Below are 57,671 nucleotides of genomic sequence, written 5' to 3' on the forward strand. Positions count from 1 at the left end.
GATCTGCCCGAATGGACCGCGCTGTGCGCGGCGCAGCCCGACAGCCCGATCGCGGACGAATCGATTGGCGGGCGGATGGTCTATTCGTCGGGGACCACCGGCCAGCCCAAGGGTATCCGCTTTCCGCTCGCGACCGGGACGCCCGTTCAGCCCAACCCTGCCGCGCAACTGTTCGGCGGGCTCTACAAGCTTGGCGCGGATACGGTTTATCTGTCCCCCGCTCCGCTATACCACAGCGCGCCGATGGGCTTCACAACGTCGGTCCAGTCGCTGGGCGGGACCGTGGTGCTGATGCCAAAATTCGAGCCCGAGCTGTTCCTGAAAGCCGTCGAGCAGTGGCGCGTTACTGCAGTGATGATGGTGCCGACAATGTTTATCCGGCTGCTCAAACTGCCGCCGCACGTGCGCGCACGCTATGACCATTCGTCGCTCAAAACCGTCGTCCATGCCGCCGCACCCTGCCCCGTGCCGGTCAAGCGCGCGATGATCGACTGGCTGGGGCCGATCATCGAGGAATTCTATGCCGGGTCCGAAGGCAACGGCCATGTGGTCATCTCAAGCGCGGAATGGCTCCGCAAGCCAGGTTCGGTCGGCCGAGCCATCGTCGGAACGATTCATATTTGCGCCGATGATGGCAATGAGGTGTCTGTCGGCGAGATCGGCACGATCTATTTCAGCGGCGGCAAGTCGTTCAGCTATCACAACGCGCCCGACAAAACCGCGGCTTCCCACAATCCCTGCCATCCTGAATGGTCGACGATGGGCGATGTCGGTCATATCGACGACGAGGGCTATTTATTCCTGTCGGACCGCAAGGATTTCATGATCATCTCGGGCGGCGTGAACATCTACCCGCAAGAGGTCGAAAATCTGCTGATCGGCCATCCCGGCGTCGCCGATGTCGCGGTCTTCGGCGTCCCGCATCCCGATTTCGGCGAAGAAGTGAAGGCGGTCGTCCAGCCCGCCGACTGGAGCCAGGCGGGTGCGGCGTTCGCCACCGAACTGATGGTCTGGACCCGCGCGCAACTCGCTGATGTGAAGTGCCCGCGTAGCATCGACTTTTTACCCGCATTGCCGCGCGCCGAGACTGGCAAGCTGTACAAGAAGGAATTGAAGGCGCGATACTGGCCGCAGGATTGACGCCCGTCAGCGCGGCGCGCGCGCCGCTTCAAAATCCTCGAGCAACCGCCAGATGCGCTGGTCGAAGCTGCGGTCGCTGGCTTCGACATGGAGGTGCAGGTCCGTCAGCAGGCCGCGCAAGCGATTGCTTTCCCGGTCCAGCTCGCTGACCCTCAGACCCGGATCACCTGACTGAGCCGCCTCGGCAAGCCGCGCCGCGAGCGATGCATCCGAAACCACGGATCGGGCATCGGCAAACAACGCGCGGAGTACAGCATTCTCAGCCACCCGGATCGCTGCCGCATCATCCACCCAATCGGCGTTCATGCGTAGCAGCATCCCGGCAAGCCGCGCCGTTTCACCCACAAACGTGTCATCGACGGCAGGCGCGATACGGTCCCGCAATATGTCGGCAGCACCGCGAAGGGCGGTTTCGATGGTCAGGATCATCCCATTGCTCCGCGCGCGCGCATCAGCGCCAGCAGATGCTCGCGATGAAAATGCCCCGCGCGCAGCGCCGACATGGCGATCACCATTTCCTTGCTCTCGCCCGAGGCGAAACTGGCCTCTGCCGTCGTCCATATCGCTAACGCCTTGACCGCCGAAAACAGCCTCCACCACTCCAGCGCGGCGCGATCGACCGTCATGCCGCTCGCGGCTTCCCAGATCGCCAGACCGTCATCGAGCGGTAAATGCCGCGTCATCGGCCAGAACGGGTCGATCGCCCAGGCGACATCCTCCATCGGGTCGCCGATATGGCACATTTCCCAATCGAGAATGCCGCTGATCTTGCCGTCGTCGGTGAACAGGAAGTTGCCCGAGCGATAATCGCCATGGACGATAGCAGGCTTGGCCGGGGCCGGCGGCGGGTTGCGCCGCAGCCAGCGGATCGCACCGCTCAGCGCGGGCTGGGCGAGCGTTTCACCCGCCGCGATGATGCCGTCCCACCGGTCGAGTTCGGCCAACCAAAAGCCCGTCTCAGCCATGCCATTGCGGAGGTGCTGCAATCCCACCGCGCAGTGATCGATAGCGGCCAATGTGCCGAGGTGCCGCCAGAACGCGCGGGCCACGCGCTCGCCATGACCGTCATAGGGATCGCCCGGTGCATAGGGATGACCCGGCTTGCCGTCGCACAGGTCCATGATGAAAAACGGTCGATCGAGCCAGACAGGATCGAGTTCAAGGAAATGCACCCCTGGCACCGGCAGATCGCTGCCCGCCAGTGCACGATAGACATCGTATTCGAGATGGTGTTCGCCGACCACCAGACCCGCATTCGGTGCGCGTCGCAGGATCAGCCTTCGCTTGACGACCGTATCGCGCGCACGCCAGCGCGCGCGCAGCCGGAAGGTTTCCTGACTGCTGCCGCCATGAATTTGGTGCAGGTCGTCCACCGCAATGTCGCTGGCGTCGGGCATCCGGTGCGCCAGATACGCGACGATCCGCGCTTCCATCAGCCGGTAGCCCCGTCACAAAACGCGGTAAAGCCATGCCCGCGATGCGGCCCCATGCTCAACGATTCGAAGCTGCCGAAACCCCGCTGGGTCCTGCCCTCGGGCGTCGTCAGCGTCGCCTGCGCGAACGATTGCGCGTAGATATAAGGCGGCTTGAATTCGGTAATTTCGTTGGTGCGGATTTCGTCATAACCGATGGCGAGCGGCCCCTTGTTGATGCCGTGCGCCCATTCAGGGTCGAGATAGCCGATGCCGGTCATGAAGAATTTGGGGCCTGGCTTCAGGTCGATCCGTGTGCCGTCGCTCATCGTGATCGTGCCGCTGGTCGGCCAGCGCGTGCCGGCCTGATAGGTGACGTCGATGCTGCCGTCGCCATGCTCGACCCGGCCATCGTCGTGCACGACGACTGTGGATGTGTGCCACGTCACGCCCTCGGCATCTTCGTTGACCAGAAAAAGGATGCCGCGATCCTCGAATTGCGCGGGCACCCAGAACCAGTGAAATTGTGGCACTTGCGCGGGCACGGCTTCCTGCGGGTCGCGCATGCCGATCGCGCGCACGCCCCATGACCGGTCGCGTACGCCCTGCACTTGGCGCTCCCCGAATTGAACATCATGACCACCCGCACGGACCCAGCCCGAATAACGACCCAATTGCGTCAACCTCGTAAAATCCATCACCATCCGCGGCCCATTGCGGCGGGTGACGCGCGGCTCCTCGATGGGGGGCGTTCGTCCCTCGAAGACAATGTCTGCAGCGATGCCATGTTCATTGTCATCGATCACGATTCGCAGGCGCTGGAGCGGTTCGAGCACTTCGATCCGGATCGGGCCGACTTGGGTGTCCATCCGCTCCATGTTCAGATGCCGCGACGCGCGGATGTTATATTGGACGTCGCCAATCCGCACGCCAAACGCCGCGTCCATGATGTTGAGGTGCGGGTACACCCCCAACGCCGCCGCGAAATAAAGTTCGCCGTCCGCCGAATAGCCATTAAAGAAATATCGGTCGTAGAAATTTCGGTCCGATCCCGCATAGGCAATCGGCTCAGGCGTCTGGTGGATCGGGTAATCGTCGCCCTTGGTCAGCATCAGCGGGTCCGATCAACGAACTTCGTAGAAGTCATAGTGCAGGTCGCCGCCGTCAGCACGCATACTGATCTTGCCCTTCCCGACGGCCTGAATACGGTTCAGCCAAGCATAGCGGGTGTCCCCGGTTTCGAAGACCGGCGCGACATAGGCCGCAATACCCGCCGCCGGATCGGAAAGGTCGAGACGTCCGCCATACTGAACATAGATCAGCGCGCCGTCCGAGGTTTTGAGCGTCATGCGCGCATCGATGACGCCGACTGCGCCGGTCCGCACGAGCCAATCGGCCGCCGCCACACCGTGAAGCGTTGCCGTCAGTCGCTCGCCCGTAACGGTCACGGCACGAATCTCCCCGACAGTGCGGTCACCAGCGGGGCCGACGCCGATAGCGGTTCCGGGTGCGAGGTCGATGACAACAGTGCAGAGCGGTATGAGTTTTATCATCGATTGCCTCCTAAGTATCGACCTGACGCGCTTGCGATCACAACGACGGCGATAGTGTCGCCTAGTTTCATATGAACTGCTCCATCCTCGTCACGTCCGCTGCTGAAAACTGCCCACGAGGCAAGGTCGAATTCTCCGCGCGCGCAGCGTAACACCGTTGTTCCAGAGCCAGTGAATGATCGTTACCATGTGCATTGTCATCGGCCAGAAACCAAGCAAATTTCCGTTTGGGACATTTTGACGAAAAATGTAATGCACATGTGCCGATGTGTTATTATCGGGAAGGCTTGCATCCATAAGGGTGCCTTGCCAAATCGATCGGAACGATCAGGCAGCGCATCAAGGGCTGGTTTCAGGAGCTGGAAAATGAATTTCGAACCGTCCGACGATCAGGCGATGATCGCCGAAACCTTCGCACGCTTCTTCGAGGAAAACAGCAGCATGGCGCGGGTGCGTGCGGCGATGCCTTCGGGTTTCGACCCCGAACTTTGGCGCAGCTTCGCCGAAATGGGCGGATTCGGCATTCGCGTACCCGAGGCCCAGGGCGGATCGGGGCTCGGCCTGTTCGACGCGGTGCTGGTCATGGAGGAAGCCGGGCGCAGCCTGGCCTCTGGCCCGGTTGCCGAAGCGATGATCGCGGCGCGCATCCTGGCTGCCTGTGGCGAGCCGGGTGCGGCGCTCCTCGGCAAGCTGATTGCCGGAGACGCGGTCGTGACGATTGCCTTGCACGATGCTGCCGACACGCACGCTCAATGGGTCGCGGGCGGGGCGGTGGCCGACGCCGTGATCGTGCGCGATGGCAGTACGCTCTACCTTGTCGCGCCGACGGCGGACGAAAAACAGGTAAAGCCGAATCTGGCGAGCATGCCGCTGGCCCGTATCGTGCTCAACGGGGGCGCCCGCACCGTGCTTTCGGACACTAGCGACGCGCTCCACGCCTTCACTGCCGGTGTCGAGGAGTGGAAGTTGCTCATCGCCGCGGCGCTTGCCGGTCTCTCCGGCGAAGCGCTGCGACTGGCCTCGGCCTATGCGTCCGAACGCGTCCAGTTCGGCCAGCTGATCGGCACATTTCAGGGCATTTCGCACCCGCTTGGCGATCTCAAAGCCGACACCGAGGGCGGGAAATTTCTCGTCTGGCGTGCAATCCGCGACATCGCTGACGGTGTAGATCGTGCCGGGGCGGAAGTGTCGCTGGCGCTGTGGTGGAATGCCCGCACGGCAGGACGGACAGTGTCGCAGGCGCTGCATACCTTTGGCGGCTACGGCCTTTCGACCGAATACGACATCCACCTCTACAATTTGCGCGCCAAGGCACTGCCGCTGATTCTGGGAGATCCGGCGCAGCTGCTCGAGGAGGCTGGACGCCGCCTGTATCACGGCGAAACGACCGTGCTGCCGCAGGTCGGCGATGTCTCGGTCGAATTCGATTTCGGTGAGGAAGCGCGCGCGCTGGCCGCCGAGGTCGATGCCTTTTTCGAGGCGAATCTGACGCCCGAGCTCCGCGCTCGCGCGCATTATTCGTTCGACGGCCATGTCCCGGAATTTCACAAGAAAATCGCCGAAGCTGGCCTGCACTTGCCGTCATGGCCCAAAGAATATGGCGGTCGCAATGCCGATGCTTATGCCTCTCACGCAGCCTATGCTGCTTGGGAAAAGCACGGCTGGACGACGCACGCGGTCGGCGTGACGGGACTGGTCGGCACCATGATCCGCATGTTCGGCAGCGATGAGCTGAAGGACGAAGTGCTAAGCCGCATCGTCGCGGGCGATTGCATTTGCAGCCTTGGCTTTAGCGAACCCGCGTCGGGTTCAGACGTCTTCGCCGCCAAGACGCGCGCGACGCCCGACGGCAATGGCTGGCGAATCGATGGGCAGAAGATGTTCACCTCGGGCGCGAACATGGCCGATTATGTGTTGATGTTGGCGCGGACCGACCCTGACTCAGCCAAGCACCGCGGCCTCACCATGTTCATCGTGCCGCTGAAAGCCGAAGGCGTCGAAATCCAGCCAGTCTTTACGTTCCAGGACGAGCGCACAAACATCACCTTTTACGACGGCGTCCGCATTCCCGACACCTGGCGGCTCGGCGGCATCAACGAGGGCGCGCGCGTCATGTCGCAGGCGCTCGGCATGGAACACGGGGCGTCATGGGACAAGACGCAGTGGCACATGCTGCGCGAGGCAGAGACCTTTTGCCGCGACACGAAACGCCGTGGCGTCGCGATGATCGAAGACGACAAGGTCGCGACCCGGCTCGCGCGCGTTGTCGGGCACAATCTTATTACGGAGATGCTCGGCTGGCGCGGGATGTGGGCCGCTGTGGAAGCCAAGCCGCATCATGGCCAGGGATCGATGGGCAAGCTGTTCTCGTCGGAGGCGTTCCTGCGCGACTCTGCCGATCTGCTCGACCTTTGCGCCCCAGAATCGCTGACCGAAACCACAGGTCCGGCGGCGTACATCAATCTGTCGTATCGCCACGCGCAAGGCACCACCATTTACGGCGGGACGAGCGAGGTCCATCGCAGCGTCGTCGCCGAACGGGCGTTGAATTTGCCCCGCACACGCGCCTGATGCTGAAAACAATTTCGAGGAGGCAACGACCATGACCGACGCACCGCATCTGCTGGTCAGCGACGAGGGCGCGATCCTGATTGCGACTTTCAACCGCCCCGAAAAGCTTAATGCAATGAGCACGCAGCTGATGCGGACGCTCGGCGAAACAGTCGCGCAGTTCCGCGATACGCCCGGCTATAAGGTCATGCTAATCCGCTCGACCGGGCGCTATTTCTCCTCGGGCGCCGATCTCAAAGACCCGGAAAGCAGCACGGCGCTCCCACCGAGCACCGCTTCGGGCATCCGCGAAATGCACCGCCGCCTGCCGACCGACATGCGCCGCATCTGGGACGAGATCGAGCATATCGAAAAGCCGTTTGTCGTCGCGCATCAGGGGACGTGCGTCGGCGGCAGCCTCGAAATGTCCTTGTCGTGCGATTTCCGGCTCGCTGCCGAAAGCGCGCGCTATGCCTTTCCGGAAGGGAAGTTCGGCGTCTTGCCTGCGACCAACGGCGTCAGCCGCCTGACGCGCATCGTCGGCCCGCACTGGGCGCGGATGCTGATCATGGCAAATTTGTCCGCCGACGCGCGCGAGGCATGGAACATGGGATTAGTCCACAAGGTCTTCCCCGACGCCACCTTCGACGCTGATGTGATGGCATTTTGCCGCCACCTCGCCGACCAGCACGGCGAACAGATGGGTGCGGCCAAGATCGCGATTGAACTCGCCGCCGATCTGGGTGCAGCTCAGGCCGCCGCCGTCGAGCGCATGGCCAACAGCGCGCTGATGCTCAACCCCGACTACCAGGCGATCATGCGCGCGCATGTCGCGGGCATCGGCAGCAAGCGTTAGAGCTTCGTGCCTTAAAGCTGACGCAGCACCAGCCCCGGACTGGATCCGGGGCTGTCGAAGCCCCGCTTACCACACGAACCCCTGATCGTGTCGGGCGCGGCCCTTCGACAAGTCGAGGGCGAACGGGATCAGGTGCACCATCTTAGACGCACGATGCTCTAGGCGTCCTTCATCACGGCGTGGTTCGCCGCGACATAGCCCCAGACGAACGACGGCCCGACACTCGCCCCTGCCCCCGCATAGGCGCGACCCATCACCGACGCGGTCGAGATGCCGGTTGCATAAAGGCCTTCAATCGGGCGCCCATCTTCACGCAGCACACGGGCGTTCTCGTCGCATACCACGCCGCCATAGGTGCCGACATCGCCGGGCAGCACTTCGACCGCGTAGAACGGCCCTTCGCTGATCGACCCGAGCGACGCATTCTTGTCGTGATAAGGATCGCCGAGCCACCTGTCGTAAGCGCGATCGCCGCGGTGGAAATCATCGTCGTGATTTTTCGAAACGAAGCCGTTGAACCGCTCGACCGTCGCGCGCAGCGTCGCCGGATCGACCTTGATCGAAGCGGCAAGCTCCTCGACCGTATCGGCCTTGTGAAGATAGCCCTGTTCTGTCCATTTGGCGCGCTTCTTCGCTGACGCCATCTGGTTCGCGATCATGTAGTTCTTAACGTACTGGCTGTCGATGATCGCCCAGCTCGGGATCGCTGGAACCGTCTTGTTGCGCGCCAACATGCCCTGGCAATAGGTCATGTAGGAGCCGCTTTCGTTCATGTAGCGGACGCCCGTCTGATCGACGAGAATCGCATGGGGCGAAGCGGTCATGCCCTGCACCACCGGCTTTACCAGATCGTTCTCGGTGCCCGGCACGATCGAAATCTGGTTTCCGACCATCTCATCCATCTGCGCGATGGCCGCACCATGACGCATCATTTCGAGGATCATCTCGCCGGTATCGCCTTCGGCCGTCATCGTCCAGGCGGCTTGCGTACCCGGCTGATACTGGTCGCGCATCGCCTGATTATGGGCGAAGCCGCCGGCGTTGATCAGGACGCCGAGCGTTGCGCCGATGCGGTATGGCTTGCCGTCCTTGACGGTCACGACGCCCTTCACCGCTCCGTTTTCGACGATCAGTTCGGTGACCGGCGAGTCAGTGCGTGGCTCGACCCCAGCCTTCAGCGCGGCTTGCAGCATCCGGCCCTGCAAGGCCCCGCCAGCCGTAATATAATGCTTGCCGGTCAGCTTCGCGCCGATGGTTCGCGCGACGAGATTGAACGCGATCTTTTTCGATTCCCAGCTCTGCTTGATGAAGCGCAGCTTGAGCATGTCATCGAGTGACCCCATCATCGACAGGAAATTGGGCCGTAGCTTGGCTTTCCACGGTCCCAGCTCGTTGACGTTGAACAACTCGGCCACGACGGTCCGGCCTTCTTCCGACCCACCCGGCTGGTTATCGTAATAATCGGGCCAATAGGAGACACGGTTGAGCTTGATCCCGCGATCGACGAGGAAATCGACCATCTTGGTGCCCTCGGCGGCATAGGCCTGCCGCCGCACACGCGTCGCGCCCGGGGTATCATTATGGTCGCCGACTACCGCGTCGAGATAGGTCGTCGCCTTCTCAAAACTGTCCTCGATACCGTCGCGCTTCATGAAACGGTTGTTGGGAATCCACATCACCCCGCCCGACCGCGCTGTGGTGCCGCCGATCAGCGGCGTCTTTTCGAGGATCAGTACCGACTTGCCGGCCTGTCGCAGCACCAGCGCGGCGCACATCGACCCGCCACCACTGCCGACCACCACGAAATCAGAGGTCTCGTCGAAATTACTCATGGAACTTCCTCTCGCCTTGCTTCGGCTCAGGTTTGTTTGGATTCGGGCTTCTCACGCACGAGCGTGCGCTTGAGCTGGCGGCTGTTGAACAGCCATTTTCCGTCCGCTTTCTCATAGCTTTCGTGATAGAAACCGAAGCCGTGGATCAGCAGTTCGCCGCTCTCGGTATCGAAGATCAAGTCCTCCATACCCCAGATGCTCTTGGCGGTGGTGGCGGACTGAAAGGTGATATCGGGCGTGTGCGAATGATGTACCGAAGTCTTCGTTTCGTCGAGCAAACGACTGACGTTCTCGATCATGACATCGGCCGATTCCCAGCGTTCGTAACCGTCATTGTGCGACACGTGATGATCGACGTGCAGCGAACGGTACAGCGCCCAATCCTTGGTATCGACCGCACGGTCGCGCCGCGCCTTGAGCAGCCTGATCTCCTCGAGCGCGAGAAGATAGTCGATGTCGGTCATGCCGTGCATAGGTCTCTCCGGTTCGTCATCGATCAGGTGACGATTTTGGGTGGGAAAATGGCGCCCGGCGATTTCCGGGTGAAATAATATTCGAGCTTCCGCTGCGTGAACATCCAGCGGTCGCCGCGCTTTTCATAGCGCTCAAAATAATGCCCGAAGGCCTGAAACCAGTGGTCTTGCTCGCCCTGTTTCCAGAAAGACATGCCCTCCATCGCCCAGATACCAGTGGCGCGTGTCGGCGTCTCGAACGCGATTTCAGGGGAGTGCGAATGGTGCATGGTCGTCAGATGTTCCATGCTTTTGGCGACATTGGCGATCATTTCCGTCGCCGTTGTCCAACGGCCATAGTCGCCGTTTTCGGAGACATGATCGGGCGCATGCAGCGACTCGTATAGCGCCCAGTCCTTGGTGTCCGCCGCACGGTCCCGACGCGCCTTGAGGAGAGCAATCTCCTCAAGCGCCTGTAATTTGTCGAGGCCGGTCAGCGCGTTCATCGCGGTCAGCTCAATCCTTCAGCTTCGCGGAAATTTCCCGGCCGAACCAGTCGACGCTTTCGACGAACTGCTGACGGCTCGAATGGGGGACTTCGACCATCGTCCAGGTCACGCCCACTGCGGCCAGCTCATTGACCGATGCGATATAGCGCTCGGCATTGTCGGCGGTCAGTGCCTTCACTTTCACCTTGGCACCGATCGCTACGTCGAACGGTCCGCTACGCCCGGCTTCCGCGCGCATCGCGTCGATCTGCTTGATAGCTTCGCCCAACTGTTCGACCGTTTGAATGCCCGATTCCTGATTGGCCGCCGTCATCGTCGGGGCGGCGAAGAACGGCGACCAGCCATCCCCGCGCAGTGCCGCGCGCTTGATCGCCGCCGGGCTACCGCCGCCGATCCAGATCGGGGGTTGCAGCGACGGGATCGGACGCGGTTCGTTGCCGACCGCGTTGAAGCCCATCCCTTCTTTGACCACGACGCCCCCAGCCCAAGCCATGCGGATGGTATCGAGTGCTTCGTCGAAGAGCTTGCCGCGCTTGTGGAAATCGACGCCCAGCGCGTCGAACTCGGCCTTTTGATATCCAGCCCCGGTACCAACGATCAGCCGTCCCCCGGACATGACCTGGATTGTCGCCGCAGCCTTCGCGGTCAGAAACGGATTGCGATACGCCATCACGATAATGTTGGTGTGGAGCAGCAGCCGCTCGGTCTTCGCAGCGATGAAGGCCAGCGTACTGAACGGATCGAGCGCATCATGGCCATTGGCGTGCAGCCAGGTCGCATCGGGGGCCGGATGATCGGTCAGGTAGCAGGCATCGATTCCTGCGACGTCCATCGCCTTGGCCATCTCGGCCACCGCGGCGCCGGTCTGGAATTCACCGGGCGTGATATTGCCGGTCGGAATATCCATGGTGAACTTCATGATTGAATCGGTCCTTCGTTAAGACGGCCAAGTAGGTGCGAACCCGCCGGATTGCCGTCGAGCATCCAGTTCTGGCGAAGAGATATCTTCCAACTGCCGTCGGCCTGACGCGCCAATTCGATCCGCGACGCGCTCAACCGTCCAATGAAAAATCCATTCTCGCCGTGCATGTTGACCATCGTATGACATGTGGCGACGGCATGATCGCCGTCGATCACCACATAGGGCGAGGTCGAGATATGCGCGCAGCCTGCCGCGACATAGGCACGATGCCCGGGATCGCGCGTGATTGCCTCAATGGTCTCGCGGCCCTCCATCCGGCCAATATCGCCGACGGCATAGACGCCATCGGCCATGTAGAACGACCCGACAGCCGCCGCGTTCAGACCATCCACCGCATAGCCATAGCCGCAGACGACCTGCTGGATCGCCGCGCGGTCCTCAAGGGCCTGAAGCCGCTGTTCGATGCTTTCCATCTTCATCCGACCATATACCCCCCGGCATCGCAATTGATCGACTGGCCGGTAATCGTGCGGGCTTCGTCGCTGGCGAGGAACAGCGCGAGATAGGCGATGTCGAGCGGGGTCGAAATCGTCCGCAACGCCACACCCTCGAGCGCCTTCGCTTTCCAATCCTCGAACGTAACACCCTGTTCGGCGGCCATGCGCTTGCCCCAGTTGATCCATAGGTCGGTTTCGATTCCGCCGGGGACGAGGCAATTGCAGCGGATACCCTGCGGGCCAACCTCGAGCGCAACGGTTTTGGTGAGGGCCCGCAAGGCCGCTTTCGCCGCGACATAGTGCGTCTTGCGCGGCATTCCGGGCCAAGCTGCTGTCGATGAGAAATTGATGATCGAGCCGGTCTTTCGCGCGAGCATCGAGCGGTTGAGTACTTCACGGGTGCAAAGCATCGCCGCCGTCAGGTCGACCGCGATGGTCGCGTTGAAATTTTCAAGCGTTTGCTCCCAGACCCATTTGTCCTGGCCCGGCGCGGCGGCATTGTTGAGCAGGATATCGACCTGCCCGAATTCGACAATCGCGCGATCGACCATTGCCGCGATGTCAGCCTCGCTGGTCACGTCGCAGCGCATCCCGATCGCGCCTTCGCCCGCGGCCTTCGCAGCGTCGAGGACCAGCTCCTCGCGCCGCGCCGACAGCAACACGCGCGCGCCCTGCTCGACAAACAGTCTGGCCATCACAGGTCCGCAGCCGGTGCTCGCACCGGTGATGATCGCAACTTTTCCGGCTAATCGCCCGCTGGTCGAACTCATGGCTATCCTCACTCCCGGTCAGGCTTCGCTGGCCCGCACGCTGTCACAATGCTACGCGCAATGTGCATTCTATTCCGGAGGGGCTAGCTGAATCATTGGGTGAACGCAATTGCTCTTCCGTCGCTTGACCGGACTCCGACTGCAACTTAATGACATGACTGATGTTCATTTCCACTGACACCCGATCCGACGCCGACCATGCGGCGCTGGCGCGTCCTCTCGACGACCTAGTCGCTGCGGCAGAAGCGTTGACGCTTGCGGGGCATGGCCCGGTTGTGACCTATTCGCGCAAGGTCTTCATTCCTCTGACCAAACTATGCCGGGACGTCTGCCACTATTGCACCTTCGCCCGCCGCCCATCGGAGTTGGACGCCCCCTATCTGACACTCGACGAGGTCGAGGCGCTGGCGCGTGAAGGCGAGGCGGCGGGCTGCCGCGAAGCGCTCTTCACGCTTGGTGATCGGCCCGAAGCACGGTTTCACATCGCCCAAGCCTGGCTGGACGATAACCAATATGCCAGCACGCTGGACTATCTTGCTGCGGCGGCGCGCCGCGTGATCGAGACGACCAGCCTGTTGCCGCATTTCAACCCTGGCCTGCTGACCGCAACCGATTTTGCCACGCTCCGCCCGCTCGCCCCCTCGATGGGCCTCATGCTCGAATCGATTTCGGAACGGCTGTGCGAACCCGGACAGCCGCATCACGGCTCGCCCGACAAACATCCCGCCGCGCGGCTTGAAACGCTGCGCCTTGCCGGTGAGGCCAAGGTCCCGTTCACGACCGGCCTGCTAATCGGGATCGGCGAAACCCGCCAGGAGCGGATCGACACGCTGCTCGCGATCCGCGACCTCCACGCGCGGTACGGCCATATCCAGGAAGTCATCATCCAGAACTTCCGGGCCAAGTCCGACACGCGCATGCATGATGCGCCTGAACCTTCGCTTGACGAACATCTGTGGACTATCGCGGCTGCACGGCTGTTGCTTGGCCCCGACATGTCGATCCAGGCGCCGCCCAATCTGCAGCCCGGCGCGCTTGCCGAGCTGATCCGCGCGGGTGTCAACGATTGGGGCGGCGTGTCACCGGTCACGCCCGATCACGTCAATCCCGAACGCCCGTGGCCGAACCTCGTCGCACTTGAAACCGAGACGCTGGCGGCGGGGCGCGTACTACGACAACGCCTGACGGTCGGCCCCGCCTATGCGCGCGACCTCGAAATATGGGTCGATCCCAAACTCCAGACCGCCGTTCGCCGCGCCGTCGATGGGCGCGGTTTGGTGCGCGAAGATGACTGGCATCCCGGCACCGGCAAGCCGCCGCCTGCAGCGACACCACGGGTTATCACCGGGACCGACCCGTACATTGATGCCGCACTCGACCGTGCCGATCGGGGGGGCACGCTCGACGCCGCAATGATCGCACACCTGTTCACCGCCGAGGGGCGCGACCGCACCCGCATCGTCGCCCTGGCTGACCAGCTCCGCCGCGAGCGCGTCGGCGACCGCGTGACCTTTGTCGTCAACCGCAACATCAACTATACCAACATCTGCCTCTATCACTGCGGTTTTTGCGCCTTTTCGAAGGGCAGCACGCGTTCGGAGCGGGGTCCTGCCTATCGCATCGACCTCGACGAGATCGCGCGGCGCACGATCGAGGCGCATGAACGCGGCGCGACCGAAGTGTGCCTCCAGGGTGGCATCCACCCGGCGTTCGACGGCCACACCTATCTCAACATCGTCCGTGCGGTGAAGCAGGCCGTGCCGACGATGCACATTCACGCCTTCTCACCGCTCGAAATCCATCACGGTGCAACGACGCTGGGGCTGGCGCTGAGCGACTACCTCGCGATGCTGAAGGATGCAGGCCTCGGGACCCTCCCCGGCACCGCCGCCGAAATCCTGACCGACCGTGTCCGTGCGATCATCTGTCCCGACAAGCTGACGACGGCGCAGTGGCTCGACGTCATGCGCGCGGCGCACGGCGTCGGTCTGCGCTCGACCGCGACGATCATGTTCGGCCATGTCGACACCTACGCCGACTGGGCCGAACATCTCGTTGCCGTGCGCGCGTTGCAGGCGGAGACGGGTGGCTTCACCGAATTCGTTCCCCTGCCCTTCGTCCATATGGAGGCCCCAATGTGGCGTAAGGGGCTGGCGCGGTCGGGGCCGACCTGGCGCGAGACGCAATTGATGCACGCCATCGCACGCATCGCACTCGACGGCCAAATTCCCAACATCCAGGCAAGCTGGGTCAAGCTGGGCGATGCCGGGGTTGAGGCGATCCTGCAATCGGGTACCAACGACCTCGGCGGGACGCTGATGGATGAATCGATAACACGCGCGGCAGGCGGGCAGAACGGCCAGCATAATGACGTCGCCGCGCTGCGCGTTCTTGCCACGCGCATCGGTCGTCCGGCAGCGCAGCGAGCGACGATTTACGGCGATCCTGCCGCTCCCACCCGTATTCTGGAAAGTCAGACATGAGCCTCCCCAACATCGCGATAATCGGCGGAACCGGTAATCTGGGGAGCGCCATCGGCTGGCGCCTGGCCCGGGCGGGCTATTCGGTGACACTCGGCTCGCGGTCGGAAGAGGGGGCGCAGGCCAAAGCGGCTACGCTCGGCCATGGCATTGCGGGGGCGCGCAACACCGAGGCGGCGGCTGCGGGCGACATCGTGATCGTGACCGTGCCCTTCGCGGCGCAGGCAGCGACCTATGCCGAGATCAAGCCGCACGTCGCCGGCAAGATCGTCGTCGATACAACCGTGCCGCTGGTGCCGCCCAAAGTGATGCGCGTCCAGCTTCCCTCCGAAGGCTCCGCCGCCGCGCTCGCCGCCGCAGCGCTCGGGGACGGCGTGCGGATGACCTCGGCCTTCCACAATGTCGCCGCGCACAAACTGGCGCAGGACATTGCCATCAACTGTGATATTCTCGTCTTCGGCGACGAGAAGGACGCGCGTACCGAAGTCGTGGCCCTTGCCGATGCCATCGGCCTGCGCGGCGTCCATGCGGGCTCGCTCGTCAATTCCGCAGCGGCGGAGGCGATGACCTCGCTGCTGATTTTCATCAACAAGACCTATCAAGTCGATGGCGCCGGTATTGCGATTACGGGTACGCTAATTCCGCTCAGCTAGGGAATCCGGATGCTTGCATTATTGCCCGTCGATGGGCTGCCAGAAATTCGGCCGGGCGACGATCTGCCCGCGCTCTTGGCAGACAAGCTACGACCGGGTCGGGACCCCGCGCTCAAGGACGGCGATGTGCTCGTCGTCACGCAAAAGATCGTGTCCAAGGCCGAAAACCGCTTCGTCGCACTCGCCGACGTAAGACCGTCGGCGCGCGCCACAACGCTCGCGCAGGAGACAAACAAGGAAGCCGCGCTGGTCGAACTCGTGTTGCGCGAATCGACCGACGTGGTTCGCGCCGCGCCGCATGTACTCATCACGCGGCACCGGCTCGGCCATATCATGGCCAATGCCGGGATCGATGCATCGAACATCGGTCAGGCCGATGCGGGCAAGGTGTTGCTGCTGCCGAAGGATCCCGACTCCAGTGCCGCAGCGATTCGGGCGCACCTTGCCGAACATCTGGGGATCAATGTCGCAGTCATCATCAGCGACAGCTTTGGGCGACCCTGGCGTATGGGCACGATCAACGTTGCCATCGGCGTCGCGGGAATGGCCGCGCTGGTGGACGAGCGGGGCAAGGTCGACCGTGACGGGCGCGAATTGCAAATGACGCAGATTGCCGTTGCCGATGCTATCGCGGCGGCAGCCGGGCTCGTAATGGGCGAAGGCAATGAGGGGATACCGGTTACAGTCGTACGCGGCTGGGCCGATCATGGCCCAGCCCAAACCAGCGTGTCGCTGCTGCGCGCCCAGACCGAGGATCTGTTCCGGTGACCGGCGTCGTCGTTCTGACCGGAGGCGTTGGCGGCGCAAAGCTGGTCGATGGTCTGTATCGGACACTTCCTGCCGGAACCTTGTCCGCCATCGTCAATACCGGCGACGATTTCGTTCACCTCGGATTGAGCATTTCGCCCGACATCGATTCACTGCTTTACCTCTTATCAAATCAGGCCAACCGCGCCTTAGGATGGGGGCGCGAGGGTGAAAGCTGGAACTTCATGGCTGCGCTGCGCGGGCTTGGCGGTCCGGACTGGTTCAACCTTGGCGACGGCGATCTGGCACTGCATGTAGTGCGAAGCGAGGCGCTGCGCTCGGGCAAGACGCTGACGGCAATCACTGCGCAATTTACGGCTGCATGGTCGCTCGATCTCGCGGTCCTGCCGATGAGCGACGGCAGCGTCGCGACGTGGCTCGACACCGATGCGGGGGCGCTGCCGTTCCAAGATTATTTTGTCGCTCGCCAGTGCAAGCCTGCCGTCCACGCCATCCGCTATGTCGGTGCCGAGCAGGCCGAACCGTCCGCGGCTGTGGTCGACGCACTCGCAACTGCGCGCGCCATCGTCCTTGCGCCATCGAATCCGTGGCTGAGCGTCGACCCGATCCTCGCGGTCCCCGCTATCCGTCAGGCTTTGCGCGACCGCCGCGTCCCGGTGATTGCGATATCACCGCTGGTGCAAGGCAAGGCGGTGAAGGGGCCGACCGCCAAGCTGATGGCCGAACTCGGCATCGATCCGACCAACGCCGCAATCGCGGCGCATTATGACGGATTGATCGACGGCATGGTCATCCACGACGGCGACGACGTGCCGACCGGCCTCGCCACCGCGGCAACCGACACGTTGATGCACGATGAGGGCGACCGGTGCCGCGTGGCAGAGGTCGCAATGGCTCTTATCGCGCGGCTGGGCGGCTGATGGGCTGGACGGCGGTCGTTCCCCTGAAACAGACCGACGCCGTAAAGTCGCGGCTCAGTGATGTTTTGCCGGTCGGTGCGCGGGCCGATCTGGTCGAAGCGATGGCCCGCCATGTGCTTGGCGTGCTGCGCGGCGTGGCGGGGGTCGACCGCATCGCTCTGCTGACCGTACGCAAACCGCTTTGGTGGGACGGCGACTGGGCCGATGATGGCAATGCGACCCTAAATGAGGCGTTGACCGCCTGGCGAATGGCGCACGGCGGTGGGCCAGTCCTCGTCATCCACGGCGACCTACCCTATCTGGCGCGCGACGATGTGGCGGCACTGCTCGATGCGGCGGCGGCAACGGGCGCGGCGATGGCAACCGACGCCCATGGCAGCGGCACCAACGCCATCGCACTTGCCGACGCGCGCCCATTTGCCTTTAGATTCGGTCCTGACAGCCGGTTCGCCCATTCCGCAGCCGGTCCACTCACTTGCATCGACCGCCCGGGCTTGGCGCGCGATATCGATACCCCCGCCGACCTCGCTGCGTTGATCGAAACTCAAGCCTATTCGATATAGCCGATGACAGTGCCAACTTCGTAGGTCTCGCCCGCTTCGGCTTCGATCCGGAGGATGCCGGTTGCGGGCGCTTCAACCTCGTTGGTCGATTTGTCAGCCTCGAGCGCATAAAGCGGCTGCCCTTCGGTCACATGGTCGCCGTCAGCGGCCATCCACTCGGCAATCTGCCCCTCGGTCATCGAAAAACCAATTTTAGCGAGGATGATTTCGGTTGCCATCGACGTCGTCTCCCTTGACCGTGTCTTTCGGTTGTCACGCCCAATAAATAGGTGACACAGAATGGCAATAGGCATGTGCATTAACATATGCGACCCGTCGGCTGGCGAGGGTCCCGATCAGCCTCGGGCGCCGGTCGGCGGATCTCGGGCCGCACCTTGTACCTCAACATGACCAGCCCGCGAGCACAATGATGCGGCGATGCACCGGACACCATGCCAACGAGGCAAGTCGGAAGATCGACGAAGATGCCAATGACCTCTGAGCGCTGTAGCTTGCGCCGTGCCAAAAACGCCACTTCGGAGCCGATCGCATGTCCCTGAAAAACCTTCTTCGCCAGATCCAGACCGACCGTAATGACCTCCTGCTTCATTTGCCGAATCCTCGACGGGGAGCCTATAACGACCGCATCATTGCGCCACTACGCTGGTGCAGGGGCCGTCTACACCATCCCGCCAATGGACGGACTCAGCTGCGCACTGTGCCATCATGCCAGGTCGGGCGGGGATGCGCTTTCGCAAAGTCGGCTGGCGGTAGCCGCGGCGCAACTCGATCACTACGTGCGCGGGGAGTATTGAAATGAACGACACCATCGAACCGTTTATCATCGACATCGCGCAGGACGCGCTCGACGATCTGCAGGAGCGGTTGCGGCGCACGCGCTGGCCACAGGAAATCGGCGACAACGGCCAGTGGCAGGCCGGCACCAACCTCGGCTTCATGCGCGAACTGACCGATTACTGGATCAACCACTATGACTGGCGCGCGCAAGAAACGGCGATGAACGCCTTTCCGCAGTTTCGCACGACCATCGATGACGTGCCGGTCCACTTTATCCATGTGAAAGGGAAAGCCATAGACCAGGGGCCGCGCCCGATGCCGCTGATCATCAACCATGGCTGGCCGTGGACATTCTGGGATATGCGCAAGATTATCGGCCCGCTGACCGATCCAGCCGCACATGGCGGCGATCCGGCAGATGCGTTCGAGGTGATCGCGCCGTCGCTTCCCGGTTTTGGCTTTTCCAGTCCGCTCGAACGACCGGGCATATATTTTACGCCTACCGCCGACCTGTGGGCCAAGCTGATGACGCGCCTCGGCCATGAACGCTTTGCGACGCAGGGCGGCGACATCGGGGCGTTCGTATCGGCGATGCTCGGCCACAAATATGCCGACCGGGTGATTGGCGCGCATCTCCATTTGCTGGCCGCATTGAAAGCCCCCTACCCCGCGCCCGAAGACTATGCCCCTGAAGAAGCCGGATGGCGCGCAAAACACGCGGCATTTTTCGCCGAAGGATCGGCCTATATGCAGATCCAGCGAACACGGCCGCAGACCATCTCGTTTGCCATGAACGACTCCCCCGTCGGCCTCGCCGCCTGGCTGATCGACAAGCGCCGCGCCTGGAGCGATTGCGGGGGCGATGTCGAATCGGTGTTCAGCAAGGACGACCTGATCACCACCGTCATGATCTATTGGCTCACCGAAACCTATGAGAGTTCGGCACGCCATTATTACGAAGGGCGACCGGAGAACTTCGTTCCCGCCTTCGTCCACGACCGCGTTCCCGTCGTCGAAGCACCGACCGGCATCCTGCAGTTCGAGGGCGACATCTGGCTTCAGCCCCGCAAATGGGCCGAGCGCTACTATAATCTCAAGCGCTGGAACGTCGTCGAAAAGGGCGGTCACTTCGCGCCGATGGAAGCGCCCGACATTCTGGTGGACGATCTCAGGGCGTTCTTCCGCCCGTTGCGCGGATGAGCCTCAGGGGTCCAGCCGGACGATTGTTACTGACTTGGGCGGAAGTTTCAGCACGAGCGTGCCGCCCGACGCCTTGAAGCTGACCGGCTTTGGCCTGACCGCTGACGGCGCATCGAAACTGTTGATCGAATCGACCCGTTCGGCGCTCAGCACTTCGCCGACGGCCGACGTTGCCGAGACGCCTTGCACGCCACCGGCAAAATCGACCGCATTATTGGGATCGAGATTGATCAGCGACAGCCAAACTTTGCCGTCCTTGGCCCTCGCCGCGATCGCGTCGACCTGCGGCAAAGCAATGGTGCCGACCCTATATTCACCTCCAGTGTAGGTGATCGGCAGCAGGGTCGCATCCTGGAACGGAACATACATTTTGTAGATGTGATAGGTTGGTGTCAGCACCATCTTGCTGCCGTCGGTCTGGATCATGGCCTGCAGCACATTCACCATCTGGGCGATGTTGGTCATGCGCACCCGGTCAGCATGGCGCGCGAAAATATTGAGGTTCATCGCCGCTGCAATGCCGTCACGCAGCGATTGCTGCTGCTGCAGATACATCGGTTCGGTGCCTGCGTTTGGCTTCAGCCACACACCCCATTCGTCGACGACTAGCGCCACGTGCTTCTTGGGATCGTATTTGTCCATCGTTGCCGAATGCAGCGCGATGGTCCGTTCCATGGCCATCGTCTGTTTGAGGACGACCGCGTAATTCTGTTCCCCGAACCCGGTCGCCGGTTCGTTGAAGGGCATCGTGCCCCAAGTATATTGGTGCAGCGAAATGCCATCGATATCCCAGTAAATTGGGCTCTTTGCTTTCCATGCCTTCATGATGACTTCGGTGTAGGCCGGATCCGCGCTGTTCGGCCCGGCAGCGATACGCAACATGCCATTGGGGTTACGGGGCAGCCCGTCCATCGGCTTGCCCGACATCAGGTCCTTTGCAATAACCGCAAAGTCGATCGGCGGCGGTGCCTGGTCGGGATTCTGGTTGTGGACGAAATGCGCGAAGATTTTCATCTTCGTGACATATTCCTCAGGCGTATATGGCCCGCCGCAGCCCCACATCTCGTTGCCCAGGCCCAGATATTTGACCTTGTAGGGCGCGGCGTGCCCATTGGCGGCACGCTGTTTGGCGGCAGTGGCGGGAGCTATGGACGTCATGTAACCGAGCCAGTCCGACGCTTCCTCGACGGTGCCCGATCCGACGTTTACCGAGAGATAGGCTTCCGAGCCGATTTGCGCGGCGAAATCCATGAACTCGTCGGTGCCGAACGTGTTCGGTTCGACCGCACCTGCCCAATTGGTGTTGACCGTCGTGACGCGCTTGGTCGCGGGGCCGACGCCGCTGCGCCAATGATATTCATCGGCAAAACACCCGCCCGGCCAGCGGAGCACGGGCACCTTGATCGCGCGGAGCGCGTTTACGACGTCACTGCGGATACCCCGGACGTTGGGAATTTTCGATTCCTTACCAACCCAGACGCCGTCATAAATGCCACGCCCGAGATGTTCGGCAAACTGGCCAAAGATGTCGCGGTTGATGATCGCGCCGGGCTGATCGGCGTGCACCGTCAGCGCGGCCGGCGCGGCCGGCGCTGCTGGCGCTGCTGGTAGCACCGGTGCTGCCGTCTGGGCGCGCGCCATTGGCGGACTTACCAAAGCGAACGATATCGCGGCCAGCCGCACCGATTTGCCGAACATACCGCCTACATCCCTTATCGTCGCGAACGGTTCAACACCGTTCCAAGCGCTCATAATGCAATGAACGTCACTTGAATCATTTGACCGGCTTTTTGTATGAGTATACCCCTTCCCGTTGTCAACGACGAGGCAGGGAACGAGGATGCCGTGCAGCTGATCCAGGTGATCATCGGAAGGGCGGCATTGGTGGCGATGAGCGGCGCGGCGAACGCCGCAACTGCCAACCACACGTCGGGGGGAAATGTGCGCGATGGCACGCCCGTCGAAGCTGTGATGCTCAAAAACGAAACGGGCGTTGCGGCACGAATTCTGACAAGTGTCGCGCTCGGGCTGGCCTTTGTCGCTCCGGGCGGCGGCATCGCGCGGGAGCGCGAGACCGCTACCGTGTCATCAAACACGGTGCCGATATCAGAGAAAGACGCGCTCGTGCGGGCCAACACATTGTTGGCGCGGATGACCATCGAAGAGAAGGTCGGCCAGATCAGCCAACGCTTCGATATTGCTTCGCTGTTTCCGTCGGGCGCGCCGTTGCCGCCGGGGATGCCGCCGCTGATGCCGCTCGACGCGACCGTTGCCAAGGCGGAGCTAGGCGCGCTGCTGTTTGTCCATGATCCCGAGATTGCCAACAAATACCAGCGCATTGCCGTCGAGCAGACGAGGCTGAAAATCCCGCTGCTGCTGGGCTATGACGTCATCTGGGGAATGCGGACGATGTTTCCGGTGCCGCTTGCGGGTGCAGCTAGCTTCGATCCGGAAGGGGTCGCGCAAGCGCGTGCGGTCGCCGCGAAGGAAGCGCGCGCACTCGGGATTCACTGGACCTTTGCCCCCATGATCGACATCGCGCGCGATCCGCGCTGGGGGCGGATCGTCGAGGGCGCGGGCGAAGACCCCTATCTGGGTGCTGCGATGGCGCGCGCGCAGGTGCGCGGTTTCCAGGGCGACCATATCGGCGCGCCCGGCCATATCATTGCCGGCCCCAAGCATTTTGTCGGTTACGGGGCAGCGGTCGGCGGGCGCGATTACGATCCGGTATTCCTGTCCGACAGCGAATTGTACAACGTCTATCTGCCGCCGTTCAAGGCCGCGATCGATGCGGGCGCGGGCAACATCATGAGCGCCTATATGGATTTGAACGATGTACCCGCGTCGGCGAACAAATGGCTTTTGACCGACGTGCTGCGCGGAGAACTCGGCTTCAAGGGCTGGGTGGTTACCGACGCCAGCGCGGTCCACAACCTCGTCAAACAGGGATTCGCGACCGATAAGACCGACGCATCGGCGCGCGCAATCCTTGCCGGGGTCGACATGGAAATGTCGACTGCACCCAATGCCTTTGCGACACTCGCGAGCTCGGTCCGCGCGGGCAAGGTGCCGATGAAACGTCTCGACGAGGCCGTCCGGCGCGTGCTCCTCGCCAAATATCGGATGGGCCTGTTCGAGAACCCCTATGTCGATGTTGCAGCAGCACAGTCGGTACTCAACGACCCGGCGCACGCAGCAGCGGCGCAAGCGGCGGCGGAACGTTCGCTCGTGCTGCTCAAGAATGACGGGGCGGCGCTGCCACTCGTTGCTGGCGCTCATCAGCGCGTCGCGGTGATTGGCCCGATGGCGGACTCACCGCGCGACACGACGCTGTCGCTCGCCTTTCCGCAGGACGCCGCCCAGGCCGTAACGGTGTTCAAGGGCGTCAGCGCGCGCCTGAATGGTATCGCCACGGTTGCGACGGCCCCGGGTGTTCAACTCGCGCGAGTTAACCCCTCGCCGCTCGTCATGCTGCTAGGCCAGACGCCGCTCTGGACGGCGGCGCAAACAGCAGACGAATTGCAAAAGGCCGTGGCGCTAGCCGCGCGGTCCGACGTCGTCATCCTGACGCTGGGCGAGAAAATCGACATGAGTTCGGAGCAGGCCTCGCGCTCCGATCTCACGCTTCCCGGCGACCAGCGCAAGCTGCTCGACGCGGTGCTGGCCACAGGTAAGCCAGTTGTGGTCGTGCTGATGAACGGACGCCCACTGGATCTGACCGGTGTTTATGACAAGGTTCCTGCCATCCTCGAGGCTTGGTATCCCGGTTCGCGTGGCGGCACGGCCGTCGCCCGGGCGCTGTTCGGCGACGTCAATCCCGGCGGCAAGACACCCGTCACATGGCCACGCAGCGTCGGGCAGGTGCCGACCTATTATGCCCATAATCTCAGTCACAACCCGGAAGGTCAGGGCACGCGCTATTTCGATGCGTCCTCCACGCCGCGCTTCCCGTTCGGTTTCGGCCTCAGCTACACCCGCTTCACGATTGCCCCGCGAACGCTCGACAAGGCAGAGCTCTCGCCCGGTGGCAAGGTCATGGTCTCGACGACGCTCACCAATATTGGCGCGCGCGTGGGGGATGAAGTGGTGCAGCTCTACATCCATCAACGCGCGGGCCGGGCATCGCGGCCGGTGCGGCTGTTGCAAGGGTTTCAGCGTGTCTCGCTCAACCCCGGCGAGAGTCGCCACGTCAGCTTCACGCTCGACGAATCGAACGTCCGTTACTGGAATTCGGCCGAGCGCGGCTGGGTGATCGACCCGGGCGTGTTCGACCTGTGGGTCGGCAACAGTTCGCAGGCGGACGGTCACATCACATTCACGGTCGGCGGCAGCGCCCGTGCGGCGAAATGACCCGAAAAGCGATATGAACAAGGCATTTTCCCTGATCGCCGCCCTGCTGACGAGCACGGTCGCCCCTGCGCTCGCTCAGCAAGCGCGCACGCCCGAACGGCGGGCCGAGGCGATTGTCGCCAAGATGACGCTGGCGGAAAAAGCAAGCCAGCTGATCAATTCCTCGCCCGCGATTCCACGTCTTAACCTGCCCGATTATCAGTGGTGGAGCGAGGCGTTGCATGGCTTTGCGTTCCAGCCGCACGCGACCAACTTTCCCGAGCCGATCGGCCTTGCCGCGTCGTTTAACGCGCCGCTCATCAAACAGGTCGCGGCGGCAATCGCGGTCGAAGGGATCGAGGCGGGCAATGCAAAAGTCGCTGCGGGCACGCCGCTGGATGTCGGCGCAGGCCGCACCTACTGGTCGCCCAACATCAACATCTTTCGCGATCCGCGCTGGGGGCGGGGCCAGGAAACCTATGGCGAAGACCCCTTTCTCACGGCGCGGATGGGCGTTGCCTATATCACAGGACTTCAGGGCCCCAATCCGGACGCCCCGACCATCATTGCCACACCCAAGCATTTTGCCGTCCACAGCGGGCCGGAATCGACGCGCCACAGCGCCAATGTCACCGTCTCGCTGCACGATCTGCGCGACACCTATCTGCCCGCATTCCGCGCTGCGGTGATCGAGGGCCGCGCAGGCTCTGTGATGTGCGCCTATAGCGCGATCAACGGGCAGCCCGCCTGCGCCAACACCTTCCTGATGCAGGATACGCTGCGGAATGCGTGGGGCTTCAAAGGCGTTGTCGTTTCGGACTGCGGTGCGGTGCGCGACATTTCCTCGGCGCACAAATATGCGCCCGATGGCGTTGCCGGGGCAGCCCTGGCGATCCGCGCAGGGATGGATATTGAATGCGCGACCGAAAGCCTGTTCGACCGAGATTCCTTCGGTCAGTCGCTCAAGTATGTGAACGCGGTAAAGAGCGGCAAGCTGAGCGTCGTGGAGCTCGATCGGGCGGTGGTCCGCGGTCTCGCGGGCCGGATAAAGCTGGGATTGCTCGATACGGTCCATACCCCTGCACCCACGCCATCGATGATCAATTCGCCCGAGCACCGCGCGCTCGCGCTGGCCGTCGCCGAACAGGCGATGGTGCTGCTTAAGAATGACGGTGTCCTGCCGCTGGGCGAACGCACGCTCAAGGTCGCGGTGGTCGGCCCGCTGGCGGATTCGCGCCGGGTGATGCGCGGCAACTACACGATCCGGGAGACGTCAGACCTGCCCTCGATTCTCGACGGTCTGAAGGCGGCGATGCCCCGCGTCCAGTTCACTTATACACCGGCGGGCGCGTCGCTGAGCGACGGCGATGTCGTCCCGACATCAGCCTTACAGACCGAGGACGGCAAGCCCGGCGTCACGGTGCACTATTATCCGTTCACGGCCGACGGCAAGCCCGCACCGGTGTCGCTGATGGAAAAATTCATGCGCGCGATGACGGCGAAGCCCGCCGATACGCCGTCGACCACGCGGATCGAACCGCTCATTAACTATGAGGTTTTCACCCAGCCGCTGTTGCCCGATGGTGGCAGGGTCGTGGCGAGCGGCTACCTCGTTCCGAAGATTTCCGGCACTTATCGCGTTGGGCTACGGACGATCACCGGATCGTTCAAATTTGCCGACAAGCCCGAGATCGTGATCCAGAACGGGTTCAATCCATCGGTCATGCCCGTGTTTCAGACCGTCGAGTTAGAAGCCGGTAAGCGCTACCCGTTCTCTGCCGGAATGCAGGTGCCCGCGCTCCATTTCGGCGAGCTGGACTGGCAGCGCGTTTCCAACCAGCCTGACGTCGACCTAGCTGCCGCAGCCCGGGGGGCCGATGCGATCATCGCGGTAGTCGGCATCAATTCGACACTCGAAAGCGAGGAATCCTCGATCAAGCTGCCGGGGTTCGACGGCGGCGACCGCACGTCGCTCGATCTACCGGCTGACCAACTGCAACTGCTGATGGCGGCAAAGGCGACCGGCAAGCCGCTGATCGTGATCAACATGAGCGGCAGCGCGATCAACCTCGACTGGGCGAAGGCCAATGCCAACGCCATCATTCAGGCCTGGTATCCGGGCGAAGCGGGCGGCGCGGCGGTTGGCCGGGTCGTCGCCGGACTCGCCAACCCGGCGGGGCGCCTGCCCGTGACGTTCTACCAGGACGTGGCGCAACTCCCTCCAATCGAAAACTATGCGATGAAGGGGCGGACCTATCGCTATTTCGAGGGCAAGCCGGTGTACCGGTTCGGCGATGGCCTCAGCTACACCCGCTTTTCCTACGGACCGCTCAGCATCAAGCCGCTCGGCAACAGCATGTCGGACGGGATCGTCGTCGAGACCGAGGTGACAAATACGGGCAGACGCGCAGGCGACGAAGTGACGCAGGTCTATCTTACTTTCCCCGCCGCACCGGGTGTGCCGAAGATTGCCTTGCGCGGTTTCCAGCGGCTCAGTCTGGCTCCGGGCGAGAAACGCCGCGCGAAATTCGACCTTTCGCCGCGTGAGCTCAGCACCGTGTCGCCCGAAGGGCAAATCCAAGTGTTGGCGGGACGTTATACAGTCCATGTGGGCGGCGGCCAGCCGGGCAGCGACCGTACCGGACAATCCAGGGCGTTCGCGGTCAAGGCATCGTCGGTGTTGCCAGATTAACAAAAGGATCAAACATGGACGAGGTGCTTGAGCGAAAATTGCGCGACCTGATCGACCGTCAGGAAATCTGGGCGGTCGTGCTCCGTTATGCGCGCGGGATCGACCGCCTCGATCGCGACATGGTCCGGTCGTGCTATTGGGACGATGCCATCGACGATCATCACGCCTATGTCGGCGGTCCTGATTACTTTATCGACACGACGTTCGCGGGCTGCCGCGCAACCAGCATCGTGCAGCATCACGGCGTCTCCAACCATAATTGCGAGATCGACGGCGATAACGCTTATGGCGAGACCTATTACACCTTTCTCGGTGCCAATATCGAGCCGCCGCACCTGCTGTCGATGGGCCGCTACATCGATCATTTCCAACGTCGCGACGGCGTCTGGAAATTTGCCAACCGCGTGACCGTAATCGAAAAGAACTTCGCGTTGACCGAGCTTCCGGAAGACGCGAGCATTCGTGCGGGGACGACCGAACCGGGCCCCCTCCTCCCGGCGGCACGAGACCGGACCGACCTTAGCTATTATCGCCCGGTCGTTCCGCGCCGACCTGCCAAACCTTAGACACCCGTCGATCGTCGCGGGATGAATGCAATTACGGTTCTGCAATTGATTACAAGGTTCGCTGCCGGTATCTAATCTGGCAACAGCGGGCGCAATAGAGGCATTCGGATATGGCATTGGTGACGGGGCGTGCAGTGAAGGCAACAAGCGGATCGCGCCGCATGGGCACAGGATCGAAGCTCAAGCGCAAGGCCGGAAATCAGGCCGGTCGTCCCACGGCGGTCGAACTCGAAAAGCGCAAGGTACGCGTCATCACGGTCGCGACCGAGTTGTTCGTCGGACACGGGTTTGCCGCGACGTCGCTGGTCGATATTGCGCGCGAGGCCGGGGTAGCAACGCGGACTCTGTACGAACATTTCGGCGACAAGGAAGCGATCTTCCGCGAAGTCATCTTCGCGCGCGACGCCGAAGCGATGGTGGACCCGCCGACGCTCCAGCCCGACGACACGCTATTTTCGGCGCTGCGGCGTGCTGGACATTACTCATACGAGGTAACCTATCGCGATCGCTCGATCGGGCTGATGCGTCTGATGATTGCGGAGAGCAAACGCTTCCCCGACTTCATGAAATCGGTCGGCACATCGATCTTCGCCCGTTTTCGGCGCGACTTCGAAAAGTTGTTTCAGTCTATGGAGGCAGCCGAGCTCATTCCTGCCGGGGACCATGCCCGTTCAGCCGTTCTCTTCGCCGATCTGATGCTGGGCAGTCATCCGATCATGATCTACACCAACTGGAATGCCGAACCCCCGACCGACGCCGACGTCGATGAGCGGGTGAATTTGTTCATCCTTGGCCGCTTCGGCGCGGCCGTTGCCAAGCGCGCCGAGACGCGCAAAGCCAAAATAAAAGCTACTTAGCACTCAGGTAAGGGTAGCTATAAAGCCGGACTCGGCTTCGGCCATGGCGCACTGAAACGCCGAACGCGCACCTATGGTCTGGCGATACACGCGGATTTTGGGATAGCCTGACAGATCGCGCGACGCAAAGAGGCGAATCGTCGCAGCGAAAGCAGGGTAATGATGTCGGCAGCGCCGAACGCGTTCCCGGCAAGATGCGGCGCGTCGCCCTCGGCCTAGTGATCGTCCTCATCATCGGCCTGATGTTCACACAATATTGTCCATGCCTCAAACAGCGCCGCCCGCGCGCGCTTGACAGAGTCGGCCGCATCGCGATCAACTGTTTCGAGCGCGTCGGCGAGCGCGAAGAGATCAGCGTTGGCCGCATGAGTACGCCGACGAAGCGGCGTACGCAGGTCTTTGGCTGTAATCATTGGAAAACTCCTCTGCATGTCAGTCGGCGTGGATTACAGCACGGCCCGTGGTCGGCTTCGGCCTCTTCGGCGCGAAACAGAGCGGCGCTAGGCAAAGCAGCAGCCAGAAAAGGATGTTGAAATTGTTGCGATAAGCGATCTTCCCCGCCTGCCGGCCCACCTCGCCTTCGAGCGTCGCCGTACCGCGCAGCTTGGACGACAGAATGAACATTGCGGTCGCGCCGATGAACAGGTTGTGCGACCCGAGGCGATCCGACCGCCATCCCATCGGCGGTCGCACCAGTACACCCCCACTGATGAAACTCGTGAGCATCTAGCTGATCGATTCCGAAGGCGCGACCAGAGTGGTCCGTTTGGGTGGCAGCGCCAAGTTCGCGATGGAGAGGTCGAGGAACTGGCGAATCGCTACTGCGATTACGGCGACCATCAAAAAGGCCGCCATGTCGGTTCGGCAACGTGGGGACGTCCGCAGTCTTCGTTTCCATAGTGCCGGCGTAGGAATTTTATTTATGAATGTCGAGCATTGCATTGACCTTGCCGCTCCTCGCTAACCGCGACGGCACTAGGGTAAGGCAGTGGCGCACCGTTCCTGATTGTGACATACAGGATGAGCGTGCCCAACGGTCGCTTCAGATCGGGAAACGATAAATGACTCAAGCCCAATTATCCGTCGTCATTCCAAAGTCGCAAAGCATGATCCGCGACCTTGGTTTCAAACGGAACTAAATCGCATTGTCCGAGGTAGATAGCTTCGAACCCGACAATCTGAAGCGCGGAATATCGCTGAAACTAACTGTCATCGCGCGCGTGATGCGGAACCGGTTCGACATGAGCGTGACGCCGCATGGGATCACCCGGTCCCAGTGGACCTTGATCGCGCTGGTCGCCACCCAACCGGGAGCGTCGCAGCGCACGATTGCAGAACGGCTAGAAATGACCGCAGCCGCAGCGGGGCGGCTGATCGAGCGGTTGTGCAGCGACGGCCTGCTCGAACGTCGGCAAGACATGAAGGACAAGCGCGCCTGGCGGGTTTATCTAGCAGCTGCCGCCGAGCCGATGCTGGCGCTGCTCACCGAGCTCGGTCTTGCCATCGAGTCGCGGACATTTGCGGGCCTCTCGCCCGAAGAAATAGCGCACCTTGCTGCGCTGCTCGACAAGGTGCACGCCAATCTGATCGAAACCAAGGGCTGAAACGGGGGCTGATCAACCCCCGAAACGGACAAAGGCCGCCCCGATTGGAGCGGCCTTCTCTCTGAACCCCGTGAGAAGCCCTGTTCACCCGGCGCTGGCCAGGTCCTTCTTCGTCAGGCTGGTCTGGAACTTGCCATCGGCTGCGGTGATCGACGCGGCGGGGATCGACACCAACTTTCCGTTGATAATGAGCTGCGCCGTACCGTCGCTGGTGACGCGATACACGATGCCGATGCGCTTGCCGTCACTGGCATAAAGCGGCTTGCCGGCGACAATGCCGCCGGACTGTGCCGCCAAGGGTGCACTGACGAGGGCAGCGAGCACAGCAAAAAAAGCTATCTTATTCATAATAGTACACTCCTGTGAAGCTCCGGGGCACACAGTTTATGCTGCACTGCGCCATTTGGTAACCTTAGTTAGTAGATTCGCCGTCGCCGAGTCAAGTGCGTTTTCAACATCCAGCGTTGCACCGTATGCACAGCACCTTCACCACACGGTGCCTGCCATGCTCACCGCGGCGGCCGTCGCCGGCGCAGTTGTGGGTGCGGTTCGAGCGATTGCAGCGATCGCGATGCGCTAGCGTCGCGCCGAAACGGCTACTGAGGGTTTAAGGATGGGAGATCCTTTGCGAGTGGACGTCCGACGTTGAGACTGCGCCATTGGGCGAAGCGGTCGGCACCAGGCTGTCGGCACAGGCCACGCTGACCGTAATGGGAAAGTCGAGCAGCAATTGCGCCATGCCCTTGGCGACCGGGTCGAGCGAGGTGGACGCCAGTACGCCGCCATCCATGGAATTGCCGACGACGAAGTTGAGCGCCGACAAGCCCGGCACGCTGTACCGATCGACGGGCAGCGTCCGGCCATCGCAGAGCAAGCGCCCATAATGTTTGCCGACAATTTCCGGCGTCAGTGCGGCGGCAATATAGGGCAGATATTCGGGCCTGCGGGCGATCACTGCGACGTTGAACAAATTGCCCTTGTCGCCGCTCCGCGCCCAGGCGAGACGGATCAAGGGGACGGTATGCCCCGCCTCTGCATCGCCCGGTGTGGCGGGCATGGCTGGCGCGACGGCGTCAGCCTCCTTGCCCTTTGCGTCCGCAACCGAGGTGAACGGCACGCTTTCCCCCTCGACCATTACGGTCTGCGACACCGAAGATTTCGCGATCAAAAACGCGGCGATCCGCTGCACAGGACGCACCGAGGCGACCAGACTGAGGCTGATCCCGACCGACATATGGCTGATACCCGAGCTCTGCTCGCGAACCAGGAATTGCGCACCTGCCTGATCGGGATGATCGGCGATCAGGCGACAGATCGCCGTCGTTGGCCCCTCCCCTCCGCCGCCAATGATGTCGCACCGTGTCTGCGTGAACGGCGGCAACTGGCTTTGGCGCAGCATGGTGTTCGTGCGGGCGAACATTTCATGGCCCAGGCGGCGCGCTTTGGCTGCGGCCTCAAGACCGATGATCGGGACAAGCGCGGTCGCGCGCCAACCTGCGTCATACGTGACGCTTGCCTTGTACGTCGCGGTACGGCCCAGGCCCCGCGCGCCTGTCACTTCGACGCGGTCTGGTCCGACCTGCTTCAGACTGACCCCGGTAAAATCGCAAGTCACATCCGCGACATAATAACGCTGCGGATCGCTGACTTCGTAAAGAAGCTGCTCGGAAACGGTCCCGATCGTCACGAGCCCGCCGGTGCCCTCAACCTTGGTAATGACGAGCCCCCCGTCGGCGCGGCACTCGCCGATCGGCATGCCAATGTCGGCCCAGTCAGGCACGTCGCGCCAGTCGGTGAAGGTGCCGCCCGTCACTTGGGCCGAACACTCGAGCAGATGGCCGGCCAGCGTGCCCGCGGCGAGCAAGTCGAAGTCGTCCGGGCCCCAGCCGAACTCATGGATCAAGGGGCCGAGCGCCATTGCACTGTCGACGGCGCGACCGGTAATGACGATATCGGCGCCAGCGGCGATCGCTGCGGCGATTGGGAAGGCGCCGGTATAGGCGACCAGACTGTTGATCTGATCGGCGCCCTCGACTGTTTCGAGAACCGACGAATTGTCGAACATGTCGCGTGTGTCGAGGCCGATGATCGTTGCGCTTTCGGCGGTCAAATTGTCGCCTTCGACAACACCGATTCGGACATTCAGTCCTGCCGATGCCGCGCCGCGGCGCAACGCCTCGGCGCAGGCCGAAGGGTTGAGGCCCCCGGCGTTGGCGACGATCCGGATGCCTCGGTCGAGCAATGTCTGGAGATGCGGCAGGATGTAACCATCGACAAAATCGGCGGCGAAACCCTGCCCCGTGCCGTTGGCCATGCTGCGCCCGAGCCCGCCCATAACCGATTCGGCGAGAAAATCGAAAATGATGTAATCGAGCTGTTCGTCCTTCGCGAGCAGCTGCGCGATGCCCATGCGGCTGTCGTTGAAGAAGGCGGTTGCCGCGCCGATCCGGACGATGTCACCCACGCCATTTCCTCTCAAATGCTCGCACGTCGCGGGCTCGGCAAATTGACTCCCGAGTTTCGCAATGCATTTCGTTCGTTGCATAATTATAGCCCACCGTGACATAGGAAGACCAGACCGCACGCTTCGGCACTCGACACCCGGATGGGGAAGCATAAATGCCAATCACGATATCCGCACCGCGACCCAGTCCTGTTCGCAACCCCCGGCACCTGTTTATCGGCGGGGCGTGGGTCGAACCGTCGGGGTCGTCGCGCTTCGACATTGTCAACAGCGCTACCGAAGAGCTGATCCTGACGGTTGCCGAAGCGCAGGCACCCGATATCGAGCGCGCCGTTGCCGCTGCGCGCACGGCGTTCGATACAGGTCCGTGGGCCCGCATGTCGCCCGCCGCACGCGGTGTGTGGCTGGACAAGATTGCCGATGCCTGGGAAACCCGCGGCGACGCGCTGGCCGATAGCTGGGCGCTTGAATCGGGCGTGCTGCGCTCGATATCGGCTCATTCGGCCAAGAGCGTTGCCGGCATCTTTCGCGGCTATGCGGCGCTGGGCGAGACCTATGCCTGGGAAGAGAAACTTACTTCGTCGATGGGGTTTCCCGCGCTGCTGGTGCGCGAGCCAGTCGGTGTGGTCGCCGCGATCATCCCGTGGAATGCGCCGCATGCGCTGATGGCCTATAAAGTCGCCGCAGCGCTGATCGCGGGTTGCACGGTCATCATCAAGGCGTCACCCGAAGCGCCCTCGGCGCCCTATTTTATGGCGGAAATCTGCGAGGAGATTGGCCTGCCCGGCGGGGTCGTCAACGTGCTGACCGCCGAACGCGCGGTGTCCGAGCTGCTGGTGCGCGACCCGCGCGTCGATAAAGTCAGCTTTACCGGGTCGACCGCCGCAGGGCGCAAGATCGCGGCGATTTGTGGTGACCGGATCGCGCGCGTCACGCTGGAGCTGGGCGGCAAATCGCCCGCCATCATCCTCGACGACTATGATATCGGAAAGGCAGCCGCCACAATCGCGCGCTCGGCGCCGGTGATGACCGGGCAAGTCTGTGCGTCGCTGACCCGGATCATTGTCAGCGACAAGCGGCACGACGACTTCGTCGAAGCTCTTGCCGCCGCGTTCAGCAGCATCAAGGTGGGTGACCCTTTCGACGCGACCAGCCAGATGGGGCCGCTGGCAATGGCGCGGCAACGCGACCGGGTCGAATCCCTGATCGCTCAGGGCAAATCCGAAGGCGCACGGCTCGCAACCGGCGGCGGACGTCCTGCCCACCTCAATCGGGGGTATTTCATCGAGCCGACCGTGTTCGCCAATGTCGATAACAATTCGACCATCGCGCGCGAAGAGATATTCGGCCCGGTGCTCAGCGTCATCCCTGCCGCAAGCGAGGAGCAGGCGATCGAGATCGCCAATGACACCATCTATGGGCTGAACAGCAGCGTCTTCACCGATGATCCTGAGCGTGCCTATGCGGTCGGTCGCCGGTTGCGCGCGGGAACCGTTGGCCACAACGGCTTCAAGAACGATTTCGGCATCGCGTTCGGCGGGTTCAAGCAGTCAGGCCTGGGCCGCGAGGGCGGTGTCGAGGGACTCCATCCCTATCTCGAGGCCAAGACGATGATCTTCGAAACCGCGCCAAAGGCTGCGCAATAGGATGCCGACCGACAAAAGGCCTTTACGCTTTGTCATCATCGGCGCGGGCATGGCGGGGATGCTGGCGGGAATCCGGCTCAAAGAGCGCGGGGACACCGACTTTACCATCTACGAAAAGGGCGACACCGTCGGGGGCACCTGGCGCGAGAACAGCTATCCGGGGCTCGCCTGCGATACCCCGGCGCACAGCTATACCTTTTCGTTTGCGACCAACCCGGAATGGAGCGCCTTCTACGCCCCGGGCCCCGAAATCCGCGCCTATTTCGAGGATATTGCGGACCGCTACGACCTGAAGTCGCAGATCAGCTTTAATACGGAGATCGCTTCCTGCCGATTCGTCGACGGGCGCTGGCGGATCGTCACCACCGACGGGCGCGACGATGTCGCCGATGTCGTGATTGCTGCGACGGGCGTGCTCCATCACCCGGCAATGCCAGACATTCCGGGGCTGGCCAGTTTCGCGGGCCCCTATTTCCACAGCGCGCGCTGGGATCACTCGGTTGGGTTCGACGGCAAACGGATCGGCGTGATCGGCAATGGTTCGACCGGCGTGCAGATCGTCAGCGCCCTGTCGAAAATTGCGGGCACGCTGGTTCATTTCCAGCGGTCGCCACAATGGATCATGCCGTGCCCGGACCTGAAATACAGCGACGCCGACAAACAGGCCTTTCGTGACGATCCGGCGAAAATCGAGGCGGTCCGCAACGGCCCCGAGGCCAGCGCCCGCCGAGCACGCTTCACCGCCGCGATCATCGACCTCGACTCGCCCGAGCTTGCGGAAATCCAGGAGATCGTTGAACGCAATCTTCAGGACAGCATTCGCGACCCGGATTTGCGCGAAAAACTGCGCCCGGACTACCGCGCCGCCTGCAAGCGGATGGTGTTTTCGGCGCATTATTATAACGCGGTGCAAAGGCCCAATGTCGAGGTTGCGGTCGGCACCATCGAGCGCGTCGAGGCCGCGGGCATCAGGATGAAGGACGGCAGTTTCCACGAACTTGACGTCATCGCCTTGGCGACCGGATTCCGCGTCGACCAATTTGTCCGGCCGATGATCGTCGAGGGTGTCGGCGGCCAGAGCCTCGATGTACTTTGGGCAGAACATCCCCGCGCCTATTATGCCGTGGCGGTTCCGGATTTTCCGAACTTTTTCCTACTCAACGGGCCAACCGGGCCGGTCGGCAATTTTACACTGATCGACATTGCCGAGGCGCAATGGACGTATATCGACCAGCTTATCGATCTGCTGCGTGCGGGCACCTGCGATGCCGTGGCTCCAAGCAGGGCAGCGCTCGAAAACTATGAGGAGCGCCGCACCGAAGCCGCCAAGCGCACCGTGTTCGCCTCGGGCTGCCGCAGCTGGTATCTCGACAAGCAGGGCGTGCCTCAGGTCTGGCCATGGAGCTACGCCTATTTCCAGCACGTGATGGCGACGCCGAACCTCGACGATTACGACTTGATACAGAGGTACTGACAGTGGTGGGAAAACTCGAAGGTCGCCGAATCATCGTCACGGGCGCGGCGAGCGGCATGGGACGGGCGATTGCCGATCTGTTCGCGCAAGAAGGCGCGGCGCTCGCCCTGATCGACGTGAACCACGAAGGCGTTCGACAAGCAGCAGACGCGCTCGGCGCAGTCGGCTTTGCGTGCGACGTATCGGACCGGGCGGCGGTCAGCGCGACGGTTGCCGACACCGGCGCGGTGCTGGGCGGGATCGACGGGGTCGTCAACGCCGCGGGAGTTCTCGACATCAAGCCGTTCGGCGACCTTGACCCCGCAAGCTGGGACCGGATGATCGCGATCAATCTGACCGGGCCGTTCAACGTCGTTCACGCCGCGCTGCCGTTTTTGAACGGAGCCGAGCGCGCTACCATCGTCAACATAGCCTCGACGAGCGCTCTGATGCCGATGGCAGGGACGACGGGCTATTCGGCGAGCAAGGCAGGCCTCGCGATGTTCACCAAATGCCTTGGTTTCGATCTCGGCCCCAAAATCCGCGCAAATTCGATCTGCCCCGGCGTCATCAAGACCGAAATGACCCGTTATCTCTGGGAAAACCCCGAACACAGCGCGCGCGCTGCCGACCGCGTGGCGCTCAAACGGCTCGGCCTGCCCGAAGATGTCGCCCGGGCTGCATTGTTCTTTTCGACCGACGACTCCGGCTTCACCACCGGTACCGAACTCCCGGTCGACGGCGGCTTTTCTTGGCGTTGAGCGCCCAAATACAGGAGGCTTTGCACCATGTCTAACGATGAACTGCGGTCGGCAAGCGACGCTGAAATCGACGATGCGATGAAATACGCGTCGCCAATGGTGCTGCGAGGATTGCTCTATCAGCTTACCGGCGATGCCGAGGTCGTGGCCATGCCGCCGGGACCATCTGCTAAATTTGGCGTAGGCAAGGAAATGGCGAACGATGCCGATGCCGATCTGCTCAGAGCCAAGGGCGCGGCGTTCCTGAAACACTACCGGGACGGTCGCACAAACGAGATCGACATCGGGCCGACAGATCGCCTGCGCCAGAGCTTGTCGCTGACCGCCGGACACGAAATCCCCGAGGCCGAGCTGCACATCTGGCAGGAAGAAGCCGCCTTTGATCGCTGGGCGCGCGGTGTACACTGGCAAGGTGGCACCCCGCCCAAGAGCGTCCAAAACTTCAAGGTCGCGGTCATCGGCACCGGCATCTCGGGCCTGAATGTCGCAGTTCAACTGAAGCAGGCTGGCATTCCCTTCACGGTCTTCGAGAAAAATCCCGAAGTCGGCGGCTCTTGGTATGAAAACCGCTACCCTGGCGCGCGGGTGGACACTACCAGCCGGGGCTACACGCATCTTTTCAGCTATGATTATCCCTACGAATACAGCTATTCGCCGCGCGACCATAATTTGCGGTATTTCAAGTGGGTGGCCGACACTTTCGGCATTCGCGGCAACATTGTGTTCAATACCGAAGTCACCGCCATGCTTTGGGACGATGGCACCGCAAAATGGACGCTGGAATCGCAAGGACCGTCTGGCGCAGACACGGCAGAGTTCAACGCAGTCATTTCCTGCGTCGGATTCCTGTCACGACCGCAACTGCCCGTTATCGACGGCATGGAAAGTTTCGCGGGCGATGCGTTTCACATGGCAGCCTGGCCTGAAGGCGTGGACGTGAAAGACAAGCGCGTTGCCGTGATTGGCAGTGGTGCTTCGGGTTACCAGACGACGCCGGTGATCGCAGAAACCGCCACGCACACCTATCTCTTTCAGCGCCAGCCCAACTGGTGCCTTGAAGACGAGATTTACCTCAAGAAGCTGGCGCCACAGGCCATATGGCTGGATCGCAACTTTCCGTTTTACAGCAATTACGTACGCTTCCGCGTCGGTGCCTTGATGAGTCCGGAAGTGGCGAAGCTGGGCACCACGGTCGATCCCGACTTTGTCGATCCGCACAGCTTGAGCGCGGTGAACAAGGCGACGCGAGACATGTGCGTCAGTTTCGCCACGCGCAAACTGGGGTCACGACCCGATCTGCTTGAAAAAATGATCCCGAACTTTCCGCCAATGGCATCGCGCCCAATCCGCGTCGATTCTGACTACAGCGTGTATGATGCCCTGCTGCGTGACAATGTCACGTTGGTTTCCGATCCGATCGAAAAAATTACGCCCAAGGGCATCGTGTCTGGCGGTGTCGAGCACGAGCTTGACATCATCGCGTTTGCCACAGGCTTCAAGGCGAACGACTATCTCTGGCCGATGGAGGTGCGGGGCCGGGGCGGCGTTCGCATCGAGGAAGTCTGGGCCAAGGACGGCCCGCGCGCCTATCTCGGTGCCATGGTCGCCGGGTTCCCGAACCTGTTCATGTGCTACGGGCCCAATTCGAACAATTTCGGCGGCTTTACCGTCGTCGATCTGCTCGAACTGGTGGCGCAATTCTCGCTTCGCTGCATTCAGGGCTTGATCGAAAACGGCCAGCGCAGCGTGGAGGTCAGCGACGCGGGCTACTGGCGCTTTGCCGAAATTCTCGGCGATATGGAGCGCCAGATGATCTATATGGACCCGCGCGCCAACAATTATTACCAACATGGCGGTCGATCGTGCGTCAACGGTCCGCTCGACATTCGCCGTATGTGGCGCTGGCTGAACGATCCCGCCGGGGCACCGCCTGCCGAAACGGACGCCGGTCTCCGGCCCTATTTCGGCGAGGATCTTGTCGTCCGTTAAGCGGACACGCGCAGGCCATTGGTCTTCGAGGGTCCAGTAACGTTCGGATGACGACGGGCGCGTGACGTGATCGCGTGGCCGGCTTCAGCACCAGCGTAGTTGTTCAATGATGCGACCGTCGTGGGGCGACGTCCGGAATCATCGCGGTCTAAGCGCAGCATCCATTAGCATTTTGCCTCTCACCGCGGAAACGACCGTCACGTGTGTTTGAGAGCCAGACGGCACTTCGAAAAGCGACGCCGTGAACATTGTAGCGCAACCGTCAGAACCGCCGTTCGGCGCGAACGCTGCCCACCGAGCGTCCCCGAACGTAACCGATGTCGAGATCAAGCCCGGACTGATGGACCACGGAGAGGTTTTGGAGCCGTGCATCGACGACGGCAGCGAACCTGTCGGTCTGCGCGATGCCAAGCGGGTTGATGAAGATCGGGTCGGCATAGAGCGCCGCAATCCGCGCGGCGCTTGGATTGGCCTCGATCACGGCAGCATAGGTGCCGCGATTGACCAGAAAATTGAACAGCTGCGCCGCCGGCGTATCGATCCGGTCGCGATAGTCGATATTGAACCAGGTGATACCAGCATGAAGACCGGGCACCCCCCTCGGCGCAAAATCCGCGCCCAGCGTCCAGGTGGTCGCGCGCTCGGGACGGAGTTTCGGATCATTGCCGCGGAGCACGATGACATTGGATGCACCGCTGGAAGAAGCCGGATCGGGAATGGTGTAAGCGAAGATAAGCTGCGATCCGGGATCTTGGCGCAAATCGTCGAAGCTCGGCGCGCGGAACGATTTCCCGTAGCTGCTCCTCAAGGTCATGCCCGCAACAGGCTCCCAGGCGATGCCGAGCTTGGGATTGGTGGTCTTGCCAAAGTCGCTATACTGCTCGGTGCGGACGGCTGCCGACACGTCGAGCCGGTGAAAGCCCGGCAGCGTCGCGGGCCCTCCGAAGAGCGGAACGAGAAGTTCGGCATAGGCGGCTTTCACCCGCCGCGCCTCCAGCAAAGCGATTGGCGCGACGAAGCGCGGCATGAGGCTTGTTGTATCGGAGGTGGTGCCGCGGTCGACATAGCGTTCCTCGCGATACTCGCCACCGACTGCGAGGCGCATGGCGCCCGCCGGGAGCGCGATCAGCGGTCCGTCCGCGCGAAGCGTTGCTGACCAGACGATTCCGCTGTTGCTACTCGTCGTCGAACCTCGGACGCTGCCGATTGTCGCCGGGTTGGTCGACGGGCCGTCGCCAAAAAGATTATAAGCTGTGGCCGGATTGGTGTCGGCCAACGCAACCGCGAGACGGGCGGTGTTGATCCGGTTGATGAGCGAGGCGCGCTCATATTGCCGTCCCCATGTACCGTGCGCATCGATATCCCAGGAGCCTGCCTTCGCCTCGATGCCGGCCGTGCCGCCATAGGCGCTGGCGATGCCGCGCGAGCGCTCATTGCCGAGATCCCGTACGAAACTATACTGGACCCGAACCGGCTGATGCGTACCGATCGGATCGACATAAAAGGCGTTAGTGACCGGGACGGTGCGCCGCGCATCGGCGGTGGGTCGCAATGCCTGATCGAAGCTGCGCACCGACACCAGCCCATGCGCATAGAAGCGTAGACTTCCGCCGAGATTCTGGCTGAGTGCAGCGAAGATTGAGTGCCGCCGCTGCTCGGGCAATATGTCGGCGCCAGTCCAACTGTTCCCGAGATTGACCGTGCCGGGCACGAGCGAGGCCGCCGTAAGGCCTTGGCCGTTCTGGCCCGTTGGAATCGCGAAGCTTCGGCCGCCTGCAATGATCGTCCCCGGGCTGGCATAGCCGCCACGATGGTCCACCCCGCCAAACGGGCGAAGATCGTCTGTCGCAAAGCCGCGCGACGCGGCGGCGAGGCGCGTCCGTTCATAATATTCATATGCGATCACGCCGTGGCCACTGGACCATCTGGCACCGACCAGCTGGCTTGCCTGATATTCCTGGGAATCGCCGTCTGCGGTGCCCAACCGAAACATCGTCTCGGCGCCCCTGAAATTGAGACGCGGGACGATGTTGACGACGCCCGCAACCGCGTCCGAACCGTAGATCGCGGACGCCCCATCGGCGACGATTTCGACCCGCTCGACCGCAGAGGCCGGGATCATCGAGAGGTCCGAAAAGGCGCCGGCGAACCCGCCAAGGGGCGGCCGATCACCGTTGATCAGTACGAGGGTCGATGACGCCCCCAGCCCCCGCAAATTCACGCTCGAACCACTGGCCGTGTTGCGCGCCGCGCTCTGGCTCAGCGTTCCTCCAATACTGGTCGCGTCATTCGGCCCGCCCCCGAAATTTTGCGGGATCGACTGCGCGATCTGCTGCGTCGTCGCAAAGCCGCTTGCGTCGATCGCCTTGCGGTCGATCGTGATCACCGCGGACCCGACCGGCCCCTGCCCCCGGATCCGCGTGCCAGTAACGAGAATGTCGCCATCCTGAGGGTCGCCCGCCGGCTCGACCACCGGATCGCGCTGGACGACGAGCGCATTGCCGACCGGGACACCGCGCAATCCGCTTCCGCGCAGGAGCTGTGCTACTGCCTCCTCCGAGCTAAATCGCCCCTTGAGTTCGGGCGCCCGCAAGCCGGTCACCAGGTCGCTGGCAACAATCACCTGCCGCCCCGACACTGCTGCCACCTGCCGCAGCGCGGCACTCAAGTCCTGCGCCGACACATCATAGTCCTGCCGATCGTCGGACTGTGCCGCGGCGATCGGCGACGCCAGCAACATCACGCTACCGCAGGCTGTCGCTGCCAAATATTTTCCCAAACGCATTGCTCGTCCCCTTTTGCCCGACGCCGTTCTGGCGGCTGTCGAAAGGGCAAGACGACGCGGGTCAGCCGACCCGCCGAAAAGAGTTCAACGACTGCAGACCTGCAGTGCGTCAGCGCTTGTGCAAGACGATCTCACCGTGCGCCGTGCGCTCGACTCGCAGGTTCAGGGCTGCGGCGAGAAGGGCCGCGAGATTTTCGGTGGGCGTCGCGCGGAAACGACCCGTGACTCGCACTGTCGCGAGCTCGGGTTCACCTAAGCTGATCTTGCGATCCGCGTACCGATTGGCGTCGGCGACGACGTCCGCGAGCGATGCTCCGTCATAGCTCAGCATGTACCGGACCCACTGGTCGGCCCCACCGGGCGCCGCAGACACCTGCGCCGCACCAGCAGCAGGCGCATCGGCGAAGACTTGCCCCGGCACGAGCCGCGCGACCGGCGCAACGTCGCTCCCCGGAGAAGCGCGATTTCTGATCTCGACCGCCCCGCGCAAAAGGCTGACCCTTACCCCTTTCCGGCCAAGCGCCACATCGAACAGCGTGCCGCGGTCGAAAATGGCCCGACCGGCCGCCTCGACCATGAACGGCCGTCCAGCATCGTGTACGACATCGAACCGCGCGCGTCCGCGCACCAGCCGCACGACGCGCGCCTGCGTGGTGAATTCCTGTTCGATCGCGCTGTCGGTGTCGAGGATGACCCTGGTTCCATCCGCGAGCCGAAAGCTGCGGATCTCGCCCAAACCGGTCGCAAGCGGCCCGGCGGCAATGACAGGAGCCGTCGCCCCGCCCCGCAACAGCGGAAGCGCAGCGGCACCAGCCAGCAGCGCAACGACCAGAGTGGCAAAGGCGATGCGTGCGCCCGGCCCCACCAGGAAGGACGGATGCCGGCGCTGCTCGAGATGCGCGCGGCCCAATGCGGTTTCCCCGAGACGCTGCGACAGGCGCGATAGTTGCTCCATCTCGGCATAGGCGGCGCGGTTGCGAGGGTTGCGCGCACGCCAGCGCTCAAAATCAAGCCGAGACATCTCCGCGTCCGGCCCGTGCATCCGCGCGATCCATGCCGCGGCTTCGCGCCGCGCCGCTTCGCTTGCGTGACCGCCGCCGCTCGTAGCCATCACTCCAGGCCCGTCAGCCTGTGGATTTGCTCGAACGCGCGCGCCATCTGCTTTTCGACCCCCGACACCGAAAGACCCGTGCGCATGGCGATCTGGGCATAGCTCAGACCTTCCAGATGGTGCGCCATGAAAATTCCCCGAGTCTTTGGTTTCAGCGACTTCATAGCAGCTTCAAGACGCCCCAGGCTATCGCGGGCCTCGAGCCTGCCCAGCTCGTCGGCCCCTGCAAGCTCCACATCGTCAGCGTTGACATGCGCGTCCGCTGCATGACGCCGCGCCGTCTTCGCACGATCGCGCAACAGGTTGCGCGCGATCTGCCGAAGATACTCTGCGGGCCGCAGGATCGATCCCGAGCGGCGCAGATCGGCTCTCGACAGACGCAGGAATGCCTCCTGAACGAGATCGCGGGCGTCTTCCGGCGTGGCGCGATAGCGCGTGAAAAAGCGCACCAGCGCATGCTGCTCGTTACGATACAGCACATCGAGTTCGACCATCGTCGGAACAGCACCGGGCAGCGCTTCTTGTGCGGTGCCGCCCTTATCGGCCCGACCGGCACGTCCCGCCATCACATCGCTTCCGGACAGAAAGCGGAGATGGCGCAGCCGCCAGACCGATCGGCCCCTTGCCCGCTCGCCATCTTCGCCCAGCCCATCGTCTCGCCTCCAGCAAGCGAGGCGGTCCCGGACGAAAGCCGGGTGGTGAGAACAAGGGTTTAGGCCTCGCACCGACGCCTTTGGCCGCAAGCGGCTTGGACATACGCGTCGGCTACCCGGCCGCCGACGGGCCTGGCGATATCGCTTCTACACCAAGGTTCTCACGCCTCGACGCCACCTGCAAGGCGGCGCAGCGCGAGTCTAGAACGGGACCGTTCCAAAAGGCAAGGCCCCGAAAAGGACCTGGAATCGATCCCGTTCGACGCCGCCTTTCCGGCGCAAGCGTTTTAACGACCAGCGAGCGGCCTGGTGCGTGGCGCCGGATGAAGCGACCCTGAGACTGAACCCTGGCGCAGACGCAAAAAGGCTCATTGCCAAGATTTTTTCGCAGACCGCCAGGTTCAAAAAACACGCTTTCCGACGCGGTCTGCGATCGTACCGCACACGTGCTCGTTTGTCCGTGATCAGTGGCTAAAAGCCCTGCATCGCCGCGCAAGGATCAAACCCCGGCGCTTCGACAGTGGTCGTTACCGCCTCGAATCGGGCGGCAAACTCGGCCAGTGGGCGTGGCGATGGCGGTCGAGCTTCTGTTGCCACGCTCGCGCGCCAGTTCCCACCGAGAGGACAGATCATGATCCAGTTCTATTATCATCCATCGCCGAACCCGGCGAAAGTGGCGCTGTGCCTCGAAGAAACCGGGCTTGATTACGCGATGATCCCGGTCGACACGCGCAACGGCGAACAGTTTGTCCGTGTGGGGCTGGGCGCGAGCGATGCCCTTCATTTTCGGGCCTGATGCATGGACCATGTTCCCGAACGTCAAGCGCCTGTTCGATGATGTCGGCAGCCGTCCTGCAGCCGAGCGTGCTGGCGCCCTTGCAACGGTGCACAGCTTCAAGGCTGAGATGGATGACGCAGCGCGGGAACCTATGTTCCCCCAGAACAAGCGCCTCGTTGCCGCCGAAGAGCTGCCTGACCCGAAAGCGTAGCGTCAGAAGCTGGCGCGATATCGTGCGGTTCGCGCGTCGGATTACCGGACGACCAGGCCCCCAAACTTCTCATCGAACCGGACATGCCTTTGCTCGCGCTTGAGCAGGATCGCCAGCCGCCGGTCGCCGGGCCGGGTCGCGACACCAAGGCGCGGAGTGCAGCTGGGGGCATAAGGACGGCATTGCTTCGGCGCGGTAACGTCGAAGCGAACACGATCTCGCGGGCGCCGGGACCCCCGCGAGCTCGGGCGGCTTACCCCAAAACCTGATCTTTACCCTCTGGCCGTATGCCGATGCGATGGCTAGCAAGACACTACCTGAAAACGTCGTGAAATCGGTCGTCGCGACATCCGCAGGCTATTTCGTGGTCGCAGCGGCGACCGTTTCGACCACGCGCTTCGACGGCGGAGTGGCGTTCCTCTGGGTCGCGACAGCACTGCTCATCGCGAGGCTGGCGACGCTGCGCAGGAGCGCCTGGCCAGCGCATCTACTGAGTTGCGGAATGGCGGGCGCGGCGGTGACCGCCCTATTCGGATTCGGCGTAGAAGCGGCAGTGCCGCTGGCGATCATTAACCTCTGCGAGGCCGTCATCGCCGCGACCTTGCTGCGACATATCCGGATACCCGAGCGTCCGCTGGAGTCGATGCGGTGGCTCGGCGGCTTCGTGCTGACGACCGGTATCGTCGCGCCCGTTGTCAGCGGAGTCGGCGGTGCGTCGATCGCCGCAATCGCCATAAATGCAGACTTTGGGACCTCGTTCGCGAGATGGTTCGCGGGCCATTCGCTTGGAGCGCTCACGTTCACGCCGGTCTTCATGCTTTTCTTCCGTGATGATGTCCGGGCGCGGATCAGATCGACGACCCGCAAACGTGCAGCGGAGACGGCAATCCTGCTGCTGCTGGTTTTAGGCACGAGCGTCGCGGTCTTCGACCAGGACAGCATGCCGCTCCTGTTCCTGCCTTTGCTCCCCGTGATCTTCGCCGCGTTCCGCGGCGGACGGCTGACGGCTGCCCTATCTGTCGTCCTCCTGACGGTGGTCGGCTGCACCCTAACCATGCGCGGCTCGGGCCCGGTCAGCCTGATGCACGGGACAATCGGCGATCATATGCAGTTCCTTCAATTCTATCTCGCCGCGACCGTGCTTACCGTCCTGCCAATCTCTGCCGATCTGGCACGGCGGAGCAATCTGATCCGCAAATTACGGGACAGCGAGGCGCGCTACCGCATGCTCGCCGACAACTCGACGGACATCATCCTCAATCTCGACGTTGACGGCCGCGTCCGTTTCGTCTCGCCCTCGATAACGCAACTGAGCGGGTTCGAGCCTTCGGACCTCGTTGGTCGGAACGCCACCCTGCTCGTCGTTCCCGAAGATCGCGCGTCGGCGGCCAGGTCGCACATGATGACGCTGCGCGGTGGCGGCGCGATGGTCAGCTTCGAATACCGAGCCCTCACGGCGAGTGGCGTTGAACGATGGTTCGAGACCCACAGCCGCGCGGTGCGCGACGACGCCGGGGTTGTCGAAGGCGTTGTCAGCGTGCTTCGCGACATATCCGACCGCAAGGTGATGGAGACGCAATTGTTCCATGCGGCGCTGACGGATCCTCTCACCCAGCTTCCCAACCGACGGGCATTTGAGCTGGAACTCGACAGGCTTGTCGAGCATGTGGATCCGCAGCGGTCGTTCGGGTGTGTTGCCATGTTCGACTTCGACCACTTCAAGCAAGTTAACGACAATCATGGGCATGAAGCGGGCGACCGCGCGCGGCGGCGACGTCGTAAGCCGTATCGGGGGCGAAGAGTTCGCCGTCCTCCTTCGACACGCTTCGCTTGAGCAAGCTGTGGTCGTCTGTGAGCGGCTACGACATGCGATCGAGGAGATGGTGATCATGGTCGACGGGCGCGCGGTCCGCGTGACCGCAAGCGGCGGGGTCGCCTCGATCGACGACGGAGGTTCCAAGGCTGTAATGCGAAGCGCCGACGCGGCGCTCTACCGGGCGAAACGGGATGGTCGAAACCGGCTGCGGCTCGCGGCGTGATGCAGCAGCTGCGCTTTCTCTGCATCGAGGACGACGCTCTGAACCGACGGGTGTTGAGCGACATGCTGAACGTGGCCGGAGGAGACTCCCATGAATGCGTCAGCGGCGAGGAAGGCCTCGCCGAGCTCGACACTGGAGACTTCGACTGCATTCTGGTCGACTTGCGGATGCCCGGCATGGACGGCCACACGGTGATCGAGCGCATCCGTTCGCGCCGAGACGCGAAGTCGCGGCTTCCGATCGTCGTGATCACCGCGGAGGGTTCGGGACCCGCCACGGCCCGCTGCTTGCGCTCCGGCGCCGACCGAATACTTCGCAAGCCGGTCGTCATGGACGAGCTGTTCCAGTGCATCGGCGCAGTCCTCGGCGCCCGGGCCACCGTCGTCGTTTAACGGAGCACCATTAATCACCTTGAAGGTGGGCACAGTCCAAACCCTCCTTTGGTCAACAGGGCGGCACAACCGTGGCTTTCGCCGACCTTAGTGTGTCGGTTCTAAAAGACCCTCCGCAAACGGCTCTGCTTCACGGCGTCCCCGTCGGCATCCCGGCCGCGGCCAACATGTTCGACCAAAACCGACGCTCAGGTCGGCTGACGCTTGGTTGGGATCGACAAGACCCAAATATATGACGCCCAGGGGTTGGGTCGCCACCGCTCTGGTCCGCACGCCCATTCAAACTGGTCTGCGTGGCTGGACCTGGGCCGTAACCAGCCCGGGGCGTTTCGCCTTCCATAATGTAGCAAGCAAAAGATCCCAAACAGTGCAGGGCCGACTGAGCGCAACGGAGCCGGCGATATGCCCGGCATGGACACTCATCTTCAACCGTGGGCAGCGCATCGAGGCAAGCCTTTCGCGCCGGATGATTGTCGAAGGCGTGATCCGGTTAGCAAACTCGCTGGACATCAAGATTATTGCCAGTGCATCGAAATCCTTGGTGAATACGAGGTGCTGTGGGCAATGGCTGTCCGCGACATTCAGGGGTAAATGCTTGCTCGCCCATGACTGCGAAGGTTGTGTACGGTGAGACTGCCAGGCGAACGCTACGCTGCGGCGGCCTGATGCCACCTCCCAAAACTGCCCGGTTTGTGAGACCGACGGCGCATCGTGGTCAGTCGATGCCGATTTCATTTCTGTTTGCGCCGCGTCAGACTCACCAGATCCCAGCGACCGACATCGGATCAGGCACGCGAATAAGGCCCCGGCCAGGGCAGTTCTCAATCTTCGGAGCGGCCAAGATCTATTCGATGCGACGGCGTTTTCTGCGCCCGCTCAAGCCCCTTGAGCCTGGCGACCACCCCCGGGCCGAAACCGAGCGCAAGGATCAGGAGGACTGCAATGACGACCACGGGCGCTGCCTGCTCCATCTGTTAACCTTAAGCGCGACGACCAGAGTGCCGCCGTTGAGAGCGTAAGAAGTGAGCGGCAGATTTGGTTCCATACGCCTGCTAGATAATACCCTGGGGGCTTCGCGCGAAATTGTCGCTTGCTCAGAGCGCCAGTCGCGGATCGTCGGCATCGTCGCCGACACGGCACCACATGAATTATTGCGAACGATGTACCGTTCTCGAACGTCATTGGCTACGCTACGAGATCGATACCGTTTTGACCGACAACGACCCTGAGCTGACGTCAAACACGGTGCCGGCATGGTGCGACGATGTCGGCATCGAGAGGCATCGTATCGCGCGGGACAGGGCGAGGGACAATCCTTTTGTGGTAACGTTGAGCGGCCGCCTGCGCGACCAATCCAACGCATGAACACGGCTTGGTTCCTGTCGCTGGACGGCGCCGGCGCGAAGATCGAGGCCTGGCCACGGGACTGCAACACCGCGCTTCAGCACACCCGGGTCGGCGGGTTGGCCCTCGCCGAGTTTACGCACCGCCCCGGCCAACGGCCTATGGATACCAGAGCGACGGTATCTGTGGTCTGAAAAACGGAGAGCTCGTCATTTGATCCGAACACCCTTCCCTTGCCCGGCTCATACCGGCAATAAAGAGCCATGTTTGGGAGCCCCGATATCAATGGCGCGGCGCATGTGGTCCAACTTGCGCTGACTCCGATATTTCTGCTGACCGGCCTCGCCTCATTGTTGAATGTTTTCACGACCAGGCTGGGGCGGATAGCCGACCGAGTCGATCGCCTGGCTGCAAACGCTGCCGACCATCCCCGACAGTTGGCCCGTCTTCGACTTCGATCCACCGCACTCGACCTCGCCGTTCTGCTGGCGGCGCTCGCCGGTGCGCTGACTTGCTGCGCTGCTCTGACGCTGTTCCTGGGCGCTCTACGCAATGCCGGCACGGGGTACATTCTCTTTGCCTTGTTCGGCTCGGCGCTGATCTGCGCGATTTCGGCGCTTGCGGCGTTTGGGTTCGAGACCATCCTGTCCGGCCGCTCCGTCCGGGAGCAGGCGCAGCCTGACGGGGACGAGCAGGAAAAAAATTGCAAATCCCCGGCGCCTATCGACGCGGGTGACGCATAAGCGGCCTCAGAATAGCGGTTTGGCTGACACTCGCCACCATCCACATTGGGGTCATCATCCGTGCGCTTCTGCTGGACGGACGTGATGCTTATGCACGCGCAGCGTGGGTTCTGCTGCTCTTCGCGCTTCCCGGCATCGGCACACTTTTGTATATGCTCTTCGGTGAACGCTGGATCTCCACCGCTTTCCGCGACCGTGCTCGGGAATGCTACGAAGTGCTCCTGCACTATGCGCCATCCGCATCCACAAGCCCCTTGTCGCCTGCATCGACCGGGGCCTTTTCAACCTGCGAAGCGGCGAGCCGATGGCCGCTTTCTACGGGTAACAAAGCGCACGTCGCTTCGGGATCCGACGCAGCGATAACGTCTGTCGTCGCGGACATCGATGCCGCAACGCACACCGTCCATTTGTCTTTCTATATCTGGCTTGGCGATCGCAACGGCACCAAGGTCATCGATGCGATCTGCCGCGCTGCCAAGCGGGGTGTCACATGCCGTATCGTGGCCGACGCGATCGGCTCGCGCGCGCTGATCCGCTCCGACCACTGGAAAGCGATGCGTCAGGCGGGTGCGCGTGTTTACGCGTCGTTACCAGTGCCGCTGGGACTCGGCTTCCTTGCGGGGCACCGAACAGACCTTCGCAACCATCGCAAAATCATTGTGATCGATGGCGGGATCACCTGGTGCGGCAGTCAGAACTGCGCCGATCCGGCATTTTTGCCCAAGCGCAAATTCGCACCGTGGGTCGACATCTTTATTCGGTACGAAGGCCCGATCGCGCGGCAGGCAGAATTGATTTTCGCCTCGGCCTGGATGGCGGAAACCGGCGAGGACATGCGCCCGGTGCTGACCGTCGATCCACCCCAAGCGCTTCCCTCCGGCTTCCCTGCGATCGCGGTCGGAACCGGCCCTTTATCGCCTAACGCGACGATGACCGACATCTTCGTTGCGGTTCTGGCGGCTGCCCGCGAGCGGGCCGTAATCACCACGCCGTATTTCGCCCCGGACCCCCCGCTCCTCAACGCAATCGTAGCAGCAGCACGACGTGGGGTGCAGGTGACCATCATTTTTCCGGAACGCAACGACAGCTGGATCGTCGGTGCGATCAGCCGCGCATATTACCCGGTGATGGCGCGCGCAGGCGCGCAGATTTTCGAGTTCCGCAGCGGTCTGCTGCATGCCAAAACCTTGGTCGTCGACGATCTCCTGGCACTGGTTGGCTCGGCCAATATGGATCGCCGCAGCCTCGACCTCAATTTCGAGAACAACGTGCTCTTCGACTCCGCTGACGTTGCAGCGGAAGTTGGTGAACATCAACGGCGTTGGTTGGCCCAATCGATCGAGATCGGCCATGCAGGCATCGCGGGACGGTCGCTTCCTCGGCGCCTGGTCGACAATATCCTTACGATGGCAGCACCCCTCTTTTGACGGGGAATTGGTCTGGCTGGCTGTCGACGTCGAGCGTGTCACAGACGGTCGCTGCTAAACTCGGAACCCACCCCCTGTTTGCCTGTTCTGGGCTGGAACAGGCTGACACGCGGAGCACCGCCGGCAACAAGACCGCCGGAGACGTCAAGGCGGCCATTGACCACCGACAACGAGAAGCTGGCCGCCTACGGCGTAGCGCAGCACTGAGCAGCATCGGGACACCGCGGCTTTTCTCCCGCGCTTGGATACAACGCGGTTCTTCGCCGCCCGTCGGTACTTATCGCAGCTGGTACCCCCGGCCCACTCGGCCTATCGCCCGGCTCGCCGCGTACGGGATCGACGGGGCAAATGCCCGGTTGGGACCGATGACGCAGTGTCAAGTACGAGAGAGAATGCCGTGAGGTCGAGGTTTGCCGCCTTTGTGATCGCCGTCCTCACCGTGTCGGCTGGAGCCGACGCGCACAAGCGTGCGACGATCGCGATCACCTTCGACGATCTTCCGGCGCTGACCCTTTTGCGCGATCAGCGCTACGTCACTTATCTCAACACGATGATCCTGCGCGGCCTGAAGCGCCACCATATCCCTGCGACCGGCTTCGTAAACGAATCGAAGCTGGACGAGCTTGACCGCTCGCAACAAATCGCTGTGCTCCAACATTGGCTCGACGCATCGATGGATCTTGGCAATCATACTTTTTCGCACGAATCCCCGAATACGCTCGGCCCGGCCGACTACATCGCCGATATCGTCAGAGGGGAGCCGGTGACACGCGGGCTACTGGCCCAGCGCCACCGAACCATCGGCTGGTTTCGCCATCCCTATCTCGAAACCGGGGCGCCGATCGCGGTGAAGCGCGAAATCGACGACTGGTTGCACGCGCATGGCTACCGTATCGCGCCGGTCACGATCGATGCCGACGACTGGGAATTCGCCGAGCCCTATGACGATGCGATCGCCCGCCACGACGAACGACGCCGAACACACATCCGCCGCGCCTATCTCGAACACAGTGCCGAGACCGTTCGCTGGTACCGCGCTGCTGCGCACGCTTTGTTCGGACGAGACATCGCCTATGTCATGCTGCTGCACGCGACACGGCTCAACGCCGATTGCATCGACGATATCGCCGCGCTGCTAAAAAGCGAGAAACTGCGACCGGTATCGCTTACAAAAGCGATGACGGACCCCGCCTATCGGACGAAGGACCCCTATGCCGGCAAGGACGGGATCGAATGGCTCGAACGCTGGTCGATCGAACTCCACAAGTCGTTACCTTGGGACAGCTATAGCGAAGTCCCCAAGGACATTGTGGCAGATTACGATCGGGTCGATCCCGATCGGTGATGCGGGGCGGTGACGCGATGCTCGATGCGCCGGTGTGCGAGCCACGTTCGGCCAGCGGATTGCTCAAAGGAGTTTATCGAGCAGAAGATGGAAACGGATCTTGGCGTAGTCGGCCTGCGCGATGCCGTAGGAGGTCAGAAGCCGTCGTTGCAGGGGCGCTCCGAACTCGCCGAGACAGTGCCACGCGATCGCAATATCCTGATAGCGATCAGCAATGCCCGCCCTGCCGACATCGATACAGGTCGCCACGCCGTCGTCGGCGATCAGAATGTTGTCCAACGAGAAGTCGCCATGCGTCACAACCGGATCGGGGACGAGGGGTAGCAAGCTCGTCATCTCCGTCCAGACCCGTTCAGGAGTCCAGCCCGCCTCCCCTTCGTCGAAATCCGCACCTTTCACCATCTTCCGATCAAGGCGCCAGCGCGCCTCACCAAGCCGCAACAGGTGATCGCTGTTAAAAGGACAGCTTTCCACCGGGATGGCATGGAGCCGACGCAAAAGACCGGCCAAGGCGTCAACGACCACAGGTCCCTTGTCAGCAGACGCATCGAGCCGCTGGTACGCGGTCTTGCCCGCAAGCGCAGCCGTTAACAGCCATGCCTCGTCGGGCGTTGCAAAGAGCGCCTTTACTGCGGGCACTGGGACGTGATTGCCGAGCCATTGCAAACGCAACATTTCCCCGGCGACGTCCCACGCCGACGGCTGGAGCGCACATTTAAGAAACAGGTCTGGCGTCACCCCGCGCTTCCAGAGGCGATAGACCGCGTCGCCAGACTCTCCGACGGTATCGCGCGACCACTCATAGCCGAGAAGGTGCGGTCTCAGGCCTGCCGGCAATTCAGGCGGCTCGACTGAATATTCGCGTCTGTTACGTGTCACGGCCAACCGCGCCAAAATACATCGGCGGCAGCCATCGTCGCGACGAACACCATGCAACCGCAATCCTCGATGACGACTAGGGAACGGTCCCAGAACATTTTTTACCACACCCACAAAGCGACATTTAGGCCCGACCTGCCAAATCCTAAATTCGCCGTTCGTGTTGCACCATTGCGCCTGGAAAGCTGGAAACCTGCCGTGCAGATTACGTCATTACCACGCCGGTTGATCGCTATACTGCCGAAAAACAGCAGTTTCCGTCAGAATATGCGCAGTACCGTATTTTGTTGAAGGGTGCCCGGCAGGTTGCGGCTTTCGCTCCGAAGCCTGGCTGAGTAGGCGGCCTGGTAACCCGCATATTTAGGCTCTATTAGAAAATCTGTCAGCGGGGTACGTCGAGCGCGCTAAGACGGATGGCATTTCGATACTATTGCGGCGATTGGACCGCACGGACCCTCTCGGTAAATTCGTTATATTTCGGTATGGCGGACCGCTCTGAAATTTGCGAACCGGAACCGGACACCGCATGCGTGCCGCTGAGAGAGGACCATGCATTTTTATGCGCCGGGACGAAAGTCCGCAAGGGCCGTCGCTTCCCTAACTCCCAAGCAGCCGCGACGGCCTCGTTGCTTACGCCGCGATGATGCCGCTCAAAACAGCCCGAACAATTTCTTGCGGGAGCCTGGGACAGTTGCTTGCCCCGATCTGACGTCGTTACGTGCCTTTCCTTTGATCGTCCGCTGAGCATTGGCGGTCGCACCCGCGAGGACTGGACCGCACGCAGCAGCCTTGCCACCGCCAAGGTCTACAAAAGCGAGCATGCTAGCAACTGGCGTGGCGACGACGCCCAAGGCGATCGCTGCCCCTGCCCGCCCGATCAGGGCGGGGCTGAGCGGATTGATGGACGGCGATGAAAAGCGACCGCTTAATCGGACTGGAGACTGCGCCGAGAACAAGCTGAACTTCTTCCCGTCGGCCTTCACCGATAGATCGATTGCCTCGGTGCCGAAATTGAAACTGCCGGTGCCGGCGATCACGTTTTTCTCGGTATCGATCAGGATCGGATCCGCGATGGCGGTCCCGTTGCGAACGGTAAACGCGACAAGACCGCAATTTATCGCGACCGGTTCCTTCAGCTTGTGCTGGAACAGTCGCTGCGCGAACACGCCGATGTCGAGTTCGGACAACTGCACGTTACGCTGGGACAGCGTGCCTGCCGGGATGATCACCGCGACGCGTCCATTCGCACTCTTCAGTGAATCGTGCAGCGTATCTCCCACGCCGTGCAATTGCATCCGGCCATGTACCGTCCCGGTAGTGCCGGATTCAGCTACGCCGAACCCGGATAGAAGGCTCCCCATCGGCGTCGGAGTCAGGCGGATGTCGTAGGTGGCGCGAACGGGATGCGACCGGGCGTTGAATGCCATCGTCGCGATCACCTTGCCCTTCGACATGGCGAAGCTGAACGGATCGAGCTTCAGCAGCCCGTGGTCAAGCGACAGATTGAGGTCAACGTTGGTGATCGGGAGGTGCTTCGATCGGACCGCGCCAATCCGGTAGCGCAGTGTCGCATCGAAGCTCTGCATCTTCTCAACCGGGATTGGTGCATTGGGTATCAGGTGCGCCGGTGCGGCGCCAGTCTCGGCGGCAGCGGCGACCGCACCTTTTTCAGCGACCGTGTCGGGACTATAGCCGATGAAAGGTGCGGCATCGATGATGTCGAGTGAGCGGCTGGTGAGAACCGCGTCCAGCCTTACCCTTGGTTGTTGGTCCCGGACAGTGAACTTCCCCGCAATATCGCTCTCGCCAAAGTGGCCGGTCATAGCGCTGAAGCTATAGTCTGTACCACTTTTGATCAATGTCGCCTTTAGCGCATACGCTCGGGTCTCGGGCACGACGACTCCGATGATCCCCAACAGATCGTCAACGTCCTTGCCACGCGCGCGCACCGCAAGCGGGACGTTTTCGATGTCGGCGAGGCTTGGGAGGTTGCCTGCGACATCGATCACATTTTCAGCCGCATGCATTTCCAGTGTCAGCTGGTTGCGCCCGCGGGCGACCGTGGCATCGGGCGATTGCAGCGCGCCGGTTAGCGTGAACGGCGTATCGCGTATCTGTCCATGGCCGTCGAGTCGCACGGCATCGCCGATGCGGGCGTTGCGAGAAGCAATGCTGGACAGGGTCAGATCGGCAAGGAACCGAAGACTCGGATCTTTGAAACGCACCGTCGACGCGGAAAGCGAAGCCTGATCGATGATGGGCAGTTCAAACGGCTTCCCGTGCGCGTTCGACCCAAACGTCCAGGTATTGGCAACGTGCGCTGCATCCCATTCAGCATCGATCGCCCCGTTCGTCATGTTCAGGGTTCGCAGATGGCGGCGGCCGAAGAACAACGAGAGTGGAGCGATATCGGCGTCGGCGTGGGTTGCCGAGAACAGGTCTGGCTTCGACGCCCATGTCGGGTTTGCGACATGTACGCCGTTGGCCGCAAACCGGATATCGAAAGGGTTGAAATAGAGTTCGAATCCGCTCTCGACGCTAACCTTGCGCTGCAGCAGTGATGTCGCGAGATGCTCGAAAGCCCCCTGCAAAAACCGCCCCTTGGTGAGGTACAATACCAACCACACCGCCATGATCGTCGCCAAAAAGCAGATACCCGCCCTTTGCAACCACCACAGCGGTGACCGGCGCGGACGGCTCGGTGCAATCGTCCTGCCAGCGGGCACGGGGGGAAGGCTATCGCCAACGAAATCGGTCAAATCGTCTTCCACGCGCTTACCATCTCAGAAGTGAGTAGAAGCGTACAACGTTCCGGGCAATCAAACGGCCTATTTTCTCGGCCAAAATCATTAGCCGTCTCATGCGCGCGACGGGGGCGGCGGCCGGACAACGAGGATGGTGGCGTGAATTCACGCTCCACGTTAAGACCAGCTAACCCCTTCATAAACCGCCGGGAGGATGGGATCGGATGTCTCGCCAGCCGACATTTGATTTGGACCCGCACCCTGATCTTTGGAAGGACGATTCCGCTTGTGAACGTCAAACGTCTCTTCCGCTTCGATTTGCGATTTGCGGGATCGCGGTTTTCCCTGAGGCTGTGGCGAGCCAATGAAAAGCCACGCCCAAGGCCAAACACGTTCGACCGCGTTACAGCGCCGGCCTCAGTCCATGACCCGAATGAAAATCTGCGCTATGCGCGGCATTCGCTGCGCAATCGGCCACTAGACGGGCCATCTTTAGAAGTCGATGATCGGGCTACAAATCCGTCGATTGAAGGGCTGCGCATGAGATCCTATTCACCGTGCTGAAGCGCCTGCTTCTCGGTATCGTTGGCGTCATCGTCCTCGGAATAATTGCGATCGCTGTTTTTGCCTGGCGCCCAGCCATCGCCGAGATTGCCCCGCCCGCGCCCGGCGGCTTCGCGCCCGCATTGGTCGCGCAGGGCGAAGTGCTGGCCAGTGCTGGCTATTGCGCATCGTGCCACACCGCAAAGCACGGCAAGCCGTTTGCAGGCGGCTATCCGATGGCGACGCAGTTCGGCACGATCTATTCGACCAACATCACGCCCGATCCGCAGACCGGGATTGGCACATGGTCCGAACCCGCGTTCCGGCGCGCGATGCACGAGGGCGTGGCGCGCAACGGCGCGCACCTGTTCCCAGCGTTTCCGTACGATCATTTCACCAAGCTGAGCGACGCCGACGTTGCCGCGCTCTACGCCTATTTCATGACCAGGGCGCCGGTGCGTCAGGACGCCAGCGACAACACCGTCCCCTTCCCGCTCAACATCCGTGCGCTCCAGGCCGGGTGGAAATTCCTGTTCTTCACCACCGGCCGCTTCCGCGCAGAACCTGCACACAGCGCGCTGTGGAACCGCGGCGCGTATCTCGCCGAGGGGCTCAGCCATTGCGGTGCCTGCCATACGCCGCGCGGCATGCTTGGCGCCGAGATCAAGGAGCGCGCCTATAAGGGCGCACCGATCGACGGCTGGATCGCGCCGCCGCTCGACTCGACCAACCCGTCGCCAGTCCCTTGGACGCAGGCCGAGCTGGTCGCTTATCTGGGCACAGGCGTCAGCCGCTATCACGGCACCGCCGTCGGGCCGATGGGCGCGGTCCCGCTGGGGCTGTCGCGTCTGCCAGCATCCGACATCGCTGCGATCGCCGCCTATTTCGCCAGCCGTAACGGATCGGCAAGCCAAGGCGCCAAGGGCGATGCCGCAATTGCGCATGCGCTGGCGGTGGACAAAGTCGGCACCGGGCTGAGCTATGATCCCGCCGCCCGGCTCTATGCCAGCGCCTGCGCCTCATGCCACTATAACGGTCGGCAGTTGAACCCGCTGCGCCCCGATCTCGCGCTCAACAGCGCGGTGAATTTGGATGACCCCACCAATCTGATCCGCGTCATCCTCTATGGGGTGAACGCACAGGACGGGGTCCCGGGCGTGGTGATGCCCGGCTTCGCGCACGGCTTTACCGACGCCGATATCGCGCGGATCGCCGCCTATCTGCGAAACACCCGCACGGACAAGCCGGCCTGGGCCGACCTTGAAAAAACAGTCGCCACCATCCGCGCGCAAGGCCAGGGCCAATGACCAGCTTCACCATCAACGGCCGCACGATCACCACCGACATGGAGGACGACACGCCTTTGCTGTGGGTGATTCGCGATCATATCGGGCTAACGGGCACCAAATTCGGCTGCGGCATCGGTATGTGCGGCGCGTGCACGGTCCATGTCGGCGGGCGCGCGACGCGGTCGTGCCTCACACCGCTTGCGTCGGTGGAGGGCGCGGTCGTCACGACGATCGAAGGGCTCGACCCGGCCTCGAACCATCCGCTGCAGCAGGCATGGCGCGACCTGCAGGTGCCGCAATGTGGCTACTGTCAGTCGGGCCAGATCATGCAGGCAGCCGCACTGCTCCAGGATTTTCCGGCGCCCAGCGACGACGAGATCGACGCGGTGATGACCGGGAATCTCTGCCGCTGCATGACGTATGTCCGCATCCGCACGGCGATCAAGCAGGCCGCGGCCAAGATGGAAACCAAGGCATGAGCCGCCTCATTACCCGCAGCAACGCGGCGAACCCACTCAGCCGCCGTGGCTTCCTGGTGGCAAGCAGCGCCGCAGGAGTCGCGTTCGGCTTCTCACGCGTGATCGCGGCGATCGATCCGGCGGTGCCCGGCAGCGTCCCGGCGCCTGCGACGGGAGCGGTGTTCGAACCGACGATCTGGTTCGGCATCGACGCGGCAGGCATCGTCACCGTCAACATCATCCGCGCCGAAATGGGCCAGCATGTCGGGACCGCACTCGCGCGCATCCTTGCCGACGAGCTCGAGGCGGACTGGAGCAAGGTCCGGATCGTCCACGTCGATAGCGATCCAAAATGGGGCTATATGGTCACCGGCGGCAGCTGGTCGGTGTGGCAGACATTCCCCGTGTTCAGTCCGGCGGGCGCTGCCGGCCGGATCGCGCTGATCGAAGCCGGTGCCAAATTGATTGGCGCCAACCCCGCGAGCTGCACCGCCAAGGGCGGCGCGGTCCATGCCGGCGGGCGCTCGATCTCCTATGGCGATATCGCCAAGAGCGGCACGGTCGCGCGACAGTTCACGCCCGACGAACTCAAGGCGCTGCCGATCAAGCCCGTCAAGGAGCGGCGCCTGATCGGTCGCGAGACCCACGGCCTCGACATCGATGCCAAGACGAATGGCACCGCGATTTACGGCATCGACGCGAAAATACCGAACAT

General features: G+C 62.4%; 51 protein-coding genes and 1 pseudogene (2 of these 52 only partly in view). 29 read left to right on the forward strand and 23 right to left on the reverse strand.

Annotated features, from left to right (window positions below):
- A protein-coding gene (locus tag IEV62_RS02315; protein WP_188445185.1) for an acyl-CoA synthetase crosses the window boundary here: on the forward strand, window positions 1-1,140 show its 3' portion. It extends 399 nt beyond the left edge of the window; only the last 1,140 of its 1,539 coding nucleotides appear in the window; the start codon falls outside the window, past its left edge; the stop codon is at window positions 1,138-1,140.
- 6 nt (window positions 1,141-1,146) lie between these two features.
- Here the strand turns inward: IEV62_RS02315 and IEV62_RS02320 are convergent, their stop codons facing one another.
- From IEV62_RS02320 to IEV62_RS02335, 4 genes are read right to left on the reverse strand one after another with little or no spacing between them, the layout of a single operon-like run.
- A complete protein-coding gene (locus tag IEV62_RS02320; protein ID WP_188445187.1) occupies window positions 1,147-1,569 on the reverse strand; it encodes a hypothetical protein in 423 nt (140 codons plus the stop codon).
- Window positions 1,566-2,573, reverse strand: a complete 1,008-nt coding sequence (locus IEV62_RS02325) for a phosphotransferase family protein (RefSeq protein WP_188445189.1) — start codon at window positions 2,571-2,573, stop codon at window positions 1,566-1,568. Before IEV62_RS02325 ends, IEV62_RS02320 begins: the two co-directional genes overlap by 4 nt.
- The gene (locus tag IEV62_RS02330; protein WP_229732767.1) at window positions 2,573-3,664 is read right to left on the reverse strand and encodes an Rv3169 family protein; all 1,092 of its coding nucleotides are present in this window, start codon (window positions 3,662-3,664) and stop codon (window positions 2,573-2,575) included. The genes IEV62_RS02325 and IEV62_RS02330 overlap by 1 nt, the downstream gene beginning before the upstream one ends.
- Window positions 3,665-3,676: 12 nt before the next feature.
- A complete protein-coding gene (locus IEV62_RS02335) occupies window positions 3,677-4,105 on the reverse strand; it encodes a DUF3237 domain-containing protein (RefSeq protein WP_188445190.1) in 429 nt (142 codons plus the stop codon).
- 366 nt (window positions 4,106-4,471) lie between these two features.
- Here IEV62_RS02335 and IEV62_RS02340 point away from each other — a divergent pair, with 366 nt between their 5' ends.
- Window positions 4,472-6,676: an acyl-CoA dehydrogenase family protein gene (locus tag IEV62_RS02340; protein WP_188445192.1), complete on the forward strand. Its 2,205-nt coding sequence runs from the start codon at window positions 4,472-4,474 to the stop codon at window positions 6,674-6,676.
- Between the two features lie 31 nt (window positions 6,677-6,707).
- Window positions 6,708-7,511, forward strand: coding sequence for an enoyl-CoA hydratase/isomerase family protein (locus tag IEV62_RS02345; RefSeq protein WP_188445194.1), 804 nt, complete (start codon window positions 6,708-6,710; stop codon window positions 7,509-7,511).
- A gap of 158 nt (window positions 7,512-7,669) precedes the next feature.
- On the opposite strand, the gene IEV62_RS02350 is transcribed toward IEV62_RS02345, so the two are convergent.
- Genes IEV62_RS02350 through IEV62_RS02375 form a run of 6 tightly spaced genes read right to left on the reverse strand, consistent with a single transcriptional unit; the run spans window position 7,670 to window position 12,493 of the window.
- Complete coding sequence (locus tag IEV62_RS02350) at window positions 7,670-9,343, reverse strand: FAD-binding protein (protein WP_188445196.1); 1,674 nt, start codon at window positions 9,341-9,343, stop codon at window positions 7,670-7,672.
- Between the two features lie 26 nt (window positions 9,344-9,369).
- Complete coding sequence (locus tag IEV62_RS02355; RefSeq protein WP_188445198.1) at window positions 9,370-9,807, reverse strand: nuclear transport factor 2 family protein; 438 nt, start codon at window positions 9,805-9,807, stop codon at window positions 9,370-9,372.
- 32 nt (window positions 9,808-9,839) lie between these two features.
- On the reverse strand, window positions 9,840-10,301 hold the full coding sequence (locus tag IEV62_RS02360; protein ID WP_188445200.1) for a nuclear transport factor 2 family protein: 462 nt from the start codon (window positions 10,299-10,301) through the stop codon (window positions 9,840-9,842).
- A 10-nt stretch (window positions 10,302-10,311) separates the two neighbouring features.
- A complete protein-coding gene (locus tag IEV62_RS02365; protein ID WP_188445202.1) occupies window positions 10,312-11,223 on the reverse strand; it encodes a TIGR03619 family F420-dependent LLM class oxidoreductase in 912 nt (303 codons plus the stop codon).
- Window positions 11,220-11,705: a nuclear transport factor 2 family protein gene (locus IEV62_RS02370; RefSeq protein ID WP_188445203.1), complete on the reverse strand. Its 486-nt coding sequence runs from the start codon at window positions 11,703-11,705 to the stop codon at window positions 11,220-11,222. The genes IEV62_RS02365 and IEV62_RS02370 overlap by 4 nt, the downstream gene beginning before the upstream one ends.
- Window positions 11,702-12,493 carry an SDR family NAD(P)-dependent oxidoreductase gene (locus IEV62_RS02375; RefSeq protein WP_188445205.1) on the reverse strand — a complete coding sequence of 264 codons (792 nt, stop codon included), beginning with the start codon at window positions 12,491-12,493 and terminating at the stop codon, window positions 11,702-11,704. Before IEV62_RS02375 ends, IEV62_RS02370 begins: the two co-directional genes overlap by 4 nt.
- A 161-nt stretch (window positions 12,494-12,654) precedes the next feature.
- Here IEV62_RS02375 and cofH point away from each other — a divergent pair, with 161 nt between their 5' ends.
- Genes cofH through cofC form a run of 5 tightly spaced genes read left to right on the forward strand, consistent with a single transcriptional unit; the run spans window position 12,655 to window position 17,877 of the window.
- Window positions 12,655-14,976 (forward strand): 5-amino-6-(D-ribitylamino)uracil--L-tyrosine 4-hydroxyphenyl transferase CofH, encoded by a 2,322-nt coding sequence (gene cofH / locus IEV62_RS02380; protein ID WP_188445207.1) that lies wholly within the window; start codon window positions 12,655-12,657, stop codon window positions 14,974-14,976.
- Window positions 14,973-15,626 carry an NADPH-dependent F420 reductase gene (npdG, locus tag IEV62_RS02385; protein WP_188445209.1) on the forward strand — a complete coding sequence of 218 codons (654 nt, stop codon included), beginning with the start codon at window positions 14,973-14,975 and terminating at the stop codon, window positions 15,624-15,626. Before cofH ends, npdG begins: the two co-directional genes overlap by 4 nt.
- 9 nt (window positions 15,627-15,635) lie before the next feature.
- Window positions 15,636-16,394: a coenzyme F420-0:L-glutamate ligase gene (gene cofE, locus IEV62_RS02390; protein ID WP_188445211.1), complete on the forward strand. Its 759-nt coding sequence runs from the start codon at window positions 15,636-15,638 to the stop codon at window positions 16,392-16,394.
- Window positions 16,391-17,314, forward strand: coding sequence for a 2-phospho-L-lactate transferase (gene cofD, locus IEV62_RS02395; protein ID WP_188445213.1), 924 nt, complete (start codon window positions 16,391-16,393; stop codon window positions 17,312-17,314). Before cofE ends, cofD begins: the two co-directional genes overlap by 4 nt.
- A complete protein-coding gene (cofC, locus tag IEV62_RS02400; protein ID WP_188445215.1) occupies window positions 17,314-17,877 on the forward strand; it encodes a 2-phospho-L-lactate guanylyltransferase in 564 nt (187 codons plus the stop codon). Before cofD ends, cofC begins: the two co-directional genes overlap by 1 nt.
- Here the strand turns inward: cofC and IEV62_RS02405 are convergent.
- Together IEV62_RS02405 and IEV62_RS02410 are read right to left on the reverse strand one after the other, a co-directional pair.
- Window positions 17,865-18,095, reverse strand: a complete 231-nt coding sequence (locus IEV62_RS02405) for a biotin/lipoyl-containing protein (protein WP_188445217.1) — start codon at window positions 18,093-18,095, stop codon at window positions 17,865-17,867. The two genes, cofC and IEV62_RS02405, sit on opposite strands and share 13 nt — an antisense overlap.
- An 80-nt stretch (window positions 18,096-18,175) precedes the next feature.
- Window positions 18,176-18,466 (reverse strand): hypothetical protein, encoded by a 291-nt coding sequence (locus IEV62_RS02410; protein WP_188445219.1) that lies wholly within the window; start codon window positions 18,464-18,466, stop codon window positions 18,176-18,178.
- A gap of 206 nt (window positions 18,467-18,672) precedes the next feature.
- Here IEV62_RS02410 and IEV62_RS02415 point away from each other — a divergent pair, with 206 nt between their 5' ends.
- Window positions 18,673-19,854, forward strand: a complete 1,182-nt coding sequence (locus tag IEV62_RS02415) for an epoxide hydrolase family protein (protein ID WP_188445221.1) — start codon at window positions 18,673-18,675, stop codon at window positions 19,852-19,854.
- Window positions 19,855-19,857: 3 nt separating this feature from the next.
- On the opposite strand, the gene IEV62_RS02420 is transcribed toward IEV62_RS02415, so the two are convergent.
- On the reverse strand, window positions 19,858-21,552 hold the full coding sequence (locus tag IEV62_RS02420; protein WP_188445223.1) for an alpha-N-arabinofuranosidase: 1,695 nt from the start codon (window positions 21,550-21,552) through the stop codon (window positions 19,858-19,860).
- A gap of 96 nt (window positions 21,553-21,648) precedes the next feature.
- Between IEV62_RS02420 and bglX the strand changes: the two genes are divergently transcribed.
- The 4 genes from bglX to IEV62_RS02440 all read left to right on the forward strand — a co-directional run bounded on the left by bglX (window position 21,649) and on the right by IEV62_RS02440 (window position 28,298).
- A complete protein-coding gene (gene bglX / locus IEV62_RS02425) occupies window positions 21,649-24,204 on the forward strand; it encodes a beta-glucosidase BglX (protein WP_229732769.1) in 2,556 nt (851 codons plus the stop codon).
- Window positions 24,205-24,217: 13 nt separating this feature from the next.
- A complete protein-coding gene (locus tag IEV62_RS02430; RefSeq protein ID WP_188445225.1) occupies window positions 24,218-26,875 on the forward strand; it encodes a glycoside hydrolase family 3 C-terminal domain-containing protein in 2,658 nt (885 codons plus the stop codon).
- 14 nt (window positions 26,876-26,889) lie between these two features.
- Window positions 26,890-27,441 (forward strand): nuclear transport factor 2 family protein, encoded by a 552-nt coding sequence (locus IEV62_RS02435; RefSeq protein WP_188445227.1) that lies wholly within the window; start codon window positions 26,890-26,892, stop codon window positions 27,439-27,441.
- A 110-nt stretch (window positions 27,442-27,551) separates the two neighbouring features.
- On the forward strand, window positions 27,552-28,298 hold the full coding sequence (locus IEV62_RS02440; protein ID WP_188445229.1) for a TetR/AcrR family transcriptional regulator: 747 nt from the start codon (window positions 27,552-27,554) through the stop codon (window positions 28,296-28,298).
- A gap of 215 nt (window positions 28,299-28,513) precedes the next feature.
- Here the strand turns inward: IEV62_RS02440 and IEV62_RS02445 are convergent, their stop codons facing one another.
- Window positions 28,514-28,711 carry a hypothetical protein gene (locus tag IEV62_RS02445; protein WP_188445231.1) on the reverse strand — a complete coding sequence of 66 codons (198 nt, stop codon included), beginning with the start codon at window positions 28,709-28,711 and terminating at the stop codon, window positions 28,514-28,516.
- A gap of 19 nt (window positions 28,712-28,730) precedes the next feature.
- Entirely contained in the window at window positions 28,731-29,024 is a 294-nt protein-coding gene (locus tag IEV62_RS02450) for a hypothetical protein (protein WP_188445233.1), read from the reverse strand.
- Between the two features lie 419 nt (window positions 29,025-29,443).
- Here IEV62_RS02450 and IEV62_RS02455 point away from each other — a divergent pair, with 419 nt between their 5' ends.
- The gene (locus tag IEV62_RS02455; protein WP_188445234.1) at window positions 29,444-29,902 is read left to right on the forward strand and encodes a MarR family winged helix-turn-helix transcriptional regulator; all 459 of its coding nucleotides are present in this window, start codon (window positions 29,444-29,446) and stop codon (window positions 29,900-29,902) included.
- Window positions 29,903-29,986: 84 nt separating this feature from the next.
- On the opposite strand, the gene IEV62_RS02460 is transcribed toward IEV62_RS02455, so the two are convergent.
- Together IEV62_RS02460 and IEV62_RS02465 are read right to left on the reverse strand one after the other, a co-directional pair.
- On the reverse strand, window positions 29,987-30,250 hold the full coding sequence (locus tag IEV62_RS02460) for a hypothetical protein (RefSeq protein ID WP_188445236.1): 264 nt from the start codon (window positions 30,248-30,250) through the stop codon (window positions 29,987-29,989).
- Between the two features lie 259 nt (window positions 30,251-30,509).
- Window positions 30,510-32,366 carry an acyclic terpene utilization AtuA family protein gene (locus IEV62_RS02465; RefSeq protein WP_229732770.1) on the reverse strand — a complete coding sequence of 619 codons (1,857 nt, stop codon included), beginning with the start codon at window positions 32,364-32,366 and terminating at the stop codon, window positions 30,510-30,512.
- 155 nt (window positions 32,367-32,521) lie between these two features.
- On the opposite strand from IEV62_RS02465, the gene IEV62_RS02470 reads away from it, so the two are divergent.
- Genes IEV62_RS02470 through IEV62_RS02485 form a run of 4 tightly spaced genes read left to right on the forward strand, consistent with a single transcriptional unit; the run spans window position 32,522 to window position 38,215 of the window.
- Complete coding sequence (locus tag IEV62_RS02470; protein WP_188445240.1) at window positions 32,522-34,012, forward strand: aldehyde dehydrogenase; 1,491 nt, start codon at window positions 32,522-32,524, stop codon at window positions 34,010-34,012.
- Between the two features lies 1 nt (window position 34,013).
- A complete protein-coding gene (locus tag IEV62_RS02475; protein WP_188445242.1) occupies window positions 34,014-35,486 on the forward strand; it encodes a flavin-containing monooxygenase in 1,473 nt (490 codons plus the stop codon).
- A 5-nt stretch (window positions 35,487-35,491) separates the two neighbouring features.
- A complete protein-coding gene (locus IEV62_RS02480; RefSeq protein ID WP_188445244.1) occupies window positions 35,492-36,226 on the forward strand; it encodes an SDR family NAD(P)-dependent oxidoreductase in 735 nt (244 codons plus the stop codon).
- Window positions 36,227-36,253: 27 nt separating this feature from the next.
- Window positions 36,254-38,215, forward strand: a complete 1,962-nt coding sequence (locus tag IEV62_RS02485) for a flavin-containing monooxygenase (RefSeq protein WP_188445246.1) — start codon at window positions 36,254-36,256, stop codon at window positions 38,213-38,215.
- 262 nt (window positions 38,216-38,477) lie between these two features.
- On the opposite strand, the gene IEV62_RS02490 is transcribed toward IEV62_RS02485, so the two are convergent.
- The 3 genes from IEV62_RS02490 to IEV62_RS02500 form a co-directional block, all read right to left on the reverse strand.
- The gene (locus IEV62_RS02490) at window positions 38,478-40,955 is read right to left on the reverse strand and encodes a TonB-dependent receptor (protein WP_229732786.1); all 2,478 of its coding nucleotides are present in this window, start codon (window positions 40,953-40,955) and stop codon (window positions 38,478-38,480) included.
- 154 nt (window positions 40,956-41,109) lie between these two features.
- The gene (locus IEV62_RS02495; protein WP_188445248.1) at window positions 41,110-42,111 is read right to left on the reverse strand and encodes a FecR family protein; all 1,002 of its coding nucleotides are present in this window, start codon (window positions 42,109-42,111) and stop codon (window positions 41,110-41,112) included.
- Window positions 42,111-42,677 (reverse strand): RNA polymerase sigma factor, encoded by a 567-nt coding sequence (locus IEV62_RS02500; protein ID WP_188445249.1) that lies wholly within the window; start codon window positions 42,675-42,677, stop codon window positions 42,111-42,113. Before IEV62_RS02500 ends, IEV62_RS02495 begins: the two co-directional genes overlap by 1 nt.
- A 718-nt stretch (window positions 42,678-43,395) precedes the next feature.
- On the opposite strand from IEV62_RS02500, the gene IEV62_RS18165 reads away from it, so the two are divergent.
- From IEV62_RS18165 to IEV62_RS02515, 4 genes and pseudogenes are all read left to right on the forward strand, one after another.
- Window positions 43,396-43,560 (forward strand): thioredoxin domain-containing protein, encoded by a 165-nt coding sequence (locus IEV62_RS18165; RefSeq protein WP_229732771.1) that lies wholly within the window; start codon window positions 43,396-43,398, stop codon window positions 43,558-43,560.
- A complete protein-coding gene (locus IEV62_RS18170) occupies window positions 43,538-43,753 on the forward strand; it encodes a hypothetical protein (protein WP_229732772.1) in 216 nt (71 codons plus the stop codon). The genes IEV62_RS18165 and IEV62_RS18170 overlap by 23 nt, the downstream gene beginning before the upstream one ends.
- A 298-nt stretch (window positions 43,754-44,051) precedes the next feature.
- Window positions 44,052-45,792 (forward strand): annotated as a pseudogene (locus tag IEV62_RS02510) (sensor domain-containing diguanylate cyclase).
- Window positions 45,792-46,184 carry a response regulator gene (locus IEV62_RS02515; protein ID WP_188445337.1) on the forward strand — a complete coding sequence of 131 codons (393 nt, stop codon included), beginning with the start codon at window positions 45,792-45,794 and terminating at the stop codon, window positions 46,182-46,184. The pseudogene IEV62_RS02510 and the gene IEV62_RS02515 overlap by 1 nt, the downstream one beginning before the upstream one ends.
- A gap of 821 nt (window positions 46,185-47,005) precedes the next feature.
- On the opposite strand, the gene IEV62_RS02520 is transcribed toward IEV62_RS02515, so the two are convergent.
- A complete protein-coding gene (locus IEV62_RS02520; protein ID WP_188445250.1) occupies window positions 47,006-47,155 on the reverse strand; it encodes a hypothetical protein in 150 nt (49 codons plus the stop codon).
- Between the two features lie 238 nt (window positions 47,156-47,393).
- On the opposite strand from IEV62_RS02520, the gene IEV62_RS02525 reads away from it, so the two are divergent.
- The 4 genes from IEV62_RS02525 (at window position 47,394) to IEV62_RS02540 (ending at window position 51,043) form a co-directional block, all read left to right on the forward strand.
- Window positions 47,394-47,549, forward strand: a complete 156-nt coding sequence (locus IEV62_RS02525) for a hypothetical protein (protein ID WP_188445252.1) — start codon at window positions 47,394-47,396, stop codon at window positions 47,547-47,549.
- A 242-nt stretch (window positions 47,550-47,791) separates the two neighbouring features.
- Window positions 47,792-48,271, forward strand: a complete 480-nt coding sequence (locus IEV62_RS02530) for a DUF2721 domain-containing protein (RefSeq protein ID WP_188445254.1) — start codon at window positions 47,792-47,794, stop codon at window positions 48,269-48,271.
- 38 nt (window positions 48,272-48,309) lie between these two features.
- Complete coding sequence (gene cls, locus IEV62_RS02535) at window positions 48,310-49,698, forward strand: cardiolipin synthase (protein WP_268234222.1); 1,389 nt, start codon at window positions 48,310-48,312, stop codon at window positions 49,696-49,698.
- 397 nt (window positions 49,699-50,095) lie between these two features.
- Window positions 50,096-51,043 (forward strand): polysaccharide deacetylase family protein, encoded by a 948-nt coding sequence (locus tag IEV62_RS02540; protein ID WP_188445256.1) that lies wholly within the window; start codon window positions 50,096-50,098, stop codon window positions 51,041-51,043.
- 63 nt (window positions 51,044-51,106) lie between these two features.
- Here IEV62_RS02540 and IEV62_RS02545 read toward each other — a convergent pair whose 3' ends face one another.
- On the reverse strand, window positions 51,107-51,922 hold the full coding sequence (locus IEV62_RS02545; protein WP_229732788.1) for an APH(3') family aminoglycoside O-phosphotransferase: 816 nt from the start codon (window positions 51,920-51,922) through the stop codon (window positions 51,107-51,109).
- Between the two features lie 650 nt (window positions 51,923-52,572).
- A complete protein-coding gene (locus IEV62_RS02550; RefSeq protein WP_188445258.1) occupies window positions 52,573-54,693 on the reverse strand; it encodes an AsmA family protein in 2,121 nt (706 codons plus the stop codon).
- A 530-nt stretch (window positions 54,694-55,223) separates the two neighbouring features.
- On the opposite strand from IEV62_RS02550, the gene IEV62_RS02555 reads away from it, so the two are divergent.
- The 3 genes in view from IEV62_RS02555 to IEV62_RS02565 are tightly spaced (each overlapping or abutting the next) and all read left to right on the forward strand, a layout consistent with a single transcriptional unit that may run on beyond the window.
- Complete coding sequence (locus tag IEV62_RS02555; protein WP_188445260.1) at window positions 55,224-56,516, forward strand: c-type cytochrome; 1,293 nt, start codon at window positions 55,224-55,226, stop codon at window positions 56,514-56,516.
- Entirely contained in the window at window positions 56,513-56,977 is a 465-nt protein-coding gene (locus IEV62_RS02560) for a (2Fe-2S)-binding protein (RefSeq protein WP_188445262.1), read from the forward strand. The genes IEV62_RS02555 and IEV62_RS02560 overlap by 4 nt, the downstream gene beginning before the upstream one ends.
- A protein-coding gene (locus IEV62_RS02565) for a xanthine dehydrogenase family protein molybdopterin-binding subunit (protein WP_188445264.1) crosses the window boundary here: on the forward strand, window positions 56,974-57,671 show its beginning. 1,603 nt of this gene lie beyond the right edge of the window; only the first 698 of its 2,301 coding nucleotides appear in the window; the start codon lies at window positions 56,974-56,976; its stop codon lies off the right edge, out of view. The genes IEV62_RS02560 and IEV62_RS02565 overlap by 4 nt, the downstream gene beginning before the upstream one ends.

Origin of the sequence: Sphingomonas psychrolutea (assembly GCF_014636175.1) — a bacterium.
Taxonomy (GTDB): Bacteria; Pseudomonadota; Alphaproteobacteria; order Sphingomonadales; family Sphingomonadaceae; genus Sphingomonas; species Sphingomonas psychrolutea.

What these genes read in the sequence shown, in the direction of transcription:
- IEV62_RS02320 (WP_188445187.1), bottom strand. Translation starts at nt 1,569, where the DNA reads ATGATCCTGACCATCGAAACCGCCCTTCGCGGTGCTGCCGACATATTG.
- IEV62_RS02325 (WP_188445189.1), bottom strand. Translation starts at nt 2,573, where the DNA reads ATGGAAGCGCGGATCGTCGCGTATCTGGCGCACCGGATGCCCGACGCC.
- IEV62_RS02330 (WP_229732767.1), bottom strand. Translation starts at nt 3,664, where the DNA reads ATGCTGACCAAGGGCGACGATTACCCGATCCACCAGACGCCTGAGCCG.
- IEV62_RS02335 (WP_188445190.1), bottom strand. Translation starts at nt 4,105, where the DNA reads ATGATAAAACTCATACCGCTCTGCACTGTTGTCATCGACCTCGCACCC.
- IEV62_RS02340 (WP_188445192.1), top strand. Translation starts at nt 4,472, where the DNA reads ATGAATTTCGAACCGTCCGACGATCAGGCGATGATCGCCGAAACCTTC.
- IEV62_RS02345 (WP_188445194.1), top strand. Translation starts at nt 6,708, where the DNA reads ATGACCGACGCACCGCATCTGCTGGTCAGCGACGAGGGCGCGATCCTG.
- IEV62_RS02350 (WP_188445196.1), bottom strand. Translation starts at nt 9,343, where the DNA reads ATGAGTAATTTCGACGAGACCTCTGATTTCGTGGTGGTCGGCAGTGGT.
- IEV62_RS02355 (WP_188445198.1), bottom strand. Translation starts at nt 9,807, where the DNA reads ATGACCGACATCGACTATCTTCTCGCGCTCGAGGAGATCAGGCTGCTC.
- IEV62_RS02360 (WP_188445200.1), bottom strand. Translation starts at nt 10,301, where the DNA reads ATGAACGCGCTGACCGGCCTCGACAAATTACAGGCGCTTGAGGAGATT.
- IEV62_RS02365 (WP_188445202.1), bottom strand. Translation starts at nt 11,223, where the DNA reads ATGAAGTTCACCATGGATATTCCGACCGGCAATATCACGCCCGGTGAA.
- IEV62_RS02370 (WP_188445203.1), bottom strand. Translation starts at nt 11,705, where the DNA reads ATGAAGATGGAAAGCATCGAACAGCGGCTTCAGGCCCTTGAGGACCGC.
- IEV62_RS02375 (WP_188445205.1), bottom strand. Translation starts at nt 12,493, where the DNA reads ATGAGTTCGACCAGCGGGCGATTAGCCGGAAAAGTTGCGATCATCACC.
- cofH (WP_188445207.1), top strand. Translation starts at nt 12,655, where the DNA reads ATGTTCATTTCCACTGACACCCGATCCGACGCCGACCATGCGGCGCTG.
- npdG (WP_188445209.1), top strand. Translation starts at nt 14,973, where the DNA reads ATGAGCCTCCCCAACATCGCGATAATCGGCGGAACCGGTAATCTGGGG.
- cofE (WP_188445211.1), top strand. Translation starts at nt 15,636, where the DNA reads ATGCTTGCATTATTGCCCGTCGATGGGCTGCCAGAAATTCGGCCGGGC.
- cofC (WP_188445215.1), top strand. Translation starts at nt 17,314, where the DNA reads ATGGGCTGGACGGCGGTCGTTCCCCTGAAACAGACCGACGCCGTAAAG.
- IEV62_RS02405 (WP_188445217.1), bottom strand. Translation starts at nt 18,095, where the DNA reads ATGGCAACCGAAATCATCCTCGCTAAAATTGGTTTTTCGATGACCGAG.
- IEV62_RS02410 (WP_188445219.1), bottom strand. Translation starts at nt 18,466, where the DNA reads ATGAAGCAGGAGGTCATTACGGTCGGTCTGGATCTGGCGAAGAAGGTT.
- IEV62_RS02415 (WP_188445221.1), top strand. Translation starts at nt 18,673, where the DNA reads ATGAACGACACCATCGAACCGTTTATCATCGACATCGCGCAGGACGCG.
- IEV62_RS02420 (WP_188445223.1), bottom strand. Translation starts at nt 21,552, where the DNA reads ATGTTCGGCAAATCGGTGCGGCTGGCCGCGATATCGTTCGCTTTGGTA.
- bglX (WP_229732769.1), top strand. Translation starts at nt 21,649, where the DNA reads ATGAGTATACCCCTTCCCGTTGTCAACGACGAGGCAGGGAACGAGGAT.
- IEV62_RS02430 (WP_188445225.1), top strand. Translation starts at nt 24,218, where the DNA reads ATGAACAAGGCATTTTCCCTGATCGCCGCCCTGCTGACGAGCACGGTC.
- IEV62_RS02435 (WP_188445227.1), top strand. Translation starts at nt 26,890, where the DNA reads ATGGACGAGGTGCTTGAGCGAAAATTGCGCGACCTGATCGACCGTCAG.
- IEV62_RS02440 (WP_188445229.1), top strand. Translation starts at nt 27,552, where the DNA reads ATGGCATTGGTGACGGGGCGTGCAGTGAAGGCAACAAGCGGATCGCGC.
- IEV62_RS02445 (WP_188445231.1), bottom strand. Translation starts at nt 28,711, where the DNA reads ATGATTACAGCCAAAGACCTGCGTACGCCGCTTCGTCGGCGTACTCAT.
- IEV62_RS02450 (WP_188445233.1), bottom strand. Translation starts at nt 29,024, where the DNA reads ATGCTCACGAGTTTCATCAGTGGGGGTGTACTGGTGCGACCGCCGATG.
- IEV62_RS02460 (WP_188445236.1), bottom strand. Translation starts at nt 30,250, where the DNA reads ATGAATAAGATAGCTTTTTTTGCTGTGCTCGCTGCCCTCGTCAGTGCA.
- IEV62_RS02470 (WP_188445240.1), top strand. Translation starts at nt 32,522, where the DNA reads ATGCCAATCACGATATCCGCACCGCGACCCAGTCCTGTTCGCAACCCC.
- IEV62_RS02475 (WP_188445242.1), top strand. Translation starts at nt 34,014, where the DNA reads ATGCCGACCGACAAAAGGCCTTTACGCTTTGTCATCATCGGCGCGGGC.
- IEV62_RS02485 (WP_188445246.1), top strand. Translation starts at nt 36,254, where the DNA reads ATGTCTAACGATGAACTGCGGTCGGCAAGCGACGCTGAAATCGACGAT.
- IEV62_RS02490 (WP_229732786.1), bottom strand. Translation starts at nt 40,955, where the DNA reads ATGTTGCTGGCGTCGCCGATCGCCGCGGCACAGTCCGACGATCGGCAG.
- IEV62_RS02495 (WP_188445248.1), bottom strand. Translation starts at nt 42,111, where the DNA reads ATGGCTACGAGCGGCGGCGGTCACGCAAGCGAAGCGGCGCGGCGCGAA.
- IEV62_RS02500 (WP_188445249.1), bottom strand. Translation starts at nt 42,677, where the DNA reads ATGGCGGGACGTGCCGGTCGGGCCGATAAGGGCGGCACCGCACAAGAA.
- IEV62_RS18165 (WP_229732771.1), top strand. Translation starts at nt 43,396, where the DNA reads ATGATCCAGTTCTATTATCATCCATCGCCGAACCCGGCGAAAGTGGCG.
- IEV62_RS18170 (WP_229732772.1), top strand. Translation starts at nt 43,538, where the DNA reads ATGCCCTTCATTTTCGGGCCTGATGCATGGACCATGTTCCCGAACGTC.
- IEV62_RS02515 (WP_188445337.1), top strand. Translation starts at nt 45,792, where the DNA reads ATGCAGCAGCTGCGCTTTCTCTGCATCGAGGACGACGCTCTGAACCGA.
- IEV62_RS02520 (WP_188445250.1), bottom strand. Translation starts at nt 47,155, where the DNA reads ATGGAGCAGGCAGCGCCCGTGGTCGTCATTGCAGTCCTCCTGATCCTT.
- IEV62_RS02530 (WP_188445254.1), top strand. Translation starts at nt 47,792, where the DNA reads ATGTTTGGGAGCCCCGATATCAATGGCGCGGCGCATGTGGTCCAACTT.
- IEV62_RS02560 (WP_188445262.1), top strand. Translation starts at nt 56,513, where the DNA reads ATGACCAGCTTCACCATCAACGGCCGCACGATCACCACCGACATGGAG.